The sequence below is a fragment of the Streptomyces sp. CNQ329 genome (assembly GCF_000482585.1).
The window spans coordinates 199,885-257,555 of sequence record NZ_KI519460.1 but is presented as its reverse complement, the minus strand read 5'-3'; the positions used below and the strand labels follow the sequence as shown (position 1 = coordinate 257,555).

46 protein-coding genes and 2 pseudogenes (1 of these 48 running past the window's edge) are annotated in these 57,671 nt (G+C 74.3%); 9 read left to right on the top strand and 39 right to left on the bottom strand.

The window, feature by feature from the left end; translation table 11 throughout:
- Positions 1-36: 36 nt before the first annotated feature.
- The 4 genes from I003_RS0130640 to I003_RS0130625 all read right to left on the bottom strand — a co-directional run bounded on the left by I003_RS0130640 (position 37) and on the right by I003_RS0130625 (position 4,383).
- On the bottom strand, positions 37-1,998 hold the full coding sequence (locus I003_RS0130640; protein ID WP_027774908.1) for an anthranilate synthase family protein: 1,962 nt from the start codon (positions 1,996-1,998) through the stop codon (positions 37-39).
- Entirely contained in the window at positions 1,995-2,618 is a 624-nt protein-coding gene (locus I003_RS0130635; RefSeq protein WP_027774907.1) for an isochorismatase family protein, read from the bottom strand. The genes I003_RS0130640 and I003_RS0130635 overlap by 4 nt, the downstream gene beginning before the upstream one ends.
- A gap of 80 nt (positions 2,619-2,698) precedes the next feature.
- Positions 2,699-3,868, bottom strand: coding sequence for a 3-deoxy-7-phosphoheptulonate synthase (locus I003_RS0130630; RefSeq protein ID WP_199784373.1), 1,170 nt, complete (start codon positions 3,866-3,868; stop codon positions 2,699-2,701).
- 53 nt (positions 3,869-3,921) lie between these two features.
- Positions 3,922-4,383 carry a PhzA/PhzB family protein gene (locus tag I003_RS0130625; RefSeq protein ID WP_027774905.1) on the bottom strand — a complete coding sequence of 154 codons (462 nt, stop codon included), beginning with the start codon at positions 4,381-4,383 and terminating at the stop codon, positions 3,922-3,924.
- Between the two features lie 742 nt (positions 4,384-5,125).
- Here I003_RS0130625 and I003_RS0130620 point away from each other — a divergent pair.
- Positions 5,126-6,022 carry an alpha-lytic protease prodomain-containing protein gene (locus tag I003_RS0130620; protein ID WP_027774904.1) on the top strand — a complete coding sequence of 299 codons (897 nt, stop codon included), beginning with the start codon at positions 5,126-5,128 and terminating at the stop codon, positions 6,020-6,022.
- Positions 6,023-6,475: 453 nt separating this feature from the next.
- Here the strand turns inward: I003_RS0130620 and I003_RS0130615 are convergent, their stop codons facing one another.
- From I003_RS0130615 to I003_RS0130570, 10 genes are all read right to left on the bottom strand, one after another.
- A complete protein-coding gene (locus I003_RS0130615; RefSeq protein ID WP_486584481.1) occupies positions 6,476-7,291 on the bottom strand; it encodes an SAM-dependent methyltransferase in 816 nt (271 codons plus the stop codon).
- 29 nt (positions 7,292-7,320) lie between these two features.
- A complete protein-coding gene (locus tag I003_RS0130610; RefSeq protein WP_486584480.1) occupies positions 7,321-8,502 on the bottom strand; it encodes a hypothetical protein in 1,182 nt (393 codons plus the stop codon).
- A gap of 201 nt (positions 8,503-8,703) precedes the next feature.
- Entirely contained in the window at positions 8,704-9,153 is a 450-nt protein-coding gene (locus I003_RS0130605; protein ID WP_027774901.1) for a hypothetical protein, read from the bottom strand.
- A gap of 95 nt (positions 9,154-9,248) precedes the next feature.
- Complete coding sequence (locus I003_RS0130600; protein WP_027774900.1) at positions 9,249-11,972, bottom strand: fumarate reductase/succinate dehydrogenase flavoprotein subunit; 2,724 nt, start codon at positions 11,970-11,972, stop codon at positions 9,249-9,251.
- The gene (locus tag I003_RS0130595) at positions 11,969-12,847 is read right to left on the bottom strand and encodes an ABC transporter ATP-binding protein (RefSeq protein ID WP_027774899.1); all 879 of its coding nucleotides are present in this window, start codon (positions 12,845-12,847) and stop codon (positions 11,969-11,971) included. Before I003_RS0130595 ends, I003_RS0130600 begins: the two co-directional genes overlap by 4 nt.
- Positions 12,844-13,656 (bottom strand): ABC transporter permease, encoded by an 813-nt coding sequence (locus tag I003_RS0130590; protein WP_027774898.1) that lies wholly within the window; start codon positions 13,654-13,656, stop codon positions 12,844-12,846. Before I003_RS0130590 ends, I003_RS0130595 begins: the two co-directional genes overlap by 4 nt.
- Positions 13,653-15,032 (bottom strand): ABC transporter substrate-binding protein, encoded by a 1,380-nt coding sequence (locus I003_RS0130585; protein WP_027774897.1) that lies wholly within the window; start codon positions 15,030-15,032, stop codon positions 13,653-13,655. The genes I003_RS0130590 and I003_RS0130585 overlap by 4 nt, the downstream gene beginning before the upstream one ends.
- 11 nt (positions 15,033-15,043) lie before the next feature.
- A complete protein-coding gene (locus tag I003_RS0130580) occupies positions 15,044-15,271 on the bottom strand; it encodes a 4Fe-4S dicluster domain-containing protein (RefSeq protein WP_018837164.1) in 228 nt (75 codons plus the stop codon).
- Positions 15,272-15,458: 187 nt separating this feature from the next.
- Positions 15,459-16,274 carry a GntR family transcriptional regulator gene (locus tag I003_RS0130575; protein WP_027774896.1) on the bottom strand — a complete coding sequence of 272 codons (816 nt, stop codon included), beginning with the start codon at positions 16,272-16,274 and terminating at the stop codon, positions 15,459-15,461.
- A gap of 130 nt (positions 16,275-16,404) precedes the next feature.
- Positions 16,405-17,082: a lytic polysaccharide monooxygenase gene (locus I003_RS0130570; protein WP_027774895.1), complete on the bottom strand. Its 678-nt coding sequence runs from the start codon at positions 17,080-17,082 to the stop codon at positions 16,405-16,407.
- A 165-nt stretch (positions 17,083-17,247) separates the two neighbouring features.
- Here I003_RS0130570 and I003_RS0130565 point away from each other — a divergent pair, with 165 nt between their 5' ends.
- Positions 17,248-17,826: a dihydrofolate reductase family protein gene (locus I003_RS0130565; protein ID WP_027774894.1), complete on the top strand. Its 579-nt coding sequence runs from the start codon at positions 17,248-17,250 to the stop codon at positions 17,824-17,826.
- Between the two features lie 26 nt (positions 17,827-17,852).
- Here I003_RS0130565 and I003_RS0130560 read toward each other — a convergent pair whose 3' ends face one another.
- Both I003_RS0130560 and I003_RS0130555 read right to left on the bottom strand, forming a co-directional pair.
- Positions 17,853-19,388 (bottom strand): MFS transporter, encoded by a 1,536-nt coding sequence (locus tag I003_RS0130560; RefSeq protein WP_027774893.1) that lies wholly within the window; start codon positions 19,386-19,388, stop codon positions 17,853-17,855.
- Positions 19,389-19,478: 90 nt separating this feature from the next.
- A complete protein-coding gene (locus I003_RS0130555) occupies positions 19,479-20,513 on the bottom strand; it encodes a Ppx/GppA family phosphatase (RefSeq protein ID WP_486584479.1) in 1,035 nt (344 codons plus the stop codon).
- A gap of 257 nt (positions 20,514-20,770) precedes the next feature.
- Here I003_RS0130555 and I003_RS0130550 point away from each other — a divergent pair, with 257 nt between their 5' ends.
- The gene (locus I003_RS0130550; RefSeq protein WP_027774891.1) at positions 20,771-21,598 is read left to right on the top strand and encodes an LLM class F420-dependent oxidoreductase; all 828 of its coding nucleotides are present in this window, start codon (positions 20,771-20,773) and stop codon (positions 21,596-21,598) included.
- Here I003_RS0130550 and I003_RS0130545 read toward each other — a convergent pair.
- The 3 genes from I003_RS0130545 to I003_RS0130535 all read right to left on the bottom strand — a co-directional run bounded on the left by I003_RS0130545 (position 21,588) and on the right by I003_RS0130535 (position 25,259).
- Positions 21,588-22,781: an FUSC family protein gene (locus I003_RS0130545; protein ID WP_486584478.1), complete on the bottom strand. Its 1,194-nt coding sequence runs from the start codon at positions 22,779-22,781 to the stop codon at positions 21,588-21,590. The genes I003_RS0130550 and I003_RS0130545 overlap by 11 nt on opposite strands.
- A 187-nt stretch (positions 22,782-22,968) precedes the next feature.
- Positions 22,969-24,249: a glucuronyl esterase domain-containing protein gene (locus I003_RS0130540; RefSeq protein ID WP_027774889.1), complete on the bottom strand. Its 1,281-nt coding sequence runs from the start codon at positions 24,247-24,249 to the stop codon at positions 22,969-22,971.
- Between the two features lie 113 nt (positions 24,250-24,362).
- Positions 24,363-25,259 (bottom strand): hypothetical protein, encoded by an 897-nt coding sequence (locus tag I003_RS0130535; RefSeq protein ID WP_027774888.1) that lies wholly within the window; start codon positions 25,257-25,259, stop codon positions 24,363-24,365.
- 211 nt (positions 25,260-25,470) lie between these two features.
- Here I003_RS0130535 and I003_RS0130530 point away from each other — a divergent pair, with 211 nt between their 5' ends.
- Positions 25,471-26,010 (top strand): tellurite resistance TerB family protein, encoded by a 540-nt coding sequence (locus tag I003_RS0130530; protein ID WP_486584496.1) that lies wholly within the window; start codon positions 25,471-25,473, stop codon positions 26,008-26,010.
- Positions 26,011-26,101: 91 nt separating this feature from the next.
- On the opposite strand, the gene I003_RS0130525 is transcribed toward I003_RS0130530, so the two are convergent.
- The 6 genes from I003_RS0130525 to I003_RS0130500 all read right to left on the bottom strand — a co-directional run bounded on the left by I003_RS0130525 (position 26,102) and on the right by I003_RS0130500 (position 31,687).
- Complete coding sequence (locus I003_RS0130525; RefSeq protein ID WP_027774886.1) at positions 26,102-27,532, bottom strand: dihydrolipoyl dehydrogenase family protein; 1,431 nt, start codon at positions 27,530-27,532, stop codon at positions 26,102-26,104.
- A gap of 89 nt (positions 27,533-27,621) precedes the next feature.
- Positions 27,622-28,533, bottom strand: coding sequence for a Scr1 family TA system antitoxin-like transcriptional regulator (locus tag I003_RS0130520; RefSeq protein WP_027774885.1), 912 nt, complete (start codon positions 28,531-28,533; stop codon positions 27,622-27,624).
- Positions 28,534-28,631: 98 nt separating this feature from the next.
- Positions 28,632-29,204 (bottom strand): SDR family NAD(P)-dependent oxidoreductase, encoded by a 573-nt coding sequence (locus I003_RS34070; protein WP_486584477.1) that lies wholly within the window; start codon positions 29,202-29,204, stop codon positions 28,632-28,634.
- A 94-nt stretch (positions 29,205-29,298) separates the two neighbouring features.
- A complete protein-coding gene (locus tag I003_RS0130510) occupies positions 29,299-29,985 on the bottom strand; it encodes a DUF899 family protein (protein WP_027774884.1) in 687 nt (228 codons plus the stop codon).
- Between the two features lie 63 nt (positions 29,986-30,048).
- Entirely contained in the window at positions 30,049-30,816 is a 768-nt protein-coding gene (locus tag I003_RS34065; RefSeq protein WP_486584476.1) for a class I SAM-dependent methyltransferase, read from the bottom strand.
- 13 nt (positions 30,817-30,829) lie between these two features.
- A complete protein-coding gene (locus tag I003_RS0130500) occupies positions 30,830-31,687 on the bottom strand; it encodes an MmyB family transcriptional regulator (protein WP_027774883.1) in 858 nt (285 codons plus the stop codon).
- A gap of 114 nt (positions 31,688-31,801) precedes the next feature.
- Here I003_RS0130500 and I003_RS34060 point away from each other — a divergent pair, with 114 nt between their 5' ends.
- Positions 31,802-33,349, top strand: coding sequence for an MFS transporter (locus I003_RS34060; RefSeq protein ID WP_199784372.1), 1,548 nt, complete (start codon positions 31,802-31,804; stop codon positions 33,347-33,349).
- On the opposite strand, the gene I003_RS0130490 is transcribed toward I003_RS34060, so the two are convergent.
- Positions 33,267-34,178 carry an NmrA family NAD(P)-binding protein gene (locus I003_RS0130490; RefSeq protein WP_027774882.1) on the bottom strand — a complete coding sequence of 304 codons (912 nt, stop codon included), beginning with the start codon at positions 34,176-34,178 and terminating at the stop codon, positions 33,267-33,269. The genes I003_RS34060 and I003_RS0130490 overlap by 83 nt on opposite strands.
- Positions 34,179-34,340: 162 nt before the next feature.
- Between I003_RS0130490 and bla the strand changes: the two genes are divergently transcribed.
- Positions 34,341-35,282 (top strand): class A beta-lactamase, encoded by a 942-nt coding sequence (bla, locus tag I003_RS0130485; RefSeq protein ID WP_027774881.1) that lies wholly within the window; start codon positions 34,341-34,343, stop codon positions 35,280-35,282.
- On the opposite strand, the gene I003_RS35885 is transcribed toward bla, so the two are convergent.
- Positions 35,220-35,672, bottom strand: coding sequence for an FAD-dependent oxidoreductase (locus I003_RS35885; RefSeq protein WP_106966366.1), 453 nt, complete (start codon positions 35,670-35,672; stop codon positions 35,220-35,222). The two genes, bla and I003_RS35885, sit on opposite strands and share 63 nt — an antisense overlap.
- A gap of 32 nt (positions 35,673-35,704) precedes the next feature.
- The gene (locus I003_RS0130480; protein WP_027774880.1) at positions 35,705-35,905 is read right to left on the bottom strand and encodes a DUF5132 domain-containing protein; all 201 of its coding nucleotides are present in this window, start codon (positions 35,903-35,905) and stop codon (positions 35,705-35,707) included.
- Positions 35,906-36,143: 238 nt separating this feature from the next.
- Between I003_RS0130480 and I003_RS36320 the strand changes: the two genes are divergently transcribed.
- Positions 36,144-36,329 (top strand): hypothetical protein, encoded by a 186-nt coding sequence (locus tag I003_RS36320; protein ID WP_158689059.1) that lies wholly within the window; start codon positions 36,144-36,146, stop codon positions 36,327-36,329.
- A 7-nt stretch (positions 36,330-36,336) separates the two neighbouring features.
- Here I003_RS36320 and I003_RS0130475 read toward each other — a convergent pair whose 3' ends face one another.
- The 8 genes and pseudogenes from I003_RS0130475 to I003_RS36310 all read right to left on the bottom strand — a co-directional run bounded on the left by I003_RS0130475 (position 36,337) and on the right by I003_RS36310 (position 54,252).
- Complete coding sequence (locus tag I003_RS0130475; protein WP_027774879.1) at positions 36,337-37,782, bottom strand: acyl-CoA dehydrogenase family protein; 1,446 nt, start codon at positions 37,780-37,782, stop codon at positions 36,337-36,339.
- Positions 37,779-38,003 carry an MbtH family protein gene (locus tag I003_RS0130470; protein ID WP_027774878.1) on the bottom strand — a complete coding sequence of 75 codons (225 nt, stop codon included), beginning with the start codon at positions 38,001-38,003 and terminating at the stop codon, positions 37,779-37,781. The genes I003_RS0130475 and I003_RS0130470 overlap by 4 nt, the downstream gene beginning before the upstream one ends.
- Positions 38,004-38,100: 97 nt before the next feature.
- Positions 38,101-40,611, bottom strand: a complete 2,511-nt coding sequence (locus tag I003_RS0130465) for an ABC transporter ATP-binding protein (RefSeq protein WP_027774877.1) — start codon at positions 40,609-40,611, stop codon at positions 38,101-38,103.
- 8 nt (positions 40,612-40,619) lie between these two features.
- Positions 40,620-48,365 carry a non-ribosomal peptide synthetase gene (locus I003_RS34055; protein ID WP_486584475.1) on the bottom strand — a complete coding sequence of 2,582 codons (7,746 nt, stop codon included), beginning with the start codon at positions 48,363-48,365 and terminating at the stop codon, positions 40,620-40,622.
- Between the two features lie 366 nt (positions 48,366-48,731).
- Positions 48,732-49,948 (bottom strand): annotated as a pseudogene (locus I003_RS34050) (DUF2201 family putative metallopeptidase); the annotation flags it as partial.
- Between the two features lie 65 nt (positions 49,949-50,013).
- On the bottom strand, positions 50,014-51,906 hold the full coding sequence (locus tag I003_RS34400) for a serine/threonine-protein kinase (RefSeq protein ID WP_051368667.1): 1,893 nt from the start codon (positions 51,904-51,906) through the stop codon (positions 50,014-50,016).
- Entirely contained in the window at positions 51,903-53,789 is a 1,887-nt protein-coding gene (locus I003_RS37225) for a serine/threonine-protein kinase (protein WP_051368665.1), read from the bottom strand. The genes I003_RS34400 and I003_RS37225 overlap by 4 nt, the downstream gene beginning before the upstream one ends.
- Before the next feature lie 232 nt (positions 53,790-54,021).
- Positions 54,022-54,252, bottom strand: coding sequence for a hypothetical protein (locus tag I003_RS36310; RefSeq protein WP_027774876.1), 231 nt, complete (start codon positions 54,250-54,252; stop codon positions 54,022-54,024).
- A 207-nt stretch (positions 54,253-54,459) separates the two neighbouring features.
- On the opposite strand from I003_RS36310, the gene I003_RS0130435 reads away from it, so the two are divergent.
- A complete protein-coding gene (locus I003_RS0130435; protein ID WP_027774875.1) occupies positions 54,460-54,921 on the top strand; it encodes a hypothetical protein in 462 nt (153 codons plus the stop codon).
- The gene (locus I003_RS0130430) at positions 54,909-55,475 is read left to right on the top strand and encodes a hypothetical protein (RefSeq protein ID WP_027774874.1); all 567 of its coding nucleotides are present in this window, start codon (positions 54,909-54,911) and stop codon (positions 55,473-55,475) included. The genes I003_RS0130435 and I003_RS0130430 overlap by 13 nt, the downstream gene beginning before the upstream one ends.
- An 84-nt stretch (positions 55,476-55,559) precedes the next feature.
- Here I003_RS0130430 and I003_RS34390 read toward each other — a convergent pair.
- The 3 genes and pseudogenes from I003_RS34390 to I003_RS0130415 all read right to left on the bottom strand — a co-directional run.
- Positions 55,560-56,672: pseudogene (locus I003_RS34390) on the bottom strand (sigma factor); the annotation flags it as partial.
- Between the two features lie 46 nt (positions 56,673-56,718).
- A complete protein-coding gene (locus tag I003_RS0130420) occupies positions 56,719-57,042 on the bottom strand; it encodes a YciI family protein (RefSeq protein ID WP_027774873.1) in 324 nt (107 codons plus the stop codon).
- Between the two features lie 89 nt (positions 57,043-57,131).
- A protein-coding gene (locus I003_RS0130415; RefSeq protein ID WP_027774872.1) for a dihydrofolate reductase family protein crosses the window boundary here: on the bottom strand, positions 57,132-57,671 show its 3' portion. The gene runs 93 nt beyond the window's last position; 540 of the gene's 633 nt are visible here — the last part of the coding sequence; the start codon falls outside the window, past its right edge; the stop codon is at positions 57,132-57,134.

The window sequence follows — 57,671 nt, the reverse complement described above, 5'->3', positions numbered from 1 at the left end:
CTCATTCCGGGGATCGTGTGGTGGGCGTACGGGCTCTCATCTGCCGGTCACGCCGAGGAGCGCGTCGCCGATGAGGCGGGGGCCGTCGACGGTGAGGACGGACTCGGCATGGAACTGGAAGGACGCGAAGCGGGGGCCGCGCATCGCGTCGACCTGGCCGGTGGCCGCGTCGCGGCTGACGCGGATGCGGCCGACGCCGGGTACGTCGAGGTCGTCGGCGGGGCTGACGGCGGCGAACGTGTTGTAGTAGCCGACGTGTTCTCTGCGGCCGAAGAGGTCGATGGCGCGCTGGACCCCCTGGTTGGGCCGGCCGCGGCGGACGAGCGCAAGGCCGAGGCGGAGGCTGAGCACCTGGTGGCTGAGGCAGACGGCCAGGAACGGCATGCGGCGGCGCAGCAGTCCGGCGACGGCGGTGTCCAGCGCGGCGATCTTCGGGTCGGCGGCGGCGCGGGGGTCGCCGGGACCGGGGCCCATGACGACGAGGTCGAAGCCCTCGGCGTCGTAGGGCTCGTCGAAGCGGCGCACTTCCGCGGTGGGGCCGAGGGCTTCGAGTTGCTGGACCATCATGGCGGTGAAAGTGTCCTCGGCGTCGACGACGAGGATCTTCAGGCCCTCCAGCGCGGGAACGGCCCGCGGGCGGGCGCCCGTGGCGGCGAGCCAGAAGTCCGCGATGCCGGTGTTGCGGCCGCGTAGCGCGTCCCGGATGGCGGGGTGGCCGGCGAAGCCGGGGGCGGCCGGCGCGGCGGGGTCCATGGGCGGCACCGCCGCCGGGCCGGCGGTGCCGTCCGCGCCCAGCGCGTCGAGCAGTGCGGCGGCCTTCGCCCGGGTCTCCGCCGACTCGCCCTCCGGGGACGAGTGGCGTACGAGGGTGGCGCCGACGGAGAGCGAGAGCCGCCCGTCGTCGGCGATGTCGGCGGTGCGGATGAGGATGGCCGAGTCCAGGGTGCGGCTGCCGGTGGGTTCGTCGCTGACGAGGGCGGCGACGCCGCTGTAGTAGCCGCGGCCGTGCGGCTCGTGGCGGGCGATGACGCGGGCGGCGCTCTCCACGGGGCTTCCGGTGACGGTCGGCGCGAACAGCGTTTCGCGCAGCACGTCGCGTACGTCGCGGGCGGTGTGGCCCTCGATGAAGTACTCGGTGTGGGCGAGCCGCGCCATCTCCTTCAGCGCCGGGCCGGTGACCCTGCCACCGGCGGGACAGATGCGGGACATCATCTTCAGTTCCTCGTCGAGCACCATGTACAGCTCGTCGGTCTCCTTGCGATCGCGCAGGAAGGCCGTGAGGCCGTCGAGGGTGGGGCCGCCGGCGGGGTAGCGGTAGGTGCCGCTGATGGGGTTCATCACGGCGCGGCCCTCGTATACGGAGATGTGCCGTTCGGGAGTGGCGCCGACGAAGGTGCGGCCGTCGGCGTGGATGGCGAACGTCCAGTAGGCGCTGGGCTCCAGGGCGATCAGGCGCCGGAAGACGGTCAGCGCGGCGCGTGCGGGATCGCCGCCGACATCGGCGAGCAGGGTGCGTTTGATGACGAAGTTCGCACCTTCGCCGGTGCCGATCTCGCCGGTCACGACGCGCCGTACGACATCGGCGTACTCCTCGTCTGAGAGGTCGAAGCGGTGGCCGGTGAGCGCGGCGGGCGTGTCGGGGAGCCGGGTGAGGGTGTCGGCGAGGGGGACGGCGGCCTGTTCCGTGACGTTCAACGCGATGAGCGGCGCGCCGTCGTCGGGGGCGGCGAAGCCGCGTTCCGTGAGCTGCCGGTAGGGCACGACGAGGAGCGTGCGGTGCGCGGTCGCCGCGGGCGGGGCGGCGCAGGCGGGCAGGGGGAGGCCGGCGAGGGTGCCGGGGTGGGAGACGTCGCCGAGGAGTACGTCGACGGTGCCGGGCGTGCCGCTTTCGGGGCGGTGCAGGAGGGCGTACGCGGGCGGGGGCCCGGTCAGCAGCCGGTCGAGCAGCGCGGTGCCGATGCCGGCGGGGTCCGGGTGGGGGCCGGGTGCGGTGTTCATGCGAAGATCTCCGCGCTCGGGACGACCATGCCGCACCGCCCGGCGACGTAGTCGAGGGTCATGCGGTGCTGCTCCGCGGTGAAGTCGGCGACGGCGTCGGCCGCGAGGAACACCTGGATGTCGTGGGTGAAGGCGTCGATGGCGGTGGCGAGAACGCCGACGTGGGCGTAGACGCCGCACAGCACGAGCTGGTCACGGCCCTCGGCGCGCAGCCTGTCCAGCAGCCCGGATCTGAAGAAGGCGCTGTAGCGCCACTTGGTCAGCAGCCAGTCGCCCTCGGCCGGGGCGAGCTCGGGGACGACTTCGCGGTCCTCCGCGGCGGTGCGCATGCCGGGCCCCCAGAAGTCGACGAGCAGGCCGCGTTCCTCGGGCGTCATGCCGCCCGGCTGCGCCGAGTAGGCCACGGGTACGCCGAGTTCGGCGGCGCGTTTGCGGAGCAGCGCCGCGTTGTGGACGAGCTGGGAACGTACCGTCTCGGGCACGGGGCGCAGGAAGAAGCGCTGCATGTCGTGCACGACGAGCACGGCGCGGGCGGGGTCCGGGGTCCACGCCGCCAGGTTGGCCGGCAGGGTCTCTGCCGTCGGCAGCTCGTACGGTTCGATGGCGGGTATGCCGACCACGGTGGTGCTCCTTTCAGGGTGCGGTGAGGTGCGCGGGCCGGTGGCCGGACCGGGTCGCGCCGCGGGGGCCCGGATCCCCGTCAGCGGGCTCGGGCCCACGCGGCGACGAGCCGGTGGGCCTGGCCGGGGTTGAGCCGGGGGTCGCAGAAGGTCGTGCGCCGGCCGGCGGTGCCGACGGCGGCCATGTCCGCGGCGCACTCGGTGACCTGGTCCGGGGTGGTTTCCAGGTGGAGTCCGCCGTTCGTGCCGCCGGTGGCGCCGAGGACGTCGCAGAAGCCGCGTATCTCGGCGAGCATGGTGCCCATGAGACGGGTCTTCTGCCCGTCGGGTCCGGTGATGGTGTTGCCGTGCATGGGGTCGCAGATCCACACCGCGGGGTGTCCCGCGGTCCGCACGGCCCGGACGAGGGCGGGCAGCCGGCTGGTGACGAAGCCGGCGCCCATACGGGCGATGAACACCAGGCGGCCCGGGCTGCGTGCCGGGTCGAGGCGGGCGGCGAGTTCGGTGATGTCTCCGGCGGTGGTGCCGGAGCCGATCTTGCACGCCACGGGGTTGGCGACGCCGGCCAGGAGGTCGGCGTGGGCCCCGTCGGGCCGGCGGGTCCGCTCGCCGATCCACGGCAGGTGCGCGGTGGCGAGGTAGCGCCCGCCGGTGGCGGTGCGCCGCAGCATCGGTCTTTCGTAGTCGAGGAGCAGGGCCTCGTGGCTGATCCAGACCCGTTCGGCGTCGGGACGGCCGGCGTTGACGGTGTCGAGTACCCGCACGACGTCCTGGGCGGCGCGGAAGCAGGTGAGGATGCGCGCCGGATCGGGACGACGGGCCCGCGCGTCGGGCTCGGGGGCGTTGACCATGTGCCCGCGGTAGACGGGCAGGGTGGTGTCGCCGATCTGCTCGACGGGCTTGGACCGCGGTTTGGCGAACTGCCCGGCGATCCGGCCGATGCGCAGGGCGGGGCGGCCGGCGATCTCGGCCGCGGTGGCGGCGAGCGCGTCGAGGAGCGCGCTCTTGCGCCGCACGTGGTACGGAGTGGATTCCGCCGGGTCTTCGGCGCAGTCGCCCGCCTGAATGAGGTGGGCGCGTCCCGCGGCGACGTCGGCGAGGGCGTGCCGCAGCCGCGCCGCGTCGTCGTCGGTGACGAGCGGCGGCGCGGCGCCGAGGGCCTCGCGAACCCGCCGCACCTGGGCGGCGTCCTCCCACACGGGTTGCTGAAGCGCGGGTCGTGCGTATAAGTCCTGCACTGAGCTGGGCACGTTGTCCCCCTGCGGGGTGCGTGACGAGGTTCGCGGACGGTGGGCGGCAGCGGTCAGGTCGGGATGCCTTCGCGGCGCACCGAGGGCACCTCGATGCCCAGCGCGCGGAACTGCTGGCACGGATTCATGAACTCACGCTGCTGCTTGATCTTGCCGTCCTCGAAGAGGAAGGAGTGCAGGAAGTGGTTGCGGTAGTGGCCGGGTTCGTAGCCGGGAAAGAGGATCTTTCCTTCTCCGTCGCACTCCACCCAGAAGCGGTTGGGGTCCTGGGTGTCGAAAATCTCGATGTTGATCCAGGCCCAGTCGGGGAAACACTGCAGCGACCAGACGGCGTGCTTGCCGAGGGCATCGCGGCCGTTGATCACGATGGGCTCGCCGGTTTCGGTGGTCCACAGGCCTCCGGTGCCGTCCTCGGTGAAGAGCAGGTGCCGCTCCAGCCGGTCCTTGCCGCGGCAGTGCATGTACTTGTCGACGATGGCGCGGTTGTGGTCACGTACCTCTTTGTCGCTCGGCATGAGTGGTCTCGCTTCCCTTTACTCGGGTGGCGGGTGGGAGGTCGGGGACCGTACGGACGGCATCGTCCTGAATACGGTCAACAGCCGCCGGGGACCCGGGCATCGAAGACGCTTTCGATTCCAGCCGGTTCCACGGAGTCGTAGTCGGTGAATTGAAAGTTTCTCGCGCGGCTCGGCGGATCCGGACGGAATTCCGGGCCCGCCTCGACGCGCCACGGGCAAACAGTGCACCGGCCGCGCACTCGGGATGCGGAAGTGCCACACCGAGATGCAGCCACGGTGGAAGGTGCAGATCCGAACTTGCTCCAGCACCATATCCGTCCGCGGGGTCCGCTCAACATGACGCAGGGGCCTGGCGCGGACGCCTGGCAAGGTATTGCCATTCTGTTTCCGGCCGTCTGTGCGCTACATCGGGGCGGTGTTGCGGCGAGAATGTGCACCCCCGTGAAGTGCAGGCCGAAAACCGCCGTCCCGGTCGACCGCCGGACGGCATCCGGGGTGTTTCGACGCGCGCGGCGGCGGGCGTCGCGCGCCGGAGCGACGGGAGCGTACGGGTGGGGCGCGGGCCCGCCGGCGGGGCGCACGGGGTGGACCTCGGCGGGGGGCGGTCTTGCGCTTCGCCGCCGGGTGCCCAAGACTCCCCTACGACGTGTCAGGGGCACGGCAAAAGCCGGGCCGCTGACGGTGTCTCACGGGCTCGTCACCTCGAGTCCCGGGTTCCCCCAAACCGGAGGAGACATCTGTGAAGATCTCTCGCACCACCCCCACCGAGGCTTCCCGCGGCAGACTGCGGTTCATCACCGCGACCGCCGGCCTCGCCGCCGTGGCAGCGCTCGCGCTGCCCGCGGGTGCGAACGCACAGGAAGCCTCACCCTCGTTCAGCGCGGCAGAACTCCGGGCCGTCGACCAGGCGGTCGGTGAAGCGGACGTCGCGGGCACCGCCTGGTACGTCGACCGGGCCAGCGACACCGTCGTGGTCACCGTCGACAGCACCGTCTCGAAGGCCGAGGTGGCCAAGATCACCGAGGCGGCCGGCGAGCACGCCGGAGCCGTCGACATCAACCGCACCGAAGGCAAGTTCACCAAGTACATCGCCGGCGGCGAAGCCATCACCACCGGCGGCGCCCGCTGCTCGCTCGGCTTCAACGTCCAGAGCAGCGACGGCACCAAGTACGCCCTGACCGCCGGTCACTGCACCAACATCGGCAGCTCGTGGTCGATCGGCACCAGGGCCGGCACCAGCTTCCCGACGAACGACTACGGCATCATCCGGCACTCCAACCCCGCAGCCGCGGACGGCCGGGTGTACCTGTACAACGGCAGCTACCAGGACATCACCAACGCCGCCAACCCCTCGGTCGGCCAGTCCGTCCGGCGCAGCGGCAGCACCACCGGTGTGTACGGCGGGTCCGTCACGGGCCTGAACGCCACCGTCAACTACGGCGGCGGTGACATCGTGTACGGCATGATCCAGACGAACGTCTGCGCCGAGCCCGGCGACAGCGGCGGCCCGCTCTTCGCCGGCAGCACGGCCCTCGGCCTGACCTCCGGCGGCAGCGGCAACTGCTCCTCCGGTGGCACGACGTTCTACCAGCCGGTCGTGGAGGCCCTGAACGCCTACGGCGTCAGCGTCTTCTAGACCCGCACAGCACACGCGACACAGCACGTCGCCCCGCCCGGCCACCCGCCGGGCGGGGCTCACGCGTTCCCCGACACGCCCCTGCGGCCGGCCCGGAGCCGGTGGAGGACGCGGGCCCGGGCCCCACGCCGCGGTTGGCCCCCCACCCGCTCCCCGGCGCCCTGCGCGGCGACGTGCGGCGACCCGCGGAGGGCGCAGGCGGGCACGCCGGAGCTTCCGTTCGGTGACGCGGTCCGTCTTCTGCCGGTCCGGGCGGGAGCGGACCGGGTCGATGACCCGGCAGACGGCGGCTCCGGGCCGCGGTGGGGGGGAGGATCCCCTCGGAGGGCTCCGGGCGTCGATTTCCGGACGGCGCAATTCCGGCGGTGGCGGCGGAGCGGGCGCATGGAACGGCCGCCGCCGGAGAGTCCCGGCGACGGCCGTGGGGATCCGTGCCGTGCGGCACGGATCGCCTCACGTCTTGCGCAGGACCGCCCCGTAGGCGTCGCACGCCTGCCGCACCTCACCCGCGGGACGCCACCGGCTGACCGGGACCAGGCCCGGCTCGACCGGCGTCCAGCCGTCGAGGATCCGCTCCAGGTCCGCCCGCCCCCGGTCGACCAGCGGGTCGCTGGACCGGCGGAACATCGCGATGACGTCCGGCACCCGGGGGTCGATCTCGGACGAGATGTGGTTGACCGCCAGATAGCTGCCCGGCACCACCGCCTCGTGGATCCGGGCCACGAGGGCGGCCGGGTCCTCCTCGTCGGTGATGAAGTGCAGGATCCCCGAGAGCAGGACGGCCACGGGCATGGTGAAGTCCAGGGTGGACCTGACGACTTCGTGGAACAGGATGGTGTCGGGGTCGCGCAGGTCGCCTTCGAGGGCCACGGTGTACTCGCCGTCGGCCTGCAGCGCCGCCATGTGCGCGACGGCGACGGGGTTCTTGTCGACGTACACGACCCGGGTGTCGGGGGCGATGCGGTGGGCGACCTCGTGGACGTTGTCGTAGATGTCCGTCGGCATGCCGCCGCCGATGTCGAGGATCTGCCGGACGCCGGCCTCACCGACCCAGTACTCGACGGTGCGGTCGACGAAAAGGCGCTGCTCCCGCGTGAGGACCTTGAGGTCGGGCATGATCTGCTCGGCCTCCTCCAGCAGGTCGCGGTCGGCGTGAACGTTGTCACGGCCGCCCAGCACGTAGTCCCAGAAACGCGAGGGATGGGGCTTGCGCGCGTCCGGCAGCGGCATTCTCCCCTCGCGTCCGGCAGGGCCCTCGTCCACCGTCATGTCTGCCTCCGTACCCGCGGCCATCGGCCTCACTCGCCCCCGAGCGTGATCGAGGTGTCGATGAACTCGTTGGTGATCAGATCCTCGGGCGTCAGCCCGTCCTTGATCGGCTTCTTCTGCGATGCGAAGACCGGTCCGGCGATGTCGATCAGTTCCTGCACCTTCCCGGTGTCGAACTCGCCCACCGGCTTGCCGGGCTCGGCGACGAGGTCGAGCGCCTGCATCTGCTCGACCGAGTACCTGCCCACGCCCTGGGAGAACGGCTGGTCGGCCTTGAAGGCGTCGCGCAGCTCGATGACCTTGTCGATCACCGGGTCCGGGTTCTCCATCAGGTCGACCGCGCCCTGCTGGATGACGGGCACCAGCTTCTTCAGGCACGGCGCCAGCTCGGCCTTGTCCGCCGGGCGGATCACCGGCGAGGGGCCGGGGTTCGGGTAGTACTCGTAGGCGAGCTGCGATTCGACGGGCTTGCCCCAGTCGGGCAGCTCCTCCTCGTAGATGTACGGATCCTCGGTGGCGTACCCGGAGGTCGCGATGTCGCCGCCGGCGGCGACGAAACGCGCCGGCGAGCCGTCGCCGGAGCTGTCGACCTGGTCTTTCTTCAGGATCCCCTTGCTGGTCAGGTAGTCCATATAGGGGGTCGGGACGTAGACGACGGTCGTGTCCGTTTTGCCGATGTCCTCGATCGTCTTGACGTCCGGGTGCTTCTCCGGGTCCCACATGATGACCTGCGGGTTCTTCGCCAGCAGCGACATCACCGCGAGGGTGGGCTGCTTGTCGGAGTTCTGGATCGCCTCGTCGAAGCCCTGGGGGATGCCGAGGTGGATGCCGTCGTCCGTGTACATCTGGCTGGACGTCGGGTTGAAGCCGATCGCCGGCCCGCCCGAGCGCAGTTCCAGCTTCACGCCGGTGTCCTTGCCGCCGGACGCGACGAGCGGGGCGGTGACCGTCTTGGCGTTGGCGTCGACGTCCATGTCGTCGCCGAGGAGCTGGTACATGGCGCCGGCGGAGGTGATGTCCGGCCACCACGCCGTCTGGACCACGAGGGTCTCCGGGCACTCCTTGCTCAGGTCCGTGGCCCCGCCGGCCCCGGCGGCCGGCGACGCGCTGCTCTTGCCGTCATCGCCGCCGTCGTCGTCGCCGTCGCCGCAGGCGGCCAGCACGGACAGCATTGCTACGGCGGCGGCGAGGGGGACCGCCTTTCTACGCACGTGGTGCAGAGACATATGAGATCCAGTGACGATCGGGCGGCCGGGGGCCGGTCGGGCTGACGGGGGTGCCGGACTGACTGATGCCTGATCATAGACATGCCTTCCGCGCGTACGTTCGGCACGTTCCCGGTCGAGTTCCTTTTGCAACATGGGCGTTGACCGCCGGAACGCCACGTTCCGTACGCGGGCGGCCGGAGCCGGTCAGCCCAGCCAGCCCCCTATCCCGTCCCACGCCATTTCCAGCTCACGGTCGGGTCCGCGGCCCAGCTCGGCCCGTACCTCGTCGTGTGCCTCGCGCATCTTCCGGATGCCGCCCATCTCGTGCAGTTCTGCGCCGATCTCCCGGGTGCGCCTGTCCCTTCCGGAGCGGGAGAGGAAGCCACGCCCGCGGCCGATCCCGCACAACTCCTCCACCAGCACCCGGGTCCGGTACTCGGGGTCGGCCTCCCGGCGGCGCTGCTCCCAGGGCGGGGTGTCGGCCTCCCTGCCCCGGGGGTGTCCCGGCTCCATGCGGCGCCGGACGGACGGGGGGAGCGACCGTTTCCACGCCTCCTCCGTCCGGCGGTCCCGCCGGTCGAGGGCGAAGGCAGCCAGGTTCAGCGCGGCGATGATCCCCCCGATGACGGTCACGACGATCAGCCACGTCGGCATGCCGCCCCCTCCCCTCCGCTCCCGCCCGGCCGGGGCGCTCCCGTGCGTGCTCCTACCCCGGGGGCCGACGACCCTACCGGCACGGGCGCGCGGCGTCAGCCGGGGGGCAGAGCGCGGTGGGCGTAGGCGCGGACGTCGGGGTCCGGGTCGGCGGCGACGGTGGCGAGCGCGGTGGGGACCGAGGCGTCGGTCGCCCGGTGCTCCAGCAGGGCGAGGACGGCAGCCCGGCGGACATCGGCGTGCGGGTCGGCCAGCGCGCGGGTCAGGGCCGGTACGGCCACCGCGGAGGCGGCGGCGCCGAGGGCGGTCGCGGCGCCCTTGCGGACCTCCCACGCCGCGTCGCCGAGCGCGGACGCGGCGGCCTCGGCGTACGGCGGCGGGCAGTCCGCGGCGGCCAGCGCCGTCAGCGCCCCGGCCCGTACCAGCACATCGTCGTCGCGCAGCAGCGGCGCGAGAGCCGCCGCGCCGGCCACGGTGCCCAGCGCGTGCGCGGCGGCGACCCGGACCTCGCGCGCCGGGTCCGCGGCGGCGCGGGCCAGCGCCCCGGCGGCCCCGGCGGTGGCCAGGGCGCGCACCGCCTGGAGCCGCACGGCCGGCTCGGGGTCGGCCAGCGCGGGCGCGAACTCCGCCTCTCCGCCGAGCCCCAGCGCGCGCAGCACCTCCAGCGCCGCGGCCCGCGCCCCGGCGTCGGGGAGCCCGAGCGCCGGCAGCAGCGCGGCGCGCACGGCCTCGTCCGCGGGCAGCACCTCCACCAGCTCGCGCAGGGCCGCGGCGGCCTCTGCCCGTACGCCCGGGTCGTCGTCGGCGAGCGCCGCGGCGAGGGCGGGGCCCGCGCCGGGCGGCGCGGCCTCGGTGAGTACGCCGACGGCGGCGCGGCGGACCGCGGCGTCCGGGTCGGCGAGGTAGGGCCGCAGCTCGTCGAGCGCGAACTGCTCCTCGGCGAGCGCCAGGACGCCGAGGATGCGCGGACTTCCCGTGGACGCGCCGGCCGCGTCGGGCTCCCGGCGCGTCGCCGGCACGGGCACCGGTGCGTCCCCGCCGCCCGCCCGCGCGACGGTCTCGCCGCGCACCTCGCCGAGGTGCCGCTCGGGGCCGCCGCGCGGCTCGTACCCGGCCACCGGCACCAGGTACGGCTCCACCGGGCGGGCGGTGAACTCCATCGCGCCGGAGGGCGACTTGCGCAGGTCCAGGTGGTGCAGCCAGCGCTCGTCGTCGCGCTCGGGGTGGTCGGTGCGCTCGTGGTACAGGCCCCAGCGGGACTCCGTGCGGGCCAGCGAGGCGCGCGCGGCCATCTCGGCGCAGTCGCGGATGAACGTGACCTCGGCGCACCGCATCAGCTCGTGCGGTGTCCGCGCGCCCATCGCGGCGATCTCCGCACGCATCCGCTCGAAGCTCTCCAGCGCCAGCGACAGCCGCGCGGCGCTCTTGGGCGGCGCGACGTAGTCGTTGACGAAGCGCCGCAGCTTGTACTCCACCTGCTGCTGCGGCGGACCGCCGGCGTTGCGCAGCGGCCGGTAGACCAGTTCGTGCGCTTCCGCGACCTGGTCGGCGGGCAGTTCGCCGGTGTACGCCCCGGCACCGGCGGCGTCCGCGCCGGCGAGGTCGCCGAAGACGAAGGCACCGATCATGTAGTTGTGCGGGACGCAGGCCAGGTCGCCGGCGGCGTAGAGACCGGGGACGGTGGTCCGGGCGTGGGCGTCGACGCGTACGCCGGAGGCCGAGTGCCCGCCGCACAGCCCGATCTCGGAGATGTGCATCTCCACGTCGTGGGTGCGGTAGTCGTGGCCGCGGCCGGCGTGGAACGTGCCGCGGGTGGGCCGTTCCGTGGTGTGCAGGATCGACTCCAGTGCGCTCACCGTCTCCTCGGGCAGATGGCTGACCTTCAGGTACACCGGCCCGCGGGCCGAGGCGACCTCGGCGGCGAACTCGGCCATCATCTGGCCCGACCAGTAGTCGGAGTCGACGAACCGCTCGCCGAGCCGGTTGACCTGGTAGCCGCCGAAGGGGTTGGCCACGTAGGCGCAGGCGGGGCCGTTGTAGTCCTTGATGAGCGGGTTGATCTGGAAGCACTCGATGCCGGTGAGCGCGGCGCCCGCGTGGTACGCCATGGCGTGGCCGTCGCCGGCGTTGGTGGGGTTCTCGTACGTGCCGTAGAGGTACCCGCTGGCGGGCAGCCCGAGCCGGCCGGCCGCGCCGGTGGCGAGGATCACCGCGCCGGCGCGGACGACGGTGAACCGGCCGGTGCGGGTGTCGAACCCGGCCGCGCCCACCGCCCGGCCCCCGGAGGTGAGCACGCGGACGGGCATCACCCGGTTCTCGATGCGGATCCGCTCGCGCATCTCGCGCCGTCGCAGCCGCCGGTAGAGGACCTTCTTGACGTCCTTGCCCTCGGGCATGGGCAGCACGTACGACCCGGAGCGGTGCACCTGGCGAACCGCGTAGCGGCCCTGCTCGTCCTTCTCGAACTTCACGCCGTACGACTCCAGCCGGCGGACCATGTCGTAGCCGCGGGTGGCGGTCTGGCGGACGGCCGCCTGGTCCACGACGCCGTCGTTGGCGCGGGTGATCTCGGCGACGTAGTCGTCGGGTTCGGTGCGGCCGGGGATGACGGCGTTGTTGACGCCGTCCATGCCCATGGCGAGCGCGCCGGAGTGGCGCACGTGGGCCTTCTCCAGCAGCAGCACGTCGGCGCCGCGTTCCGCGGCGGTGAGTGCGGCCATGGTGCCGGCGGTGCCGCCGCCGACGACGAGGACGCCGCAGGTGAGTTCGTCGGCGTCGCGAAGGTCGGGGACGGCGGGGGCGGGGGCGGGGGCGGTCACGGTGTCTCCAGGTCGCCGGCCGGCGCCGGCACGACGGGATCGGGGGTCGCGGGGTCGCGGGAGCCGCCGGAGTCGAGGGGATCGGCGGCGAGGAGGCGACGGCGCAGGGCGACGGTCGCCGGGTCCTCGCGGGCGGCGCGCTCGCGAGGCCGGGGCACGTCGTGCACGGCGAGCCCGCCGGGCCCGCCGAGCCGCGCCACCCGGTCGCCCAGGAACAGGGCCTCGTCCACGTCGTGGGTGACGAAGACGACGGTGGCCCCGGTGCTGCCCAGCACCTCGACGAGCAGGTTCTGCATGCCCGCCCGGGTCTGCGCGTCGAGCGCACCGAACGGCTCGTCCATCAGCACCGCCCGTGGCCGTCCCGCCAGCGCCCGGGCGAGTTGCGCGCGCTGGCGCTGGCCTCCGGAGACCCGGTGCGGCAGGGATCCGCCCCGGTCACCGAGGCCCACCCGCTCCAGCCACAGCCGGGCGGCGGCCTGCCGCGCGGCGCGCGGCTCCTTCCGTACGGCCAGGGGCAGTTCGACGTTGCGGCGCAGGGTGCGCCAGGGCAGCAGGGCGTCGTCCTGGAAGACCAGGGCCCGGTCCGCGCCCGGCCGGGTGACCGGCCGGGCGTCCTGCAGCACCTCGCCGGCCAGCGGCGGCAGCAGGCCGGCGAGCGTACGCAGGAGCGTGGACTTGCCGCAGCCGGACGGGCCGACGACGGCGAGGAGTTCGCCGGGCGCGGCGGCGAGCGTCACATCGTGCAGCGCCGGTGCGCCGGGCCGGCCGAGGGTGGCGCCGCGCACCTCCAGCCGTACGCCCGCGGCGGGCTGCGCCCTCGCATCCGTGCCGCCCGCGTGTACGGGCGCGGCGGTGTCCTGCACGGTCTCGCTCACGCCCGTACCCCCTTGGTCGCGTGGCCGCGGTCGTCGTGTTCGGTACGCGGCAGCCAGCCGGTCAGCCGGCGGCCCAGCACCTCGACCGCCGCCGAGGTGGCCCAGCCGAGCACCCCGATGGTGATCATTCCGACGAGCACGCCGGGGTAGTCGAGGAGCGTGTAGTCCTGCCAGGTCCGGTAGCCGACGCCGTACTCGCCGGAGATCATCTCGGCGGCGATGACGCAGATCCACGCCACCCCGATGCCGACGGAGAGGCCGCCGAAGACTCCCGGCAGCGCCCCCGGCAGCACCACGGACCACAGCACCCGCCACCGGCTGCCGCCCATCGTCAGCACGGCCTCCTCCCACACGGGGGCCAGCGCCCGCACGGCGTGCCGGGTGGCGACGGTGACGGGAAAGAACGCGGCGGCGAAGGTGATGGCGACGATGCCCTGCTCGTTGGTGGGGAAGAGCAGGATGGCGACCGGTACCAGCGCGATCGCCGGGATGGGCCGGATCACCTCCAGCACCGGGCGGATCACGTCGGACGCCACCCGGGAGCGGGCGAGCGCCACGCCGACCGCGACGCCGAGGACCGCGGCGAGCGCGAAGCCGGTGAGGATCCGGGTCAGGCTGTCGGCGAGGTCCTGCCAGTAGTCGCCGCCTGCGAGCCGGTCGCGGAAGCGGCCGGCGACGTCGAGGACGGTGGGGAACTGCGCGAAGCGCAGCCACAGGTTGACGTCGAGCGCGGTGAGCAACTGCCACAGGCCGAGGGCGGCGGCGAGCGAGGAGGTCCGCAGCAGCCGGGAGGCCCAGATCCGCCTCATCGCCCCGCCTCCCCGGCCTGCTTGCGCGCGGTGGCCGACGCGGCCCGGTAGTCGACGACCTCGGCGCCCGCGTGGTCCGCCGCCCAGTCGCGGGCGGACTCGGCGGCGACGAAGGGGTGCAGGTCCGTACCGTCGCGCACCCATGCGGCGCGGTCGGCGAACCAGCGGGTGCCGGTCGAGGCGTCCGGCACGAACACCGCCCGCACCCCGCCCTCGTGCTCCGCCGCGAACGCCAGCGCCTTCGCGGGGCCGGGGAAGGAGTGGGTGCGCTCCTCGCCGTCGAGCCACACCTCGCTGGTGCGCACCACCCCGGCGGCCTTGGCCAGTTGCCGGTCGTAGCCGCCGCCGTACGCCTTGCGGATATGGGTGTCGTCGACGAAGTCGTCCACGTCGACCTCGCCGATCAGCTCCGCGTCCTGCATCAGCTTCACATCGTCGCGGAACGCCTCGATCAGCGCCGGCTTGAGGGTGGGGTCGAAGGTGGCGGTGCCGTGGGGGCCGTTGTAGAGGTGCACGACCTCGGGCGGCAGCCCGGTGGCGTCGGCGACCTTCAGGGAGGCGTCGAGCGGCTTGTCGTCCAGATAGCGCCCGGCGTCGGTCTGCGCCCTGAGGAAGGCACGCAGCACGGCGGGCCGGTCGTCGGCGAACGAGGCGCGCACCACCACGCCGTGGAAGGTCGGCAGGTCCAGCCGGCCGCCGTCGTAGAGCGCCCGCGCCCGGTCCTGGAAGGCGAGCAGTCCGGGCCAGGCGACGAACTGCGACAGCGCGTCGACGCTGCCGCCTTCGAGTGCGGAGGCGCCTACGGCGGGCTGCTGGTTGAGCTTGCTGATGTCCTCGGCGGGGTCGAGCCCCTCGCGTTCCAGGGCGCGTACGAGGGTCCCGTCGGCGGCCGAGCCCTCGCTGGTGGAGACCTTCCTGCCCTTCAGGTCGGCGAGGGAGCCGAGGCCGGAACGGGGCGCTACGACGACGGTGTTGAGACCGCCGCGCATGTTGTAGCCGGTGACGGAGACGAGTTCGGTGGGGGCGTCGAGCTGGGCGCCGCGGTAGGCGTTGATGAGCAGCGGGAAGTCGCCCATGGAGCCGATGTCGACCTTGCCCGCGGTCATCTGGGCGGTGATGGGCGCGCCGGTGGCGTAGTCCTGCCACTTCACCTCGTACGTGCGCCCGTCACGCTTGCCGAGGGCCTTCAGTTCGCGCTCGAAGTAGCCGAGGGAGCGCAGCAGGGTGCCCGCGGTGACGGTGTTGATGGTCTTGGACTGGTAGCCGACGGTGACGGTGACGTGGTCGCCGTCGCTCGCGGAGCTGCTGCCGCAGCCGGCGAGGGCGAGCGGGAGCAGCAGGGCGGCGGCGAGGGGCAGGGGTGTGCGTGGTGGCATGAGGGGCCTCTTCAGCGCAGGAGGTAGGGCATGTTGACCGTGACCGCGCCGGTGGGACAGCGCGCGGCGCACGGGCCGCAGTACCAGCACTCGTCGACGTGCATGTACGCCTTGCTGCTGTCGGGGTCGATGGCGAGCGAGTCCAGCGGGCACATGTCGACGCACAGGGTGCAGCCGTCGATGCACTTGGACTCGTCGATGGTCACGGGCACGTCGGCCCGCTGGGGCACCAGCGCCATGCCGGGCTCCTTCGCGTGTGGGCGTGGGTTCGGGAGGTACGGGAGGTACGGGAGGTACGGGAGGTACGGGAGGTACGGGATGAACAGGAGGTACGGAAAGCACAGAACGTATGAGATGTATGCGATGTACAGGGCATACAGGCTGTACGGATGCAGGGGTACGGCGCGACAGGGCGGAGGCGGGTGGTCAGCGACAGCGGTGCAGCAGCCCGCGCATGGTGATCCGGTCACCGCGGAAGCGGACGAACTCCAGGTCCACCGGGCGGCCGTCGGACAGATGGGTGAGCCGCTCCAGCATCAGCAGCGCGGCGCCGCGCGGCGCCTGGAGCACGGCGGCGGAGTGCGCGTCGGCGGTGACGGCCTCCAGAGTGATCTCCGCGGTGCCCAGCGGCTGCCCGGTCAGCTCCTCCAGCAGCCGGAAGATGTCGGTGTTCTCCAGGTCGGCGCCGAGGAGCCGGACGCCGATGTCCATGGGCAGGTACGTCAGGTCCAGGGAGAGCGGCAGCCCGCCGAGGCGGCGCAACCGCTCCACGTACAGCACCTCGCCGCCCTCTGGCTCGCCGAGGCGCTCGGCGACGCAGGCGGGGGCGGCGACGGGCCCCGCGGTGCGGATCTCGTTGGTGACGCGGCCGTGCTCGTGCAGCGTCTCGGCCAGGCCCTGCAGCCGGTCGAGCCCGTGCGCGTACTTCTCCGCGACGACCACCGTGCCCAGCCCCGGCACGCGTTCCACCAGCCGTTCGGAGCGCAGCAGGTCCAGGGCCTGGCGCACGGTGTTGCGGGTGGCGTCGTAGTCGGCGCCGAGCGTCGACTCGTGCGGCAGCACGCCGTCGGGGTACGCGCCGCCGAGAACCTGCCCGCGCAGCAGGTCGGCCAACTGCCTCGCGCGGTCCGCGCGCAGCCGGCGGCGCCGCGCGGCGGCCGTGCCGTGACCGCCCGCACCGCCGCCGGCCGGGCTCGGCCGGCCGGCGGCGGGCTGCTCTCTCAGGCGTTGCGCGGAAGGCATGACGGCACCATAGGCGCGCGCCGCGCGGAAGTGTGTTGCGGCAGTGTTGCGCCATCCCGAAGGGCCCACGGTACGGGCCTGAACTGGGACGACGCGGGGCCGGGCCGGACTTCCGCCAGCCTGGCCCGCGCTAGAACGTCACATCGCTGCAGAAGAAGTAGATCTGGTCCGCGTGCGACGCCTTCCAGATGGTGTAGACGATGTGGTGACCGCTGCGGCCCGGCGCGCTGGCGTTCGCGGTGTAGTGGTTGGCGGGCCCGTACGGGCCGGCGGTGGCCACGCGCTCCAGGTCTCCCCAGTCCAGCGCGTCGTTCTGCGCGTCGTAGCCCTGCCGGGTCACGTAGACGTAGAGGTAGTCGGCGCCGTGGTACGCCTGGTCGAGGACGTCGACGGTGAAGTCCGTGCCGATGGCGGAGGTCTTCCACGCGCCGGGGGTGTCCATGGAGTCGTAGCGGCCGTCCTGGGTGTGGCCGGCGCTGCAGAGCTGGTTGTCGGGGATGTGGGCCTCGAAGTCGCCGCCGGTGCCCTCGCGGTAGAGGCCGTTCCAGTTCCACATGCCGTTGGTGTCGTGCTGCCACGCCTGCCAGCACATCGGGTCCTGCTGCTGCATGTCAGGGTTCTGGAAGTCGTCTCCCCAGCGCTGCCAGCAGCCGTAGTTGCGGGAGACGGGGTCGGCCGCGGAGCCGTGGGCCTGCGCGGTACCGCCGGTCCAGGGCGTCATCAGGAGCGCGGCGGCGGCCAGGACGGCCAGGAGGGCGCGGACGGGCAGACTCCGCGCGTCGGTGCGATCGTTCGGTAGCGATGACACTGCGGCTCCTCCTCCGGTAGAGGTGAAGATTGGGAGCGCTCCCAATCTTCGGGCCTCTCCCCCGGCGGCGTCCGTGCGAAACCTGAACGCGCGCGGCGATGAGTTCCGGTGCCCCGCCCCGTCCCTCTCCACGTACCCGAGCAACGGCCTTCCGAGGAGCGCATCATGACCGCCACGTACACCTTCGACGTCTTCAGCAGCCTCGACGGCTTCGGCGCCGCCGGGGGCGACTGGACCGGCTACTGGGGCAAGCAGGGCCCCGAGCTGCTGGACCACCGCCTCGGCCTGTACAGCCAGGAGCAGCGGATGGTCTTCGGCGCCACGACCCACCGGATGTTCTCCCGGATGATCGCCGAGAGCAGCGAGGGCGACGACGTACGCGACCCGTGGGTCACCCGGATGACCCAACTGCCGGCGACCGTGGTGTCGACCACCCTGACGGAGCCGCTCGACTGGCCGGACGCCACCGTCGCGCACGGCGACGCCCTCGACGTCGTCGCCCGGCTGAAGGAGGAGTCCGACGTGCCGCTGCGCTCGCACGGCAGCCTGGCGATGAACCGGGCGCTGATGGCCGCCGGCCTGGTCGACCGCGTGCAGGTCACCCTCTTTCCGGTGATCACCGGACGGTCCGGGCTCGCCCCGGTCTTCGGGGGCGCGGCCGACTTCGACCTCGACCTGATCGAGACCCGGACCCTCGACGGCCGCATCCAGGAACTCGTCTACCGGCCCGCCCTGCACGGCTGAGCCGGGCCCGCCCGCCCCGGCGCCGGTCAGGAGAAGTTCCGGCGCTGGGTGCGTACCACCTCCTCGGCCTCCGCCGCCGTCGCCACCGCGGGCGGGGAGCCCCACAGCGGCAGGCCGGCGGTCTCCTTCAGCAGCGATACGGAGACGATGCCGACGACGGCGAAGGCCATCGTGTAGTACGCCGCCGCCATCTGGGTGTCCAGGACGTGCACCAGCCCTTCGATGACCGCGGGGGTGGTGCCGCCGAAGACCGCGACGGAGATGTTGTAGCCGATGGCGAGGGAGCCGTAGCGCACCTCCGTGGGGAAGAGCGCCGGCAGCGTCGCCGACATGGTGCCCTGGAGACAGATGAGGCTGCCCCCGAGCAGCAGCATCCCGCCGAAGACGGCGAGGACGGAGCCCTGCCGGAGCAGGGCGTAGGCCGGCGCGGTCACCACGAGGAAGCCGACCATGCCGGCCATCAGCAGGGGCTTGCGGCCGTGGCGGTCGTTGAGCCTGCCGATGAACGTGACGACGGCGATCATCGCCACCATGGTGGCGATGACGACGGCGAGCTGTCCGGTGCGCGGCCAGTCCAGGGCCTCCGTGAGATACGTCGGCATGTAGGTGAGAAGCATGTAGTTGGCCACGTTGTACGCGGCCACCAGCGCGATGCACAGCATCAGCATCCTGCGCTGCCCCGCCATGATCTGCCGCAGCTCCCCCGGCCCCTGCTTCCGCTCGGTCCGCGCCTCCGGGCTGAGCGTCTCCGCCCCGCCCGTCACCTCCGCGACCGTGGCCCGGCCCGCCTCGGACTTGACGAAGGCGGGCGTCTCCTCCAGCTTCAGCCGCAGGTAGAGCCCGATCGCTCCCAGCGGTCCGCCGATGAGGAACGGCACGCGCCAGCCCCAGGAGCCCATCGCGCCCTCGCCGATGCCGGCGGTGAGCACCAGGACGAGCCCGGAGGCGCCGATGTAGCCGGCGAGGGTGCCCATCTCCAGGAAGCTGCCGTAGTAGCCGCGCCGCTTGTCGGGGGCGTATTCGGCGATGAAGGTGGCCGCGCCGCCGTACTCGCCGCCGGTGGAGAAGCCCTGCGTCAGCCGGGCGACGATGAGCAGCAGGGGCGCCCACATGCCGATGGTCTCGTAGCTGGGGATGAGGCCGATGGAGAAGGTGGCCGAGGCCATCAGGATCATCGTCAGCGCCAGCACCTGCTTGCGGCCGACGCGGTCGCCGAGCGGGCCGAAGAACGCGCCGCCCAGGGGGCGCACGGCGAAGGAGATCGCGAAGGTCGCCAGCGACAGCATCGTGCGGGTGCCCTCGCTGGCGCCGGAGTAGAAGACCTCGCCGAGGGTGACGGCGAGGTAGGCGTAGATGCCGTAGTCGAACCACTCCATGGCATTGCCGAGCGCGGCGGCGCGCACGGCGCGCTTGATCTCGGGTTCCTCGGTGACGGTGATCTCGCTCAGCCGCCACCTGGGCCGGAGCCTGGCCTGCGCCGCACGGAAGAGCACGGGGTGGCGTTTACGGGCCGCGGGATCCCGGGCCGTGCTGCCGTCGTTGTCCTGGGCCTCTGCGTCCATGAGATCCGGGGTACCACGCCGCCCGCCCGCATCGTGGTCAACGCGCCGCCGCTGACGCCCCTTCGGCCGCGGACGGGCGGCGTTTCGGGCTCAGTTCGACAGGTTGATCTGCGTCCGGATCTGGTCGAACCCGGGGCCCGGGTGGGGCCTGCGGGGTCCCGGCACGCGCGGTTCGTCACCGCCCGGGGCCGTCCACCAGCTCACGCTGCCCTCCTCGATGGTGCGCAGCAGGATGCCTTCGCGGATCGCCCAGGGGCAGACCGTGACCACCTCGATGCTCATCAGCTTCATCGCGGTGTGCGCGACCACCGCGCCGGCCAGCGACTGCCGGGCGCGGGCCGGCGAGATGCCGGGCAGCCGGGCGCGTTCGGCCGCGGGCAGCCCCCGCAACCGCTTGACCGCACCGCGCAGGTCCTCCTGCGCCATCGTGCGCGGGACGAACGGACCGTGCCGGCCGGGTGCGGCACCGCAGAGCCGGGCGAGCTGCTGCATGGTGCGGGAGGTGACGACGGTCGTACGGGGCGCCTCCCAGCGGATGCGCGCGGCGACGTCGCGCAGGCGGTGCCGCACATGGCGGCGCACGGCCTTGACGGCGGCGGGCGGCGGCGGGTCGTGCTTGCCGAAGAACTCGCGGGTCAGACGGGCGGCGCCCAGCGGCACCGCGATGGCGAAGTCGGGCAGCCTGCTGCGGCCGCAGGCCACCTCGAACGAGCCGCCGCCGATGTCGAGGACGGCCATCGGCCCGGCCCGCCAGCCCATCCACCGGCGGGCCGCCAGGAACGTCAGCTCCGCCTCCTTCTCCCCGGGCAGCAGTTGCAGGGCCACGTCGGTGCGCTCACGGACGGCGCGGCAGATGTCGCGCACGTTGGGGGCGTCGCGGACGACCGCGGTGGCGAAGGCGAAAGGCTCCGCCACCCCCCAGCGCCGGGCCTCCTCCCGGGCGGCGCCGACGGCCGCGGCCAGCTCCGCGACCGCACGCTCGCCGAGCCGTCCGTCGGGCTCGGCGAGCTCCGCCAGGCGCAGTTGCCGCTTGGCGGTGTGCACGGGCAGCGGCACCCTGCCGTCCGCGTCCGCGACCACCAGGCGCACCGTGTGGGATCCCGCATCGATCACGCCGACTCTCATTCAGCCTCGCGTACCCCCATCGGCGGCTTTTCAGACATCCCTCCTCTTCCGACCCGGGTGTCCCGGACTTCGCCGTTCGCGCCCGGTGCGGGTCGGTTCGCATCAGGTCCCGCGGGCCCGGCCGGCACCGAGGCCGTACCGGCGGCGTGGGTGAAGGCGGCCCTTGATCCTTGCGGGCGTGCCCGGGGTGTGCGACCGTGCGTGGCGCGTGACCGGGGCGGTACGCGACGTGTGCATCCGAGGAGAGGTGGCCGCAGGTGAAGTTCGGGGTGTCGACGTTCCTGACCGACGAGGGCATCGCACCGGCGGTGCTCGGGCGGGCGCTGGAGGAGCGCGGCTTCGACGCGCTGTTCGTCGCCGAGCACACCCACATCCCGGTCGCCCGGGTCTCGCCCCTGCCGGCCGGCGGCGAGCTGCCCCGGAAGTACTACCGCACGCTCGATCCGTTCGTCGCCCTCTCGGCGGTCGCGTCGGCGACGCGGAACCTGCTCCTCGGCACCGGAGTCACGCTGCTCGTGGAGCGGGACCCGATCGTCACCGCGAAGGAGGTCGCCACGCTCGACCTGCTTTCGGGCGGCCGGGTGGCCTTCGGCATCGGAGCCGGGTGGAACCGCGAGGAGATGCGCAACCACGGCACGGATCCGCGCACCCGCGGGCGGCTGCTGGACGAGCGGGTGCGCGCGATGATCGAGCTGTGGACGCGGGACGAGGCGGAGTTCCACGGCGAGTTCGTCGACTTCGACCCGGTCTTCTGCTGGCCGAAGCCGGTGCAGCGCCCCCATCCGCCCGTCTACGTGGGCGGGGGCGGCGAGCCGGCCTTCGCACGGGTGGCGGCGTACGGCGCGGCGTGGCTGCCGAGCCGGGTGCCGGCCGGGGAACTGGGCGCGCGGATGCGGCGGCTGCGGGAGGTGGCGGGCGACGCGCCGGTGGTGCCGTACTCCGCGTCGCACGAGCCGGACGCCCTGGAGACGTACGCCGGGCTGGGGCTGGAGCGGGTGCTGCTGGACCTGCCGACGCTGCCGGAGGCGGAGTCGCTGCGGGCGCTGGACGAGCTGGCGGCGGCGGCCGAGCGGTTCAGCGGGTGATCCAGGCGCTGAGGCGTGCAAGCCGGGGCAAGCGCTCGCGGTAGTCGCGGCTGCTGCGGTCCAGACCTTCCAGGAGGCGGGCGGAGCGGTTCTCGGTGTCCAGTTCGTCGATGAGCCGGTTGACGTCGGCGAGCAGCCCGCCGTACAGGAACCAGTTCCTCTCGTCGGTCCCCACGGTGTCCAGGAGCAGGGCCTCCACCCGGTCGCGTACGGTACGGGCCGCCGAGAGGTCCGCGTCCAGCCGGCCGGCCGCGGTCTCGGCGTTCGCCGAGACCTCGGTCGAGACCAGTTGCGCGAAGCTCACCAGCGCGTCGCCGAGATAGCCGAACAGATCCTGCAGCGCCACCCCCGCCTCGCGGGGGAACAAGGGCTCCCCCGGCCGCCGCGCCTCCGCCAGGTCCGTGAGGCCACGGGTGAGGACGCGCAGCACCACCGCGCAGACCTCCAGCGTGTCCAGTCCGGTGCGCAGCACCACGCGGTGCATGAGGCCCTCGCTCACCCGGGGGTTGAGGCGCAGGCTGTCCTCCGCGCGGCGCAGCGAGGTGTCGACCTCGCCGACGAAGTCGTCCAGGTCGCGCGCCGTCTGCAGCCGGTCGGCGGCGACGGCGGGAGAGGTGACCTCGGTGAGCTGCTCCGCGCTGCGCGACATCAGGCGGCGCATGCGCCGGGCCAGGTCCTCGATGGCGTCGCCGGCGCTCTCCACCCATACCGGGGGCGCCAGCAACAGGTTGAACGTCAGGCCGACCACGGCGCCGGTGATCGTCTCCAGGATCCGGGTGAACGCCGTGTCCTCCACATGGCTGACGCCGAGCACGAGCATCGCGCTGATCGCGACCTCGGGCACGAACTCGCTCACCCGCACGATGCGGCCCGCGATCAGCGAGCTGAGCATGATCAGCCCGAGGCTCCACCAGCTCAGGCCCACCAGCGCGCTGAACCCGCTGGCGATGAGCACCCCGACCACCACGGCGGTGACACGGCGGATGCCGGTGGTGAGGGTGGCGTAGAAGGTCACCTGGACGACGAGCAGCGCGGTCAGCGGTGCCGTCAGCGGTTTGGGGCCGTTGCTGAGCTGGAGGGCGACGACGTACGCGATCGTGGCGGCCATGGTGGCGCGCAGCGTCTGCGCCACGGCGGGCGCGCGGAGCCGCTCGACGGCGCCGGCCAGAAGCGGGCGCCGCACGATGGCGTCGGATGCGTGGAGCTTCAGCGCTCCTCCCGGTGACGTCGCGCGCTCGGAGCGCCGCGGCGGTCCGCCGCGGCGCCGGTGATCAAGCACAAGGTCTCACAGAGAGCGCCACAGCTCACCGCAGGGAGCCACCCCCTCGGGCACGCGTACGCCGAGGGGGTGGTGTGGGGGACCGGCGGGGTCAGCCGCCGTCGGTGAGGACCGGGGTCTGCCAGGTGCGCCACTCGGCGAGGTTGCCGGGCTTCTGCGGCGAGATCCGGAACACACCGGGCGCGGTGCCCGTACCGTTCAGGAACGTCGCGATGCTCTGCTGCAGCGGGCCGCGCCACTCGGACCGGGAGGCGCAGTGGGTGCCGTCCTGCACATCGGACCAGTAACTGATGTTCTGGCCCGCGCCGAGCGCCTTGTAGACCTCGGCCCCGCCGAGCGCCGCGACGCTGCCGGACCGGGCGCCGAGCCAGTCGATGTGCGGATTCTCCATGAGGAACAGCCCGCGAGGCGCGATCATGCCGACCATCTCGTGGGTGTCCACCGGCAGTTGCGCCGGGTCGCCGGTGTACGAGCCGAAGGCGTCGCCCAGCCACGGCTGTTCCGAGTACCCGCTGCTCAGCGGCTGCGCGCCGCTCTCCCGGGCGATGCTGCGGAGGGCGGGTGCGCCCGCGGTACCCGACTCGACGGGCATCGTCAGCGCGATGCGCTGGTCGAACGCGCCGGCCACGAACGCACCCTTGCCGAACCGGGAGCAACCGGTGACGCCGGTCGCGTCCGCCCGCAGCACGCTGCCGTCCGACTGCTCGATGACGTCGATGATCCGGCTGACGCCCCAGGCCCAGGCCATGAGCAGCCCGGTGCTGCTGGAGGAGCCGTAGACGCTGTAGAAGGCGCCCTGCTTGTTGTTGCGCGGGGTGCCCTCCCGGCCCACGGCGTACGGGTCGAAGTTGACGACGGCGGCGCCCGCGGCCTTGATGGCGGCGGTGTCCGCCCCGAACCCGCCGTAGACGACGACCGCGGGGAACGGGCCGGTGCCGGAGGGCAGGTCGACGCTTGCCGAGAAGTTCGCGCTGCGGCCCTGGTCCGAGACGTTCACGGTGATCCCGGTCCGCGAGACGCTGCCGGTGACGACTGCGGGCTTGGCCGGCTTCTGGCCGTAGACGGTGCGCTCGGCCAGCTCCCTGATCTCCGCCCGGCGGCAGCGCCAGTCGGACGTGCTGGTGACGCGGGTGCCGTCCAGCTTGGTGAAAGGATCGGGCAGCAGCGGATCCGAGGGCGTGGGCGGGCTGGGGACGGGGCAGTCGGCGCCGTCGTCCTCGACCCCGGGAGCCGCCTGCGCGACGGTCCCGGGGCGGTCGGCGGCGGCCCCCGGCCGGGCGTCGAGGATGGCGGCGAGCATCGCCGCGACGGCGACGACGGCGACGACCGTCCAGGGGAGCGGTCGGAGCCGGCGGAGCGGGTGGAAGTGCATGGGGGGTCCTCCTCGTATGGGAGCGCTCCCATACGGTAGGAAGGCGCCCTTCGTGCGACAACGGTGATTTCCAGCCAGTTTCGCAACGATGATCGAAACTTTCGGAGGACTTCTCAGCCGCCGATCACCGCGCCCGACGGCACCCGGTCGGCCGGCACCGAGAACACCGCGACGTAGGGCTGCGGGTCCCGGCACCCCCCGGCCGGCACCGGCCGCAGCCGCCGCGACGTGATCTCCAGCAGCAGGTCGTCGCCGCAGCCGCGGCCCTCGAAGGCGAAACGCCGCGCCGGACCGGGAAGCTCCGCGTCGTACACGCCCCCGAGCCTGCCCTCCAGCACGGCGACCGCCGACGCCGGCAGCGGCCGTGCGAAGGCGTCGAACTGGTCCGGCTGGCTGACCTCGGCCGCCCGCCGCTCACGCCCCGCCACGGCACCGTCCAGCGGCGCGTACGCCAGGAGTTCGGCCGGCCCCGGCGGTCCCGGATCGGTGCCTCCGATGGCCGGATGCGCACCGACGTCCTTCTCCGGGACGGCGAAGACCGCGAGCACGTCCCACGGGCTGTCGCACGTCTCGTACGTGGTCGTTCCGGTCAGCCGCGCCGAGTAGCCGGTGCCCTCGGCGTGCGTCAGCACCGCGCCCTCCGCGCTCGTGCACCCGCTGCTCCAGCTCAACGCGACCAGCGCCTCGGTCTCCAGGTCACGCTGGTGCAGCTTCTCCCGCAGTCCGGCGCCGAGGCCCCCCTGCGGATACCAGCCGGCGAACGCCGTCACGTCCGCCGGCGTCCGCAGCAGCGTGCTGACCGGCGCGAGCCCGTGCCCCTGCTCGAAGTGCACGGCCTCGGCCCCGGGCACGGCCGTGCCCCCGGTGCCGCCCGGCCCGGACTCCGCCGGCCCGTCCGAGCCCTCCACCGCCCACCACACTCCACCCGCGAGCAGCGCGCCCACCACGATCGCCGCCGTGATCAGCCACGTACTGCCGTGCAGACGCGCGTCGGCCCTGTCCCCCGTCATGCCGTCCCCTCGTTTCCCCCGCACGCCTCTCCGACGGCGCCGCGCCCCCCGCGGTTCCCCCGTTCCCCCGTTCCCCCGGACGGGTGGATGCGGAACCCCGGCGTCCTGCGGGGGCGTTGAGAGACTGACCGCGGCAAGCGGTCTTCGGTACCAGGACCGGAACCGACGAGTCGGGCGGCACGCCCGCAACCCGAGGTGGCATTCAGTGTCGATGTTTGATCGGATCAAGGACCAGGCCAAGGGCCTTCAGCAATCCCGGGGCGGAGCGCGGTCCGGGAGCGGCGGCGGCTCGACGGGCTCGGGCGGCGGCACCAGGGCGCAGCTCGTGAGCATGTTCAAGTCCCAGCTCAGCTCGATGAAGACGGAGCTGAAGAGCGGCGCGTACCGGGACGCCACCATGGCCGTCTGCGCGCTCGTGGCGGCGGCGGACGGGCACGTGCACCCCGCCGAGCGGGAGCGCATGGAGGCGATGATCGTGAGCAACGACGTGCTGCAGAACTTTTCGCCGGAGCAGTTGCGGCAGCGGTTCACCAAGCACCTGGACCGGCTCACCGTCAACTTCCAGCAGGGCAGGACGGAGGCGCTGCAGGAGATCGCCAAGGCCAAGAAGAAGCCGGCGGAGGCGCGGGCGGTGATCCAGACCGGGTTCGTCATCGCGGGCGCCGACGGCCACGTCGACCCGGCCGAGCAGCAGGTGATCCGCGAGGCGTGCACGGCGCTCGGGCTGTCGCCCTCGGAGTTCGGCATCTGACCCGGGACGGACTCCGGGTCCGCGTGCCTCGTCACACCCCGCAGGGAGTACGAGGCACGCGGTGCGCCCGGACCCGGGGCGGAGGGCGCGGTCAGCCGCGGTACGTCTCCAGCAGCCGCAGCCACACCTCGCTGACCGTCGGGTACGACGGGACCGCGTGCCACAGCCGGCTCACCGGCACCTCGCCCGCGACCGCGATGGTCGCCGAGTGGATCATCTCCCCCACCCCCGGTCCGACGAACGTGACGCCGCGCAGGATCTCCTCGTCCACGTCGACGACCATGCGCGCGCGCCCGCGGTAGCCGTCCGCGTACAGGCCCGCGCCCGCGACCGAGCCCATGTCGACGTCGACCGCGCGCACCCGGTGGCCGGCCTGTTCCGCTTCCGCCAGCGTCAGCCCGACGGCCGCGGCCTCGGGGTCGGTGAAGACGACCTGCGGGACGGCGCCGTGGTCGGCGGTCGCGGCGTGCGCGCCCCACGGGTCCGACTCCAGCAGGGGCACGCCCTGTGCGCGGGCGGCGATGGCGTTCCCGGCGATGCGGGCCTGGTACTTGCCCTGGTGGGTCAGGAGCGCGCGGTGGTTGACGTCCCCGACCGCGTACAGCCACTGGCTGCCCTCGACGCGCAGACTGTCGTCCACGGCCAGCCAGGAGCCGGGCTCCAAGTCCACGGTCTCCAGTCCGATGTCGTCGGTGCGGGGCGCGCGGCCGGTGGCGAAGAGGATCTCGTCGGCCTCGACGGTGTCACCGGCGTCGGTGGTCGCGCGGACGATGCCGTTCTCGCGGACCACGGAGGTGACGGAGGTTCCGGTACGGACCTGGGCACCGGCCTCCCTGAGCTCCTCGGCGACCAGCTCCCCCGCGAAGGGCTCCATGCGTCCCAGCAGACCGCCGCCGCGGACGAGGACGGTGACCCGGGAGCCGAGCGCATGCCAGGCGGTGGCCATCTCGGCGGCGACCACGCCGCCGCCGACGACGATGAGCCGGCCGGGGACGGCCGCGGAGCTGGTGGCGTCCCGGCTGGTCCACGGCCGGACGTCGGCGAGGCCCGGCAGGTTCGGCAGCACGGCGCGGCTGCCGGTGCAGACGGCGACGGCGTGCCCGGCGGTCAGCGTGCGCACCGCCCCGTCGGCATCGGTCACGGTCACGGTGCGCGGGCCGGCGAGGCGGCCCTTGCCGCGGTAGAGGTCGGCCCCGATGCCCTCCAGCCAGGCGACCTGGCCGCTGTCCTGCCAGTGGGAGGTGTAGGCGTCCCGGTGGGCGAGAACCGCGGGCGCGTCGAGGTCGCCGGCCACCAGGGCGCTCAGCCCGGGCACCCGGCGGGCGTCGGCGCGCGCGAGCACCGGCCGCAGCAGGGCCTTGCTGGGCATGCAGGCCCAGTACGAGCACTCGCCCCCGACGAGTTCGCTCTCGACGACCGCGGTGGACAGGCCGGCGGCGCGGGTGCGGTCGGCGACGTTCTCACCCACCGGACCGGCGCCGAGGACCACCACGTCGTACGCGAAAGATTCCGTTTCCGTCATGGGGTCAGTGTGGCCGGTGGGCGCGCGGGGACGGTACAGCGGCCCGCGGGGTGTGTCGCCGGGCCGGGCGTGCGCCGGGGCGCGCGCCGTCAGTCGCCGTGCAGCAGGCGGGTCAGGAACTCGGCGGCGTCGGTGCCGGCGCTCGTGGCCGCGGCGAGGTTGTCCAGGGCCAGGCGGTAGCGGTCGACCTCGCTCGGCTTGTCGATGCGCACGATGCCGGAGAGCTGATCCAGGCAGACCACGTCCGGCAGTTCGGGCTCGGCGAACCGCAGCATGGTCAGCGACTGCGCCACCGCCGCCGTGCCGCCGGTCGCCAGCGGCACCACGTCCAGGGTGACCGTGGGGTGTTCGAGGTGCAGCCGGAGCAGGTGCCGCAACTGGTCCTCCATCACCCCCGGGCCGCCGACCGAGCGGCGGAGCGCCGCCTCGTCGAGCAGCACCCACCAGCGCGGCGGGTCGGGGCGGGTGAGGGCCTGCTGGCGCCGTTCGAGCAGGTCCAGGCGGCGCTCCACCGTCTGCACCGGGTCCAGCGGGAAGCCGAGCTGGGTGATGGCACGGGCGTACGCGGCCGTCTGCAGCAGGTCCGGGATGCGCTGGGCCTGGTAGCTGCGGATGACGGTGGCTGCCTCCTCCAGGCCGAGGTGGGTCTCCGCCTGACTGGGTATCAGGTCGCTGTACTCCTGCCACCAGCTCGGCGCGTTGGCACCGCGGGTCAGCGCCGCGTACTCGTCGAGCTCGGCCTCGTCGACGATGCCGTAGAGGTCGAGCAGCGCCGAGACGTCGTGGTCCTTGCAGCCGCCCTGGCCCAGCTCCAGCCGGCACAGCTTGGCGACCGAGGCGCCGATCCCCTGGGCGGCCTCCTGCAACTGGATGCCGCGGTCCTGGCGCAGCCGGCGCAGCCGGGAGCCGAGAACGGACCGGCAGACCGGCCGGCCGCCGCGCTCCTGCCCGCCGGCGAACGGGGCCCCCGGGTTGTGCACTGCCGCCATCGGCACCGTCATCGGTCCTCCGCAGGCGACGATCCGTCGCCACCAAGACTCACGCTACCCGGCGTAGGGTAGCCCCCGCGGGGGGACAAAAGCCCGTCTTGGCCCGATCTTTACGGGCGGCGACCGGTGCCGGGGGTCACGCGCCCTCGCCCGCCATGCCGCGGGACATCGCGAGATGGCTCGCCAGCAGCCCGCCGTCCACCGGCAGGCTGACGCCGGTGATCCACGCCGCGGCGTTCGGCGTTGACCGAGCCGATGTTGACGATCGCCGCCCGGCCCGGTGCGCCGGCGAGCAGCGGCAGCGCCGCGCGGGCGCACCGCGCCGCACCGTGCAGGGTGACCTCGAAGTCCTCGTACCAGTCGGGCTCCCGCCAGTCCTCGAAGCGCGGCGGGTCGCGGTGTACGGCGTAGGCGTTGTTGACCAGCACGTGCAGGCCGCCGAAGGCGTCCGCCGCGTGGGCGACGGCGGCCCGGACCGCCTCGGCGTCCGTCACGTCGCAGGCCAGCGCGCGGGCGGTGGCACCGGCGGCACGTATCGCCGTCGCGGCCCGCTCGGCGCGCCCGCCGTCCCGGCCGGTGACCAGCACGCCCGCACCCTCCGCGGCGAACCGGCGCGCCACCGCCTCGCCGATGCCCTGCCCGGCGCCCGTGACGAGCACCCCGTATCCCTCGAATCGCGTCATCGGACCAGGTGAGAAGCCCGGTCCGGCACGGCAACGCCCCGCGTCGCGACGAGAGCGCCGGACGCCCCCGCCGCCGCGCGGTCTCCGGGGGGCGTTACCCGTCCTCGCCGTAGAGGCGGGCGACGTCCTTGGAGTCGAGCCAGCCGCTGTACGTGGGCGACTTCGGCCAGCCCTCCGGCGAGTCCTGCCACTCCTCCTGCCGCCCGTACGGCAGCACGTCGACGAGCGCGAAGGTATGGCTGAGCTGCTCGGTGCCGCGTCCGTTGGAGTGCCAGGTGCGGTAGACGGTGTCGCCGTCGCGCAGGAAGACGTTGAGCGCGAACCCGCCGCCGGGCGGGGCGTCGACGTCGGAGCCGAACGGGCTGTTGGCGGTGGAGTACCAGGTCATCTTGTTGCCGACACGCTTCTTGTAGGCCAGTGCTTCGTCGATCGGGCCCTGCGTGACGATGACGAAACGGGCGTCGTAGGGGTCGAGGAAGCCGAACCGGGTGAACTGCGCGGTGTAGCTCGTGCAGCCCCCGCACTGCCATTCCTTGCCCTCGAACCACATGTGGTTGTAAACGATGAGCTGCGACTTGCCCGCGAAGACGTCGACCAGCCGGACCGGTCCTTCCTCACCCTCCAGGGTGTAGTCGGGCATCTCGACCATCGGCAGCCGGCGCCGCTGCGCGGCGATGGCGTCCAGCTCCCGGGTCGCCGCCTTCTCCCGGACGCGCAGTGCGTCCAGTTCGCGGCGCCAGGTGCCGGCGTCGACGACGGGCGGTAGTGCTTTGGCGGTCATGGTGGTCCTCCGGCGTTCAGGAAGTGCGTTTCCGGAGAGGTAGACCACCGGGACCGGCGGAACTCATCGGCCGGCGCGATGGCACTCGGTCACGTACGGCATCTCACCCGGTCGCTCCACGGCGAGCAGCGCGCGTACCCGGTCCAGCAACCGTGCGCGTACGGCGGGCGCCAGGGTGATCACGTAGCTGCGGGAGGCGACCATGTCGACGATCGCGGCGTCCGTCATCGGATGGCGCCAGCGGAACTCCCGCCGCTCGACGGGGCCGAACGGGGCGCCGATACGGTCCGTCTGGCGGTCCTCCGCGGGGGCCGCCGCATACTCCCGCAGGATCCGGCCCAGCTCCGCCACCCAGGGCACCGACTCGTCGCGGCTGTTCCACACCAGCGCGAGCCGCCCGCCGGGGCGCAGCACCCGGGCGGCCTCCGGGACGGCGCGGCCGGGATCGACCCAGTGCCACGCCTGGACGCAGACGACGGCGTCGGCGGCGGCGCCAGGCAGGGGGATGTCCTCGGCGGTGCCCGCGAGGACCCGGATGCCGGGGAGCACGCGGGCGAACCCCGCGCGCATGCCGTCGGAGGGCTCGACGGCGATGAGTTCCCGGCCGGGGGCGCGCAGGGCGCGGGTGAGCTTGCCGGTGCCGGCGCCCAGATCGACCACGGTGCGGGCGTCCCCGGGCACGAGCCAGGCGCACGCCTCGCGCGGGTAGGGCGGGCGGCCGCGCTCGTAGGCGTCGGCGGCGGCGCCGAAGGAGCCGGCCTGCCGGCGCCTCTCGCCCTGCGGCAGGGGTTCCCGCTCGTCGTGCTCACCGGGTCCGTTCGGGGAGGCCATACCCGGCATCGTGTCAGATGCCCGCCCGGTGCGGCCGGGCTGCCAGCAGCCTGAGGGCGTCCGCCGAGGCGGGGTCGTCGGGGGTGTAGACCTCCAGCCGGTGGCCGGGGCTGTCGGGCTGGAGCCAGACCTGATAGCCGACGTCGAGCGCGCCGGCGGTCGGGTGGCGCAGCCGCATCGTGCCCACGGTGCAGTCGGCGACGTCGCCCGCGGCCCACAGCTCCGCGAACTCCGCACTGCCCATCGCGAGTTCGCCGATCAGCTCGGCGAGGCGGGCGTCGGTGGGGTAGCGGCCGGCCGTCAGCCGCAGGTAGGCGACGTGGATCCGGGCCAGCTCCGCCCAGTTGGCGTGCTGGTTCCGTACCAGCGGGTCGAGGAAGAACATCCGGGGCACGGACGGCCGGCGGCCGGGATCGGCGGGCGCGTCGAAGTCGACGTGCTCGGCGACGAGCGCGTGGCCGGTGCGGTTCCAGGCCAGCACGTCACCGCGGCGGCCCAGCACGACGGCCGGGGTCGTCTCGGCCAGCGACGTCAGCAGCGCAAGCACCCGCGGGTGCGGCTCCTCGGGCTCCGGCCGGGTCAGCCGCGGCACGGCGGGGCGGCGCGCGAGATTGTGCAGGTGGGCCGTCTCGGCCGGATCCAGCCGCAGCACGCGGGCCAGCGCGCCGAGCACCTGACGGGAGGCGGTGCCGGCCTGCCCCTGCTCCAGCCGCGTGTAGTAGCCGGCGCTCACCCCGGCGAGCTGCGCCAGCTCCTCGCGGCGCAGGCCCGGCACGCGGCGGGTGGCGCCGTAGGTGCCGAGTCCGGCGTCGGCGGGCGTGACCCGGCCGCGGCGGGACTTCAGGTACGCGCCGAGGCTCTCCGTTTCCATGCTCCCGAGGCTACGTCTCGGGGGGCGCGGGCACGGGCGCCACGGGTACCCCTGCCAGGTGTACCCACGGCGCGGGGATGGCCCGCGGGCGGGCGGCGAAGCACCGTCGTGTTCATGGACGTACGGCGTACTTCTCCCCCTCCCGCCCCCGGACCGCGGGCATGGCTCGGACTGCTCGTGGTGCTCGGCCCGGTGCTGCTGGTCGCGATGGACGGCTCGGTGCTGTTCCTGGCGATGCCCCGGATCTCCGCGGAGCTGTCCCCCTCCGCGGACCAGGCGCTGTGGATCCTCGACGGCTACGGGTTCGCGGTCGGATCGCTGCTCGTCGCGTTCGGCGCCATCGGCGACCGCTACGGCCGGCTCCGGCTGCTGATGGCCGGTGCGGCGGCGTTCGGCGCGGCCTCCGCGGGCGCGGCGTTCGCGCCGTCGGCGGAGCTGCTGATCGCGTCCCGCGTGCTGATGGGAGTGGCCGACGCCACGCTGCTGCCGTCGGCGCTCGCGGTGCTGAGCGAGCTGTTCACCGACGCGCGGCGGCGCGCACAGGCCATCGGGATCTTCGCGGCGGCCTTCGCCGCCGGTTTCGCGATCGGCCCTGTCGTCGGCGGCCAGTTGCTGGCGCACTTCTGGTGGGGCTCGGTGTTCCTGATCAACCTTCCGGTGGTCGCGCTGTTCCTGCTCCTGGCGCCGCGGCTGCTGCGCGAGGTACGCGCCGGCGGGCCGGGCCGTGTGGACGCCCTCAGTGTCGTGCTGTCGGCCGCGGGCATCCTGCTGGCCGTCTACGGGATCAAGCGATCGGCGGCGGACGGGCCGGGCGCCGTCGCGCTCGCCGCGGCCGGCGCGGGCGTCGCTCTGGTGTGGTGGTTCGTACGCCGCCAACTGCGGCTCGCGCATCCGCTGATCGACCTCCGGCTCTTCCGTGACCGGCTCTTCGCGATCGCGGCCGTCACCGGGCTGCTGCCGCTGGCGGCCTGGTCGGCGGTGGCCTACCTGGGCGGCGTCTACCTGCAGTCGGTGCGCGGGCTGGACGTCTTCGACGCGGCCCTGGTCACGCTGCCCGGAGCCGTCGTGCTCACCGTCACCTGCGTGGTCACCCCGCTGGCGGTCGCGCGCACCGGCACCCGGCCGGCGCTGCTCACCTGCCATGTCGTCATCGCCGGCGGTCTGCTGCTGCTCCTGCCCACGGGGGTCTCGGGCGGCACGGGGTGGTACATCGCGGGCACCGTCGTCGCCGGGGTCGGCTACGGCATCTCGTTCAGCGTCGTCGCCGACACCGCCGTGGCCGCGGTGCCGCCGGAGCGCGCGGGGTCGGCCGGTGCGATCGCCGAGACGAGCAACGAGATCGGCAACGCCCTCGGCATCGCGCTGCTCGGCTCGCTGGCGGCGCTGGTCTTCCGGCTGCGGGGCCCCGAGCTGGCCGGCACCCTCACCGAGACGCTGCAGGTGCCGGGGGTCACCGCGGCGGCGGCCGGGGAGGCGGAGGCCGCCTTCGTCACCGGGCTGCACGCCGTGGCGCTGGTCGCGGCGCTGCTGCACGCGGCGCTGGGGGTGTTCACGCTGCGGCACCTGCCCCGGGCCGGGGTCAGGCCGCGGCCCCGCCGCCCCGCGCCTCGCGGGTCCTCCCGTCGAGCATCGGCCTCAGGTGGGCGTACGCCCAGGCGGTGAGGGTGGTGGGCGTGGTGGTGAGCACATCGCGCGGCTGCTCGGGGGTCAGGTCGCGGGTGCCGGCCGCCATGCCGGCGATGCCCTCCACGGCGCCGGGCGGCAGCCCCGCGGCGCCCAGCGCGGCGCGCACCTCGTCGTCGCCGACCGCCTCCACCCGCACCGGCCGGCCGAGCGCCTCCGTCAGGATCTTCGCGACCTGCGCGAAGCTCAGGTCCTCGGGCCCGTGCACGCCCTGGACGACGCGCCCCCTCCAGTCGTCGGCGAGCAGCCGCGCGGCGACGACGTCGCCGATGTCCCGCGGGTCGACCCAGGCCATGGGGCGCTCCGGCCGGAACGGCGTGGGGAGCACACCGCGGGCCAGGTCGTCCAGGGACATCAGAAGGTTGCTGAAGAAATAGCCGCAGCGCAGGTGGACGGTGTCGGCGCCGGTGGCGTCGAGACTCTCCTCGATCCGGCCGAGCGCGTCGATGTGCCCGGCGCCGCCGCGCAGTTCCGCGCCGACGCTGCTGAGCAGCACGACGCGCTCGACGTCGCCGGCGCGGGCGGCGTCCACGAGCCCGGCGGCGGTCCGCTCGGAGGCCGCGTTGGGCTCGGGGTCGGTGTGCGGGGTGGGGTCGGCCCAGAAGACGGTCCGGGCGCCGGCCGTCGCCTCCCGGACGAACACCGCGTCCGTCATGTCGCCGGTCCGGACGTCGACGAGGCCCCGGGTCGCCCGGTCGAGGCGCGCGGGGTCGCGGACGAGGACCCGGGGGCGTACGCCGGCCTGGAGCAGGAGGCGGACGGCGCGGGATCCGACCTTGCCGGTGGGGGTGGTGACGACGATGGTCATGGGCGGTGCCTTTCGGTTGCCGGCTCCCCGCCACCGTAGAAGCGAAGGCGGACAGTTCCCGGCCTCCTTCGGCGGGCCGGCGGGGCGCGGGCGAGTGGACGCGTGAGCGCCCGATGGGTGAAGGTGATGCCGGCACTGCTCACCCCCGGAGGTCCCCGGAGCATGCGGCTCACCCGCGTCCGCCGTGTGGCGGCCGGCGCGCTCTGCGCGCTCGTCCTCGTCTTGCTGGCGTCCTGCGGGGACGGCGCCTCCGCACCACGTTCGGCTCCCGCGGCACCGTCGTCGCCGTCCCCGTCTCCGCGGCCGTACGTGCGGCAACTGGCGGAGCTGGAGCGGGAGTACGACGCGCGCCTCGGGGTCTACGCGGTCGACACGGGCTCGGGCCGGGAGGTCGCCCACCACGCGGACGAACGCTTCCCCTACGCGTCCACGTTCAAGGCGCTGGCGGCGGGCGTGGTGCTCCGCACCCGCCCGGCGGCGGAGCTGGACCGGGTGCTCACCTACTCGGCGGACGACCTCATCGCCCACTCCCCCGTGACCGCGGAACACGTCGCCACGGGCATGACGCTGCGCGACCTGTGCGAGGCCGCCGTCCGCTCCAGCGACAACGCCGCCGCGAACCTGATCCTCGCCGAACTCGGCGGTCCGGCGGGCATGGACGCCGAGTTGGAGGCCATCGGCGACGACGTCACCCGCATGGTGCGCAACGAACCGGAACTGAGCCGGTGGACCCCGGGTGATACGCGCGACACGACCACCCCGCGCGCGCTGGCGCGCGGACTGCGCACGTTCGTCCTCGGCGACGCGCTGGACAAGCCGGCGCGCGGCCTGCTCACCACGTGGCTGCGGACCCACACCACCGGCGACACTCTGATCCGCGCCGGGGTGCCGTCGGCCTGGACGGTCGGCGACAAGACCGGCACGGGCAGCACGTACGGCGCACGCAACGACATCGCGGTGCTCTGGCCGCCGGACCGCGCGCCCCTCGTGGTGGCGATCATGTCCCACCGCACGGAACGGGACGCGGAAGCCGACGACGAACTACTGGCGGAAGCCGCGTCCGAGGTGGCCGCGGCCCTGCCGCCGCCCGACGGCTCCTCGTGAGCCGACGCCGGGGTGTCTGCCGGTGCCGCCCGCAGCAGCCCGGTGAGGGTAGGGCGGGCGTTCCACGGGAAGACGCCTTCGCTGCTCGGACCCGCGCCCCCGGGCCCCGCCGTCCACCGCATGGCGCCCCGTGCGCCCCGGACGCGGCCCTTCTACGGGACGGCGGTGCCCCGCGGACGGCAGCGGCGCGGCTCCGGAGGCGGGGCTCCCGTGCCTTGCCCTCGTCACGTACGATCCGGCCCGGTCGAGCAGCGTCACGCGTAGGCCGTGGCGCGTCAGATGGTGGGTGACGGAGGCACCGAAGATCCCGGCGCCGACGACAACGACGCCGTTCCGCAGGAGGGTCGGGCTCACGGGCACCGTGCGATCACCTCGTCGGCAGTGTCGCATCCGGGCCCGGATACCGCCGGGCCGGCGCCGGATCAGTCGGTCGCGCCCGCCTTGCCCGCGCGGGTCTTCTTGACGGCCTGGCGCGGCACGTCCGCGTCGCCGCGGACGTCGGAGGCGAACGCCTCCGCGCTCGCCTCCGCGGCGATGTCACTGATGTCCTCGTTGATCTCGTGCGCGGCCCGTTTCACATCGACCGCGAGTTTCACGGACGTCTTGATGGTGCCGCGGACCACCGGCCTGACAACTTTCTTGAGGAGAGGCGCCGATACCGCCCCGACCAGAAATACAGGAAGCACTGGAATCATCGTCAGCACCCGCCCCTTCACATGTCATTACGCATTGCCGTCTGCCATTTCCGAGCCTAGTGGCCGAAGAGACCTTCCCACCACCTGACCTGCTAATCTTCACTCTTTCGAGTGCCGCGGGATTGAGTCGATATTTCGCTTCCGGGCGTGACCTATCGTTTCCCGTGTGACAGAACGAGAAAACAGTGAAGACGACCTCCTCTATTCCGCGGAACTGCGGCACGCGAACGGCGAGTATTTCCTCACCATCAACGATCACAGGTGCGATAGAACCGAAGTTTTTCCGGTCTCACGCAAAGCTGTGAAGAGAATCCCCTTCTACCTCTCCGCGCTGCGCGGCAAGCTTCCCTGACCTCCCGTCACACCCGCCGCTGCCGCACCACCCGCGCGCCGGCCCGGGGACCTTCGAGCAGCGCGTGCGCGAGCAAGCTGTACAGCACGTCGTTCGGGCCGTCGGCGATACGGAGCCCGCGGATGTCGCGGAGGCGCTTCTCCATCGGGGTGTGGCACGTGTACCCGTCGCTGCCGTGCAGTTGGAGCGAGAGGTCGACCGCACGGTACGAGGCGTCCGTGGCCAGGGCCTTCGCCGCGGCGCAGGCCGCCACGTCGATACCTTCGGCGTCGCGGTCGAGGCCCTCCAGCAGCGAGAAACACCACGCGGTGGCCGCCTGGACCTCCGCCGCCGCGGTACCGAGCCGGGACACCACGGACGGGATGCTCGACAGCGACCTCCTGCCGACGCTGCGCCGGCGGGTACGGACCATCGCCTCGTCAACCGCGGTGCCGGCCGCTCCCAGGCAGACCAGCGCCATCATCAGCCGCCAGCCGGCGAAGTGCGCGTCGAAGATGCGGCGGCCGTCGCCCGGCGCGCCGAGCAGCCGGTCGCGTTCGACCCGGACGCCGTCGAAGTACAGATGACCCAGACTCCAGCCGCGCAGGCCCAGCGGGGCGGCGGTCCGGGTGCGCACGCCCGGCGCGTCCATCGGCAGCCAGAGCGCCGACAGCGGCACCTCCCGCAGCCCCGCCCAGGCCACGTCTTCAGGGCCCACGCCGGCGCACTCCGCCGGCTGCGCGGTCAGGGCCGCGGCCTGATCGGGTGCGACGACCTTGCAGAACACCACGAAGCCGACGGCCTCCTCGACCCGGCTGACCAGCCCTTTGGTGCCCGACAGGACCAGGTGGTCGCCGTGGTCGACCGCCACCGTGCGCAGGCCGCGCAGATCCGAGCCCGAGTGCGGCTCGCTGGAGGCGACGCCGGCCAACTCGCCGCGCTCGACGACCCGGTCGCGTACCGCGTGGGCGACGGCGGGCGGCCCGTAGCGCAGGGCAAGCGCCCCGTGGCCGGAGCTGAAGACCTCCCGCGCGTCGCAGTCGCGCCGGCCGGCCAGGTACATCGCGAGCCCCTGTGCCACCCGCTCCAGGCCGGCGGGGACGGTACCGGCACCGCCCCCGCCGGATTCAGGGGCAACGCCGTCATCCGGTCCCCCGCCGGCACCCGGTGCGGCCACGTCGAAGCCCGTCAGCCCCGCCCGGGCCGCGTGTCCGCGCAGTTCGAGCCAGGGCGGCCGGGTCGCCTCCTCCGTGACGGGCTCGGGCAGGTGCCGGTCGAGGAAGCCGGTGACGCGGGCGGTGAAGTCCGCGAGAGCGGGGTGGCGGGCCAGCACGGCGCGGAGTTCCGCGGGGGCCTCGAACGGGCCGCCGGCGGGCAGGGGTGCGGGCTCGGAACGTCCCGGCGCGGAGCCGTCCGGGGCTGAGCCGGCCGGCGCGAGGCCGGTGGGCGCCGAGGCCGTCGGCGGGGGCGTCACCGGCCACCGTCCGCGGGCTCGGCCAGGCTGCGCGGCCGCATATCGGTCCACGTCCTCTCGACGTACTCCAGGCACGCCTGCCGGGTGGACTCGGGAAGAGCGACGGTCCAGCCCTGCGGTACGCCGGCGAAGTCCGGCCAGAGCGAATGCTCGCCCTCGTCGTTGACGAGCACCAGGAAGCGGGCTTCGTCGTCCTCGAACGGATTGGTCGCGTGCGTCATTCCACGCTCCTGGTTCTCAACGGACGTTCATTGTCTCGGTTCAGCGGCTTTTCTTGGGTCCCTGCGTGTCGGTACCACCCGAAGGAATGACCACCTGCTAGTTGAGCGCCGGCCCACCGGCCTGCAGTTTCCACAGCGAGCTGTAGACGCCGCCGCGCGCGACGAGTTCGTCGTGCGTCCCGCGCTCGGCGACCGCTCCCCCGGAGCCCATGACGTAGATGCGGTCCGCGCTCTGCACGGTGGAGAGCCGGTGGGCGATGACGAGCATGGTGCGGTCGGCACCGAAGACCTGCAGGGCCCGCTGGATGGTCGCCTCGGTCTCGTTGTCCACGGCGGACGTGGCCTCGTCGAGGATGACGACCGGCGGGTCGCGCAGGACGGCACGGGCCAGCGCGATCCGTTGCCGCTGCCCGCCGGAGAGCGCCGCGCCCCGCTCTCCGACCCGGGTGTCGTAGCCGTCGGGGAGGCTGTCGATGAACGTGTCCGCGCCCGCCGTGCGGGCGGCGGCGGCGAGTTGGGCCTCGGTGGCGTGGAAGGTGCCGTAGCGGATGTTCTCCGCGATGGTCGCGTCGAAGAGGAACGGCTCCTGCGTGACGTACCCGATCGCCCGCCGCAGGTCGTGCAGGGCCAGCGTGCGCACGTCGGTGCCGTCGAGCAGCACCTCCCCCCGGCCGGGGTGGCGGAAGCGCATGAGGAGCTTGGCGATCGTGGTCTTGCCCGCGCCGGTGGTGCCGACGAGGGCGGTGGTCCGGCCGGGCGGGATGACCAGCGAGGTGTCGCGCAGGACAGGTGCGCGGCCGGGGTAGGCGAAGGTGACCTTCCGCAGCTCGATCCGCCCCCGCAGGCGGCGCAGCGGCAGCCCCCGGCCCGCGGCTCCCTGGCGGCCGGCCCCCGCCTCCCCTGCCGCCGCGGCCGCGCCGCCCGGCCCGAGCTGCCTCACCGGCCCGTCCGGGCCCGCCGCCTCCGCCGGTCCGACCGGTTCCACGGGCAGGTCGTGCAGCCGCTCGATCCGCTCCAGGGCGGTCAGGGTGCGCTGGTAGTGGTCGGAGGCGCTGCCGACGCGGGACAGCTTCAGCATGGCGATGCCCGGGAGTTCGATCAACGGGCCGAACGCCGCTGTCGCCAGTTCGCCGCGCAGCACGGCGCGCCCGCCCAGCAGCACCGTTGCCACCAGCGCCGAGCCGCCGGCCAGCCGCAGGATCTGCGGCGGCAGCGCGGCGCTGCGCCCGGCGGAGCGGTTGGCCTCGCTGCACCTGTCGTTCAGCTCGCCGATACGGGCGATCTCGTGCGCCTCCGTCGTGGCGGCCTTGATGGTGGTGTGGGCGTGCAGGTTCTCGGTCACGCGGCTGTTGAGCTGTGCCCGGCGCTCGCCGCAGGCGGCGGTGTCGGCGACCGCGCGTTCGTGGAAGCGGAACGACAGCCAGGCCACGAGCGGGACCGGCGCGAACGCGATCCAGGCGAGCTGCGGTGCCAGCAGCAGGAACATCGGTACGAGCAGCGCCAGCCCCGCGCCCATCTGCACCACGTCGTGCATGTTGCTGCCGACGAACGTGCCGAGCTGGCCGATGTCCTCGGAGAGCACGGCGTTGACGCGGCTGACGCGCTCGTTCTCCAGGTCGGCCGGCGCCACGCTCTGGACGTGGGCGTAGGTGCGGGTGCGCCAGTCGTCCTCGACGTCCTGGGCCACCCCGCGCCAGGCGACGCCGGCCGCGTATCCGGAGCCCGCCATGACGACGCAGGCGAGGGCGCCGGCGCCGGCGAGGGTGCCCAGTTGGGCGGAGAGGCCGACGATGCCGTACCGGGCCAGGGTGGCGCTGCCGCCGCGCGCGACCAGCAGCACGATGGAGGGGGTGAGCGCGAACAGCGCCATCTCGGCCAGCGTGGAGAGCCCGGAGAGCGCTGCCGCGATCCCGAACTTGCGCCGGTGCCGCCCGACGATGCGTCTGACGGCGTGCCGCCGGGGCCCCGCCCCGTCCGGCCCTTCGCGCGCCCGGTCGGTTCTGCGCCACGCGCGCCGGACGACAACTGCCGTCGCGACGGCGGCGGCACCGAGGGTGAGCAGAGGGCGTCTGAGGAACCGCAGCAGCAGCGGCCCTCCGGCGACCGCCGCCGCTGCCGCGCAGCCGAGGCCGAGGATCCTGGGCAGCCGGCGCGCGGTGCCTTCGGCGCCGCGCGGTGCGCGGGCGGCCGGCGGGCGCGCGGGCAGCGCGGCGGGCTCTGCGCCCGGGGGCGCGGCGGGCTCCGCGCCCAGGGCGTTCGCCTCGGGCGTGTGCAGAGCCGTGAGCACGCGGTCGACCGCGAGGTGCAGCAGCCGGGCGGCGTCGCGCGGGCCGAGGGTGTGGTCGTGCCGCAGGAGCACCCGGCCGGTGACCGGGTTGACGCGTACGTCCTCGATGCCCGGGGCCTGCCGCAAGGACGCCTCCGCCACCCGGGCGAGGCCGGGTCTGCCGCGGAAGAGGTCCACTTCCCACCGCTGCCGCCCGGGCAGGACCGAGCGCGGCCTCGGTGCGGCGCGGTCGGGGCTCCCGGCCCGCGAACGGATACGGACGCGCGGTGCCGCCACGGCCGCGCCGTCGGCGTACGGGCCGGCGGCAGGGGTCGGGGTCATCGGAGCAGTCACCGGTTCTCTCCCGCGGTGCGCCGCCGCGGCGGCGCGGACGATCGGTCTCGTACGGCGGGCGCGCGCTCGCCGCTCATGAAGGTCCAGTACGCGTCGACGGAGTCCTCGTCGACGTCCGGGATCGCGACCCCGCACCGCCGCAGTCGCGCGACCGTCCTGCCGTTGTCGAACGACGGGGAGGGTCTCGCGCCCGCCGGCCCCGCAAGGGCCTCCAGGTGTTCGCGGTACGGCGCGATCGGCAGCTCCCGGCCGTGGTCCGCCGCGCGCAGGCGCTCCAGCCAGGCGGCGAGCGGCACCGCTTCGGAGCGTGTCCCGTGCAGCCGGTCGTGGCCGGCCATCAGGACGCCGGGCGCGGTGCGGCGCGGGTGGTGCAGATGGTGGACCGCCCCCGGGACGCCGTCGTCCCGCAGCACCAGCGCGACGAGGGCGCGGGCGAGGACGTCGACGGGCAGCAGCGCCTCGTCGAGCGCCGGCTCCACCGGGTGGCAGCCGAGTGCGGCGCAGCTCACCAGGAGGCGGGAGAACATGTCGTCGCGGTTGACCGCGCCCGTCGCGGAGTGCGCCCAGATACGGCCGAGCCGGTGGATGCCGCCGGTCGCGCCGCGCGCGAACGCCTGCTCCACCAGCCGGTCGGCGACCCATTTGCTCGCGGAGTAGCCCCTGCCGTACGGGTGTTGCTCGCCGCCGGTCGGAGAGTCCTCCGTGACGGGCGGCGCGCCCGGCCCGGACGCCCGGAACACCCCGAGGGTCGACAGGTGGTGGAACGCCTTCGGCCGCCCTTCCGCCGCGAGGCCCAGCAGGGTGCGGGTGCCCTCGACGTTGGCCGGCTTGAGCCGGGCGTAGGGCGAGACGTGGTGGACGCGCGCGCCGGCGTGGACGATGGTGTCGATGCCGTCGCGGAGTCCGGCCCAGCCCTCCGGCCCGGTGCCGAGGTCGACGGCGCCGAGGTCGCCCGGCACGGCGGCCGTCCGCGGGTCACCGGCCGCGGCGTCCAGCCCGTACGCGCGCAGCGCCGCGGCCAGCCGCTCGCGTGCTTCGGCGGCGCTGCCCGCCCGGACGAGGCAGTGCACCCGGGCGGTGGTGGAGCGCAGCAACTCATCGAGGAGGAAAGCCCCGACGAAGCCCGTGGCGCCCGTCAGCAGCACCTCGCGCGGCCCGCCCGCCGGCGGCGGGGCCGCGGTGAACCGCAGCGCCGGGCTGAGCTTCGCCTCCGTGTCCGGCACCCGGGAAGGCGCGGCCTCCGGGTCTTCGGCGGCGAGCCGGCGGGCGAGTCCGGCGGGGGTGGGGGCCTCCAGCAGCGCGGCGAGTCCGAAGGGGACGCCGAGCCGCTCGCCGACGCGCCCGGCGAGGCGGGTGGCGAGCAGCGAGTGGCCGCCCAGGTCGAAGAAGTCGTCGTCGACGCCGACCGCGGGCAGCTCCAGGGCTTCGGCGAACAGCTCGCACAGGACCTTCTCCTGCGGGGTGCGCGGGGCGCGGGCGGGGGTGCCCCGGGTGGCGGCGGTCGCGGGGTCCGGGTCGGGCAGGGCGCGGCGGTCGAGCTTGCCGTTGGGGGTCAGCGGCAGCTCGGGCAGTGCCACGATCGCGGCCGGCACGGCGTGGGCGGGCAGCCGCCTGCGGAGGAAGGCACGCAGCTCGGCCGGGTCGGGGTCGCCGGCGGCAGGCACCGCGTAGGCGACGAGCCGGGTCTCGCCGCGCCGGCCGGCGCGAGTGGTCACGGCGGCCTGGGCCACCCCGGGGTGGGCGGCGAGGGCGGCTTCGACCTCGCCCGGCTCGACGCGGTGGCCGCGGACCTGCACCTGGTCGTCGGCGCGGCCGAGGTAGTCGAGCCGGCCGTCGCGGCGCCGGCGGGCGAGGTCGCCGGTGCGGTACATCCGTGCGCCCGGCGGGCCGTAGGGGTCGGCCACGAACCGCCCGGCCGTCTCGCCGGGGCGGCGCAGGTAGCCGCGCGCCAGGCCGGTCCCGGCGACGTACAACTCGCCGGTCACGCCGGGCGGTACCGGCCGCAGCGCGGTGTCCAGCAGGTAGGCACGGACGCCGGGGACGGGCCGGCCGAGTACGGGCGTGGCGGCGTCCTCCAGCCGTGCCTGCACGCAGTCGACGGTGCACTCGGTGGGCCCGTACATGTTGTGGGCGGTCAGCCCGGGGACCGCGCGCAGCTCTCGCCAGAGCCCTTCCGGGAGCGCCTCGCCGCCGAGGACGGCGAGGCCGGGATGCCGGCCGCCGGGCGCGAAGAGTCCGCGTTCGCACAGCACCTGCATGTACGAGGGCGTGACGTCGACGCCGTCGATGCGCCGTTCGGCCAGCCAGGCGACGAAGCGGTCAGCGTCGGTCCAGGTGGCCTCGGACGGGACGTGGAGTTCGTGGCCGGCGGTGAGCGCGGCGAGCTGCCCCCAGGAGGCGTCGAAGGACACCGAGGCGGTCAGCGCGACCCGCAGCGGCCGGCCGCCGGCGCGCCGGGCCGCCGGGCCGAACACCTCTTCCCGGTACCGCTCCGCGACGGCGGCGACGCTCGCGTGCCGTGCGACGACGCCCTTGGGCGCACCGGTCGAGCCGGAGGTGTAGATGACGTACGCCGGGTGGTCGGGCAGCGGTCCCGGTGCGGGTTCGGTGGCGGGCATGCCCGCCAGCTCCGCCGCGGTCTCCGGTGCGTCGAGGAGCAGACGCGGGGTGCCGGCGGCGAGGACGCCGGCGGCCGTGCCCGCCGTGTCGGTGGCGGTGTCGGTGAGCAGCAGGACGGGGCGGGCGTCGGCGGTCATGGCCGCGAGGCGTGCGGCCGGATAGCCGGGGTCGAGCGGGAGGTAGGCGGCGCCGGACTTGAGCACCGCCAGCAGGGCCGCCACGAGGTCGGCGGAGCGGGGCAGGGCGAGTGCCACGACGGCCTCGGGCCCGGCGCCGCGGGCGACGAGCGCGTGCGCGAGCCGGTTGGCGCGGGCATCGAGTTGGGCGTACGTCAGCTCCGTACCCCCCGCGGCGACGGCCGGCGCGCCGGGAGTGGCCCGCACCTGCGCGCGGAACAGCTCGGGCACGGTGCGCGCGGGCGGCGCCGGTGCCGGGGGCTGCTCGGCGCCGCCGTCCGCCAGGAGCCGGCGCTCGGCGTCGGACAGCACGTCGATGCGGCTGAGGGGCAGCGCCGGTTCGGCCGCTGCCGTCCGCAGCAGGCGCACCCAGCGGTCGGCGAGGTCCTGCACCGTGGCGTGGTCGAAGAGGTCGGTGGCGTAGTCGAGGGTGCCGGTCAGGCCGAGGGGTTCGCCCGCGGCGGAGCGTTGTTCGCCGATGCCGATGTCCAGGTCGAATTTGGCCGTCCGGGTGGGCACCCGGATCCGGGAGGCGTGCAGCCCGGGGAGGGTGCACTCCGCGGTCTCGCCGTCATCGACGGACAGCGCGATCTGGAACAGCGGGTGGCGGCCCGGGGAGCGGGGCGGAGCCAGTGCCTCGACGACGCGCTCGAACGGCACGTCCTGGTGGGCGTACGCGGCCAGCGCGGTGTCCCGCACGCGCTCGACCAGCTCCGCGAAGGCGGGGTCGCCCGAGGTGTCGGTGCGCAGCACCAGCGTGTTGACGAAGAAGCCCACCAGGTCGTCCAGCGCCTGGTCGGTGCGGCCGGCGATGACGGTGCCGACGGGCAGGTCCGTACCCGCGCCGAGCTTGGTCAGCAGCGCCGCCAGGCCCGCATGCAGCACCATGAACAGGCTGGCGCCCGAGCGGCTGCCCAACCCGGCGAGCGCCCCGTGCAGTTCGGCGTCGATGTGCAGTGCGACCCGGCCTCCCGCGTACGAGGCGACGGCGGGCCGGGGACGGTCGCGGGGCAGCGCGATCTCGTCGGGCAGGCCGGCGAGTGCCGTCGTCCAGTGGCCGAGCTGACGGTGCAGCAGGCCGTCCGGGTCACCGGGGGCGCCGAGGAGCCGGCGCTGCCAGAGGGTGTAGTCGGTGTAGCGGACCGGCAGCGGCCGCCAGTCCGGTTCCCCGCCGCGCAGGCGGGCGGCGTACGCCGTCGCCAGGTCGCGGGTGAGCGGGGTCAGGGACCATCCGTCGGCGGCGATGTGGTGGATGACGAGGCACAGGACGCAATCGGCGGGGCCGCGCACGAACAGCTCGGCGCGCAGCGGCGGTTCGACGGCCAGGTCGAAGCCGTAGCCCACGGCCTCCCCCAGTCGCCGTCGCAGCTCCGCCTCACCGGCCACCTCGGTGACGGGCAGCGCGGGGCGGGCCGCCGCGGCACCGAGGATCCGCTGCCGCGGCCCGTCTCCGGCCGGGGCCGGGCCGTCGGCCTCGCGGTGCGCCGTGCCGCCCGCGGCGGCCCCGCCCGCGTCGGGGTAGACGGTGCGCAGGCTCTCGTGCCTGGCCACGACGTCGCCCAGCGCGCGCTCCAGCGCGGCCCGGTCGATCTCGCCGGTGAACCGCTGGACCAGGGGGATGTTGTAGGTGGCGGCGAATCCCTCGGCGCGGTGCAGGAACCACAGCCGCTGCTGCGCGTACGACAACGGCACCGCCGCCTCCCGCGGCTGCGCGGTGAGAGCCGGCCGGGCCGGCCCCGCGCCGTCGAGGCGGGCCGCCAGCCGGGCGGCCGTCGGCGCTTCGAACACCGCGCTGAGCGCGAGGTCGGCGCCGAGGGCCGTGCGGATCCTGGCGACCAGGCGGATCGCCAGCAGCGAGTGCCCGCCGGCGGCGAAGAAGTCGGTGTCGGCCCCGATCCGGGGCACGCCGAGGACGTCGGCGAACAGCTCGCACAGCAGCCGCTCGCGCGGCGTGCGCGGCGGCGTGCCCACGGGCTCGCCCGGGTCCTGCCCGGGGGCGGGGAGGGCGTCGCGGTCGATCTTCCCGTTGGCGTTCAGCGGCAGATCGGCGAGCATGACGAACGCCGAGGGCACCATGAAGCCGGGCAGCCTGGCGAGCAGGCGCTCGCGCAGCGCGGGCGCGCGGAGCCCGTCCTCCGCGGCCACGACGTAGGCGACGAGCCGCAGGTCGCCGTCCGGCGGGTCGCGGCGGGCGACGACCGCGCCCCGGGCGACGCCGGGGCAGCCGAGCAGCGCCGCCTCGACCTCCTCCTGCTCGATGCGGAAGCCGCGGATCTTGACCTGGCGGTCCACGCGGCCGACGTAGTCCACCTGCCCGTCGGCGCGCCAGCGCACGATGTCCCCGGTCCGGTACATCCGGGTGCCGGGCGGGCCGTACGGATCGGCGACGAAGCGCTGTGCGGTCAGCCCGGGCCGGCGCAGATAGCCGCGGGCGAGGGACACACCGGCGATGTACAACTCGCCGGCGGCGCCCACCGGCACGGGCTGGAGCGCGCCGTCGAGGACGTACAGACGGGTGCCGGAGTGCGGCCGGCCGATCGGCGGGGCGGTGCCGTCGGGCGTGAGCGGGTCGCTCGTCGTGACCATCGCGGTGGTCTCGGTCGGCCCGTAGACGTTCATCAACCGCCGACCGGGGGCCCACCGGGAGACCAGTCCCGGCGGCATCGGTTCGCCGCCGACGGCGAGGGTCGTCACGCGGCTGTCCCGCTCGGCGACCTCGGCGAGCGCGGAGGGCGGCACGAAGGCGTGGGTGATGCCGAAGGCGGGATCGGTGAGGACGGCCAGCGGGTCGTCCGCGGGGGCGAGTACGAGCGTGGCGCCGGTGAGCAGCGCGACGCACATCTCCCAGGTACTGGCGTCGAAGCTGGGCGAGGCGAGCTGCGGGAAGCGGCTGCCGGGGGCGATGCGCAGCCGCTCGGTGTGGAACGCGACGAGGGACGCGACGCCCGTGTGCGGCACCACGACGCCCTTGGGACGCCCGGTGGAGCCGGAGGTGTAGATCACGTACGCGGGGCGGCGGGGGTCGACGGTGGTGCCCGGGTCGGTGGCGGGCTGCCCGGCGGCCAGTGCGGCGAGGGCGCGCGGGTCGTCCAGGACGAGGGCGGGGCGGGCGTCGGAGAGCATGAACTCCCGCCGCGCGGGCGGGTATCCGGGGTCGACCGGCAGGTAGGCCGCACCGGTCTTCAGCACGGCGAGCTCGGCGACGAGCAGGTCCACCGAGCGCGGCAGGACGAGGGCGACGACGTCCTCCGCCCCGATTCCGCGGGCGGCCAGCGCGTGCGCGAGGCGGTTGGCGCGGGCGTTCAGCTCCGCGTACGACACGGTGATGCCCGCGGATTCCACGGCGGGTGCCCGCGGCGTCCGGCGCACCTGCGCCTCGAAGAGCGCCGTCACCGGCGCGGCGGTCGCGGCGGTGGCGGCGGCGTCACCGAGCGCCAGCAACTGCCGCCGCTCGGCGCCGGGCAGGAGGGCGAGCCGGCCGACGGGGAGGCCGGGGTCGGCGTCCGCGAGCTGCGCCACGACGTCGAGCAGCCGCCGCTGGGTGTCCGCCAGCTCCGCGGTGCCGTACGCACCGGGGGGCGCGTGCAGCCGCATGTGCGGGCCGGAGCCGTCCCGGCGGTCCCACACCATGATCATGAGTTCCGCGGCCAGCGGGAACGACAGGTTGTGCGCGGTGCAGCGGTGGCCGGCGAAGGAGATGTCGTAGTCGAAGCCGATGAGGTTGACCATCGGCGCGTACGCCGTGCCGGGCCCGCGGGAGAGGCCGAGATCGCGGTGCAGGTCCTCGGCGCGGTAGCGCTGGTGCTCCACGGCCTCGCGCATGCGCGCGTCGACCTGGGCGAGCAGGTCGCGCACCGGCGTTCCGGGCCGTACGGTCAGGCGTACCGGGACGCTGTTGGCGAGCATCCCCGGGGTGGCGTGCGCGCCCGGCCCCGTCCGGCCCGTGACGGTCAGGCCGACGACGATGTCGCGGGCGCCGGTGCGGCGGTGCTCATGGAGTGCGACGGCGGCGAACACCAGACGGAAGCGGGAGATCCCGGCGGCCCGGGCCGCGGCGCGCAGCGCCTGCGGGCGCGGCAGCGGCAGCAGCGGGGTGCGCGGCACGGCCGCGGGATCCCGTGACGACGACCCGTCGGAGTCGGGTTCCGCGGGCGCCGGCCGCTGCTTCGGCAGCCGCCCGTCCGCGGCGCGTCTCCCGCTCCCGGCCCCGTCGTCGCTCCCCGTGCCCCGGCCGGCCCGGCCGGCCGCGTCGGCCGCTGTGTCGCGGGTCCAGCCTGCCACCTGCCGTGTCCAGTACGCCCGGTCCGCGGCCCGTTCCGCCGAGTCCTGGTACTCCCGGTCGGCCTCGACGAGCGCCGCCAGCCGGCCGAAGGGCGAGGGACCCGGGGCCCGGCCCCGGACGAGTGCGGTGTACACCTCGGCGACCCGACGGGCCACGAGCGCGTAGCCGAACGCGTCGACGGCCGCGTGGTGGTAGGTGTGGTACCACCAGAACCTCTCCGGACCGAGCTTGAGCAGCGCGAAGCTGAACAGCGGCCCCTCGGCCAGGTCCATCGGCCGGGCCACGTCGGCCTCGGCCCACGCCCGCCCGGCCGCCTCCGGGTCGGGTGCGCCGCTCACGTCCACGAAGGCGAGCGTCCACGGCGGCCGTGGCTCCAGCACCTGTACGGGCCCGTCCGCTCCCGGCACCAGCCGTACGCGCAACGCGTCGGCCTCACCGACGACATGGCGCAGGGCCGCCTCGAACGGGCCGGGTTCCACCGGCCCGTGGATCTCCAGGTACTCGCCGAGCCGCAAGGCGGAACGGTGCCCCGGGGAGTGCTGCTCGGCGAGCCACACCTCCCGCTGCCCGGCGGTCACCGGCAAGATCTCCGGCGCGTCCTCCGGCCGGTGGCGAAGCGGCGCGGATGCGCCGGCCTGCTCGTGCGAGACCTGGCTACGGGGCAACTGTGTACCTCCTGCTGGTACCGGCAATCGATGCTGGAGAACAGTGGCTTGGGGCACTCCGCCACGGAGAGGAAGATGTGGATCATCGTGCCAGCGGGTGAGGGACGATCCGGCATCTGGAGGCACATAGCACTCGAAGGAATGATCTGCAGTCTGATAGTCAGATAACAGGTGATCGCAGCACACCGGGCCGCCGGTCCTGCCGGGTCCGAACCGGTGTGTCAGCAGGCGCTGTTAGCCTCCGGCAATGACCTTGGGGGCCCTGGAAGAAAGACTGCGGGACCGCCCGGCCTCGCTGCGGAAGCAGGAGGACACCGCCAGGGCCTTCGCGCCGAGCGTGCCGATGCGGAGGTACGACAACTGCGCAGTGCGGGCGCCGCCCGCCACCCGCTCCCCGGGGACGAACGGCATCACGACGCCGTCGAAGGAGAGCCAGTGGCTCTCCACCCCGTCGGTCTGCCCGGCCAGGGTGGTCAGCCACTCGACGACGGCGTCGGGCATCGACCCCGAGGTGTCGAACGCGACGAGCACCACCTTCGTACGCTCCGGACCGCGGCGCGTGAGCATGGGTTAATGGCCGAGCGCGAGGACGATCGCGCCGTGCTTCTTCGGGTAGACCAGCCGTTCGCTCTCGGTCAGCCTGGAGGCCAGGACATCGGTCAGCCACCGCTGCCACCGGCCGACCCGGCGGGTACGGGGCGTGGTCCCGCGCAGCTTGTCCAGCCCCAGGAGCCCCCACAGCCGGCTGAACCGTTCACCGCCGTCCGCGGTGCGGTCGGCGAGGCCGAGCAGTTCCTCGGGTGCCGCCCGGCCGCCGCGCAGCGCGGACTGCATCACCTCGCGCAGACGTCGTCGCCGACCTGCGCGACGGTCTCGGGGTCCAGGGGGACGTCGCCCTCCTGTGCGTCTTCGGCGAGGTGAACGCAGAAGGCGGAGCGGGGCGTCTCCCGGGACCTCATGCGGCGCAGTTCGCCGTAGACCGTCAGATCGGTGCGGACGAAGTCGTCGTACGGCAGCGGCGCCAGCCCTTGCCTCCGCAGGTCCTCGCGGTAGCTGCCGTCCACCGCGTCCGGGTCGACGCCCACCGGTTCGGGCTCCCCGCCGCCGGCGGGCACCGCCTCGGGTAAGGCGGAGCGGCCCAGCCTGCGCAGGGCGACGTGGTTGATCGCCACCTCGGCGGCGAGGGTGAACACCGGGTCGGAGCGCAGCTCCTCGTCCACGTAGAGGTGCCGGCGCATCAGGTGCCGGGCCTCGTGGAACAGCACGAACTTGACGCCGTCGAAGTCCAGCGAGGCGAAGAAGTACGGGTTGTAGAGCAGCGCGCAGCGGCCGTCGCCGGTGGCCGTGACCGCGGCGGTCGGGAGCGCGGTGGTGGCGAGGTGGCGGTGGCACTTCGCGTACAGCCAGGAGGCCACGACGCTGTGGCCGACCCCGAAGTCCAGCAGCGCGGCCTCCTTGCGGCGCCGCGCCTCCGCCACGACCTCCGGGTCGGCCTGCTCCCCGGCCGCCTCCCGGGCCGGCGCCACGGCGGCAGGGCGAAGCAGGTCGGGTGCCCCGTGCGTGCTCCTCCGGTCCCCCTGCACCCGTGATCTCCCCTCGCCGCTTGCGGGCACGCTCCATGCCGCGGCCGGGACGGTGTGACGCGGGTTCAGAGCATGCTCACGCAGAGCGCGAAGCCGCGTTCCGTGAAGGGCCAGTAGAGGTCCGAGCCCGGCGGGCACGTCTGCGGTTCGGCCAGCGGCTCCGTGCCGGTGATCCGGAACATGCGGTTGTCGATCTCGGGGATCTCGGTCTTGCTGCAGCGCGTCACGGACAGGAAGCTCGCGTCGCTGTCCGACATCCTGTCGGCGGCGAAGAGGCCGGGGAAGCACTGCCCGACCCGGTACTGCCGCTCGACGCAGACCGCGACGGCGGTGTCGCTGAAACTGCCGTCCCCGGGGTCGTAGTCGACCACGAACTCGTCTCTGCCCTCGCCACGGGGGCAGACCGGATCGGCGAGCGTCTCGGTCCAGCGCAGCCCGGTCACCTTCACGTACGCCTTGTCGCCCGCGCAGTTCACCGGCTCCGGGTCCTCCACGCCGTACCACGGGTCGAACATGGCCACGTTGCGGTGAGGTGGATGGCGGATGCTGAGGCAGTCCCCCTTGCGCACCCCGGCGATCTCGGTCCGGGGCGGGGTGGCGGCGGGGGTCGGGGTGGGAGACACCACCGGGTCCTGAGCGGCGGGCGTGCCGGTGGCCGGGGCGGCCGGCGGGGCGGACCCGCGGGCCTCGGGGGCGTCGTCCGGGAGCCGGACGAGGAGGAGTGCGGCGAGGACGCCGAGGCAGAGCAGGACCGTGAACGCGGCGATCCGGGCCGGCCGGCGGGAGGCCGGCAGCGGTGCGGCTGCGGCCTGTTCGCCGGGGGTACGGGCCCGGGCCCTGGGGACGGCGTCGGCGGCGCCGGACCGCAGGGGGAGCGTCCCGGTGCCCGTCGCGGCGCCGGCGGGATCGGCGCCGGGCGCGCCGGGCCCGGCGTCCTCGGCCCCGTCGTCCTCAGGGCCGTCGTCCCCGGAGCGCCCGCCCGGTTCGTCCGGGGCGATGGGCCCTGCGCCGGCGGCGGGCGGGCGGGCGTCCGCAAGCGCCGGGGCCGTCTCCGCCTCGGCCGCCGCGGCGGCGCCCGTACGCTCGTACGCGGCGATCCGCTCCCGCCACTCCCCCGGTAGCAGCCCGGCGCCGCCGGCCGCGCCGGGATGGTCGGCGACGCGGGCGGTCAGGTCCCGCAGCAGCGCGGCCACCGTGGGCCGGTCGGCCGGCGCCGGACGGAGGCAGGGGCGTATCACGGCGTCCAGCTTCGGGGGCAGCCCGTCGAGTTCGACGCGCGCCTCCGACACCCGGACCAGCAGTTGCAGCGGCTCGCTCTCGGGGTAGGGCGGGTGGCCGGTGGCGAGGTGGAAGAGCGTGGCGCCCAGCGCGTACACGTCGGAGGCCGGCGTGCTGGCCTCGCCGCGCGCCTGCTCCGGCGAGGTGAACGCGATGGTGCCCAGCGTGATCCGGGTCCGGGTGAGGTCGGCCGCGTGCGCGATGCCGAAGTCGACGACCTTCGGGCCGGCCACGGGCAACAGCACGTTCGAGGGCTTGACGTCGCGGTGGACGACGCCCACGGCGTGCAGCGCGAGCAGCGCCTCGGCCACGCCCGCGCCGACCCAGCAGACCGCCTCCGGGGCGTCCAGCAGCCCGCAGTCGCGGACCAGTTCGCCGAGCGAGGGGGCGGCGACGTACTCCGTGGCCATCCACGGCACCGCAGCCTCGGCGTCCGCGTCGATGACCGCGGCGGTGTGGGCGCCGCCGGCCCTGCGGGCGAGCGCGATCTCGCGCGCGAACCGCGCGCGCTCCTCCGCACCCAGCGGCGCCGTCTCCGACAGCAGGGTCTTCACCGCCACCGGCCGCCCCGCCGGCGAACGGGCCAGGAACACCTCGCCCATGCCGCCGCGGCCGAGGACCCGCAGCACCTCGTACGGGCCGAACCGGTCGCCCGGCCCGGCCCCTTCACCCAGGCTCACGCGATCACCTCCGTACAGATGGCCCGGGTGCCGCGCTGCACCTTCCAGGCGTCGGTGCACACGCCGTCGTCCGCGGCCGAGGCCGGGTGCACGGCGATCACGCGGGCCAGTTGCTCGAAGATCCGCGACGGACTACCGCCGGAACAGTCGCTCTTGGACGCGAGGTTGGCGACCCAGCGGCCCGAGGAGGAGACGGCGTAGCCCTTGTCGCGCTTGCCGCCGACGTACTCCCGGACCGGGAAGCAGTCGCCGACCCGGAAGTTGCGGTCGAGGCAGAGCCCGGTGTCGTAGTCGAGCAGCGACCACTCCACGCTGTCCGGACCCGAGGGGCAGTCGTCCGAGGTGCCCCCGGACTTGCCCGTGACGCGGGTGGCGGCGCGCGGCGAGTCACAGGGCACCTTGTCGGGCGCGGCCTTCTCGGGTTCGAAGCCGACGACGGCGTAATGGACCGTCAGGCAGTCGCCTGTGCGTACGGAGTCGATGAGCGTGGCACTCGCGACGTCCTCCTCGGTTTCGAGTCCGGCGTACGGATCCCCGTCGGTGCCGTCTTCACCGTTCCCCCCTTCCCCGCCGTTCGCGACGTCCGGTTCCGCCCCGTCGTCGGGGGCCGGGTCGCGGTCGGCCGCGCCGTCGGCGCCGGCACCGTCGCCGGCGGCCGGCGGGGTCTTCCCGCCGTCGTCGTCGGCCAGGGCGGCGAGCGCGGCGGAAGAAGCGCCGATGGCGGCGACCGCGGCGACGGCGACCAGCCACCTCCTCCACCGGCGCTGGGCGGGCTGCCGGCCCGGTGCCCGCGGGGCGTCGCCGGCCGCCGGCACCGTACGGGCCACGTCTCCGGCGCCCCGGGCCGGGTCCGTGCCGGCGGCTTCGAGGCCCCCGGATTCCGTGGCCTGAGGCCCCGTACCGCCCGCCGCCGCACCACCGGTCTCCGTGCCGACCGGCTCCGTACCGCCCTGCTCCGTACCGCCCTGCTCCGTGCCCATGGCCTGACCGGCGGCCGCCTCCCGTTCCCGGATCGCCGTGAGCCAGGCCGGCGGCAGCCAGTCCCCGCCGCCCGCGGCGCCCGGCCGCGCCGCGAGCCGGGAGCCGAACTCCGCGACGACCGCCGCCGCGTCCGGCCGCTCGGCGGGCTCCGCCCGCAGGCACGGCAGCACCGCGTCGGCCAGTCCGGGCGGGAGCCCGCTCAGGTCCTGCTCGGCCCGGGCCACGCGGGGCAGCAGCCGGAAGAAGTCGGCGGTGTCGGCGTACGGCGGCCGACCGGTGACGAGGTAGAACAGCGTGGCGCCCAGCGCGTAGAGGTCGGCGGCCGGTGTGCTGGGCTCGCCGCGCGCCTGCTCCGGGGCGCTGAAGGCGACGCTGCCCAGGCTGACCGTGGTACGCGTGAGGTCGGCGGGGCGTGAGATGCCGAAGTCGATGAGGCGCGGTCCCGCCACGGGCAGCAGCACGTTCGACGGCTTCAGGTCGCGGTGCACGATCCCCTCGGCGTGCAGCGCCGCCAGCGCCTCCGCCGTGCCGGCCGCGACCCACAGCGCCGCGTCCGCGGGCAGCGGGCCGCGGGTACGCACCAGCTCGGCCAGCGACGGGGCGGCGACGTACTCCGTGGCCATCCACGGCACCGCCGCCTCCGGGTCCGCGTCGAGAACCGCCGCCGTGTACGCCCCGCTCACCCGGCGCGCCAGCGCGACCTCGCGGGCGAACCGCCGCCGCACGTCGCCGGTGACGCGACCGCCGGAGTCCACCGTCTTGACCGCCACCGGGCGGCCGGCGGCGGAGCGCGCCAGATAGACCTGCCCCATGCCGCCGGCGCCGAGCCGTCCGACGATCCGGTACGGCCCTATCGCGGCCGGCTCGCCCGCCGCGCCCCCGGCTGCCGACTCCCCCGTCATCCCCGGCACTCCCCCCAAGGCCCCCGTACCCGCCGCCTGTTCGGCACGCTCCGGGAGCAGATTACCTGCGTGGACGCGCAAGGCGCCCGGCCCGTACCCCTCTCGGACGCCACCGCGGCGACCGGCGGTTGCGCGCCGCCCCGTCCGTAGACGACGGCCGTCACACAGGCCCCACGGGCACCGGAGCACGCCACCCGCCCCACCGAAGGGTCACCCCGGACTGGCATACCCCTCAGGGGTGATATGCGTGGCTGTCGGCGGCCGAGCCCACCGGGTCGTTCGCGGTCGACGTCCTGCCCGCCTCGCTGGTGGCGGCGGCGGGTGCGCTGCTCACCGCGCTGTTCATGGCCGCCGCGGCGGCCGACCGGCGGCCGGCGCCGCCGGTGCCCGGGCGCACGCGGACGCCGAGGTGGTACGCCGCTGACGACCGGCCGCCGCGCCGCACCACCGGGGTACGGGTCACGGGCCCGCCGCACGGCGGGCCCGTGACCCGTACCCCGCACCCGCGTTCGGGAGGGGTACCGGGACCGGCGCAGTACAACTGAAGGCAGAGGCGGTGACCGGGCGGACACGGACCGTACCGGCCGGTTCTCCTTCGCCGCCGCGCAACCGAGGACGTCTGATACCGCCCGGCCCGGCAGCGGGCCGTGCACCGACCGGAGGAGGACCCGTGCCCACCGACTCACGCGTGTTCGCCGAAGGCAGCCGCGCCCTGCGCTACACACTCGCCGGGATCGTCGCGCTCGCCCTCGTCTACGTCGCCGGCGTCCTGGCCTGGGGCGGCGCGGCCTGGTCCACGGCACCGTTCCGCGGCGCGGCCGAGGAACGCGAGCGCACCGTGGGCTCGGGCGCGTTCCGCGTCTCCACGTACGAGGAGTTCTTCGACCTGTGCGCGGCCGTGGAGACGAAGGAGGACGAGATCGGGGCGCTCCAGGACGAGCTGGACACCAAGCCGTCCGAGTACCGCACCGAGCAGATCACCACCTCCCTCACCGCGCTGCGCGCCGCACGGTCGGAGCTGGTCAACGACTACAACGCCAAGTCGCGGCAGGAGCACCGAAAGGCGTTCAAGGACGCCGGCCTGCCCGCCGCACTGAGCACCGACGCGAAGGAGACCTCGTGCGCCGCCTGACCCGTGCCCTCACCGCCCTCGCCGCGACCGCCGTCCTCGCCTTCACCGCCGCGGCCTGCACGGACGACTCCTCCCAGGCCCAGGAGTCGCGGACCAAGCAGTCCGGCTACGACAGGCTCGTCAAGCGCCAGCCGGCGAACGCGATGACGTACTCCCCGACCCGGGAGACCATCAACAAGTGGGTCGACAACTGGGAGAAGCCCGGGAAGCTGTCGTACGTCTACCTGCAGAACGCCAACGGCGAGTACGGCTACTTCGTGCTCGAGGGACTGCCGGTCTCGTACTGCGCCATGCTGACCCCGCCGGAGGACGTCGACTCCTCCAACAGCGGCATGGTGACGAAGACCGCGCCGGGCATGGACGGCGTCTACTACTCCGGCGGCCAGTGCAGCGCCTACTACGGCTTCGACGCCACCACCGGCGCCTACATGGAGTTCACCATCGGCAGCAACCAGAGCTTCTTCCTCTATGACAAGCCGATGTCGCTGCCGGAGTTCCGCGACGCGACGCCGCTGGGCGCGACGCGCATCGAGGACGGCGAGATCACCCGGTAGGCCCGGCCGGATCCCCGGCGCGGCCGGGCCCGCGGGGCACCGGGGGCGGCGGACCCGGGACGGGCACCGCCCCCGCCGGTGCTACCCCAGCGCGTCGCGGCGGCGCGTCAGATAGGCGGTCTCGGCGGTGTTGCCGGCCAGCTCGACGGCCCTGTCGTACGCCTCGCGCGCGGCACCGGCCCGGTCCAGCCGGCGCAGCAGGTCCGCACGGACGGCGTGGAAGGCGTGGTAGCCGGCGAGACGGTCCGCGAGCCGGTCCACGTCCGCAAGCGCGACCTGCGGGCCATCGGTCTCGGCGACGGCGACGGCCCGGTTGAGTGCGACGATGGGCGAGGCGTCGAGGCGTACGAGCTGGTCGTACAGGGCGACGACCTGTGACCAGTCGGTGTCGCGTACGTCGCGCGCGGAGGTGTGCACGGCGTTGATGGCGGCGAGGATCTGGTAGCGCCCCGGGGCCTGTCCCGTGGCCAGCCGCTCGCGCACCAGCCGGTGGCCCTCGGCGACCAGCGCCGCGTCCCAGGACCCGCGGTCCTGCTCGCCGAGCGGCACGAGTTCCCCGCTCGCCGAGACCCGCGCCGGCCGGCGGGCCTCGGTGAGAAGCATCAGCGCCAGCAGTCCGGCGATCTCGCCGTCCGCGGGCAGCAGGGCGCGGACGAGGCGCGTCAGGCGGATCGCCTCGGCCCCTACCGGGTGCCGGCCGCGGAGGATCTGCCGGCCCGGGTCTCCGGCGTGCTCGCCGTGCTCTTCCTCGTCTTCAACGAGGGCTATCTGCCGACCGGTTCCGGTGGCGGCCCGGTGCGTGGCGACCTGACGAGGAAGGCGCGGGCGATCTCGGGCACGGTCAGCCCGCCGACCAGGCGCAGGGTCAGCGCCACCCGGCTTTCCGGCGCGAGCGCCGGGTGGCAGCAGGTGAAGATCAGCCGGAGCCGGTCGTCGTCGATGGCGCCGAGGTGTGCGGGCGGGGTGTCGTCGTGGAGCATCCGCGCCTCCCGCTGCTTGTCGTCGCGTTTGCTCTCGCGCCGGATCCGGTCGATCGCCCTGCGGCTGGCGGTGGTGGCGAGCCAGCCGCCGGGAGCGGGCGGTACGCCGTCGGCCGGCCAGCGCTCGACGGCCGCGGCGAACGCCTCGGCCGCCGCCTCCTCGGCGATGTCGAGATCGCCGAAGCGCCGGGTCAGCGCGGCGACGATACGGGCCCACTCGGCGCGGTGCGCACGGGCGACCGCCTCACGTGCCCCCGCGTCGCTCACAGGAACGGCCGTACCTCGACCCGGCGGTTGCAGTGCTTGGACCCCTCGGCGGCGAGCGAGAGCGCGACGTCGAGGTCGGGGGCCTCGATGACCCAGAAGCCCGCGAGGAACTCCTTGGACTCCAGGAAGGGCCCGTCGGTGAACAGCGCCTGCTCACCCCGGTGGTCGATGACGGTGGCCGTGTCGGGTGCGGCGAGGCCGCCGGCGAAGACCCAGTTGCCCTCCGCGCGGAGCCGCTCGTTGAAGCTGTGGATGGCGGTCATCTCCTCCTCGGTCGCGGAGGCGGTCCTGTCGTCGATCACGGAGACCAGGTACTGCATCTCGGCTCCTCTCTCTTCTTCGGGCCGCCCCCGGGCCGCCCCCGGGCCGCGTACGGGCCCGGGGGGCCGGGGGGACGGCGGTTCCCCGGCTACGAGTCGCGGCCGGGGCCGACATTCTCACCCGCGTACTCGGGGCGCCCGACGGGCCGGTAGACCTGTGCCGTGACACCGCCCGGGAAAGCCCGGTGGTCGGCCAGGTCGAGCGCCGCGTCCGGACCTTCGGCGGGAAAGAGCCGCCCGCCCCGGCCGACGATCACCGGGTAGGTCAGCAGGATGATCTCGTCGACCAGGCGGTTGTCGAGCAGGCTGCGCAGCAGCCTGCCGCTGCCGTGCACCTGCAACTCGCCGTCGCCGCCGGCCTTCAGCTTGCGTACGGCGCTCACGGGATCGCCGGACAGGACGCGGGTGCCCGCCCACCGGGGGTCGGTGAGCGTGTTCGACACCACGTACTTGGTCTGCCGGTTCAGGGGCCCGCCGATGGGGTTGTCCTCCGGGTCGGGCAGCACGCCCCAGGAGCCGGCGAAGATCTCGTAGGTCACGCGTCCGAAGAGGAAGGCATCGGCCCGCTGGTACACCTGACCGAGATAGGTCTCGGCCTCCGGGCCGAACAGCGGCAGCGCCCAGCCGCC

What these genes read in the sequence shown, in the direction of transcription:
- I003_RS0130640 (WP_027774908.1), bottom strand. Translation starts at nt 1,998, where the DNA reads ATGAACACCGCACCCGGCCCCCACCCGGACCCCGCCGGCATCGGCACC.
- I003_RS0130565 (WP_027774894.1), top strand. Translation starts at nt 17,248, where the DNA reads ATGACCGCCACGTACACCTTCGACGTCTTCAGCAGCCTCGACGGCTTC.
- I003_RS0130585 (WP_027774897.1), bottom strand. Translation starts at nt 15,032, where the DNA reads ATGCCACCACGCACACCCCTGCCCCTCGCCGCCGCCCTGCTGCTCCCG.
- I003_RS0130605 (WP_027774901.1), bottom strand. Translation starts at nt 9,153, where the DNA reads ATGCCGACGTGGCTGATCGTCGTGACCGTCATCGGGGGGATCATCGCC.
- I003_RS0130590 (WP_027774898.1), bottom strand. Translation starts at nt 13,656, where the DNA reads ATGAGGCGGATCTGGGCCTCCCGGCTGCTGCGGACCTCCTCGCTCGCC.
- I003_RS0130560 (WP_027774893.1), bottom strand. Translation starts at nt 19,388, where the DNA reads ATGGACGCAGAGGCCCAGGACAACGACGGCAGCACGGCCCGGGATCCC.
- I003_RS0130520 (WP_027774885.1), bottom strand. Translation starts at nt 28,533, where the DNA reads ATGACGGTGCCGATGGCGGCAGTGCACAACCCGGGGGCCCCGTTCGCC.
- I003_RS0130465 (WP_027774877.1), bottom strand. Translation starts at nt 40,611, where the DNA reads ATGACCCCGACCCCTGCCGCCGGCCCGTACGCCGACGGCGCGGCCGTG.
- I003_RS0130510 (WP_027774884.1), bottom strand. Translation starts at nt 29,985, where the DNA reads ATGACCGCCAAAGCACTACCGCCCGTCGTCGACGCCGGCACCTGGCGC.
- I003_RS35885 (WP_106966366.1), bottom strand. Translation starts at nt 35,672, where the DNA reads ATGCGACACTGCCGACGAGGTGATCGCACGGTGCCCGTGAGCCCGACC.
- I003_RS0130615 (WP_486584481.1), bottom strand. Translation starts at nt 7,291, where the DNA reads ATGACGGTGGACGAGGGCCCTGCCGGACGCGAGGGGAGAATGCCGCTG.
- I003_RS0130555 (WP_486584479.1), bottom strand. Translation starts at nt 20,513, where the DNA reads ATGAGAGTCGGCGTGATCGATGCGGGATCCCACACGGTGCGCCTGGTG.
- I003_RS0130540 (WP_027774889.1), bottom strand. Translation starts at nt 24,249, where the DNA reads ATGCACTTCCACCCGCTCCGCCGGCTCCGACCGCTCCCCTGGACGGTC.
- I003_RS0130580 (WP_018837164.1), bottom strand. Translation starts at nt 15,271, where the DNA reads ATGGCGCTGGTGCCCCAGCGGGCCGACGTGCCCGTGACCATCGACGAG.
- I003_RS34060 (WP_199784372.1), top strand. Translation starts at nt 31,802, where the DNA reads ATGGACGTACGGCGTACTTCTCCCCCTCCCGCCCCCGGACCGCGGGCA.
- I003_RS0130625 (WP_027774905.1), bottom strand. Translation starts at nt 4,383, where the DNA reads ATGCCGAGCGACAAAGAGGTACGTGACCACAACCGCGCCATCGTCGAC.
- I003_RS0130420 (WP_027774873.1), bottom strand. Translation starts at nt 57,042, where the DNA reads ATGCAGTACCTGGTCTCCGTGATCGACGACAGGACCGCCTCCGCGACC.
- I003_RS37225 (WP_051368665.1), bottom strand. Translation starts at nt 53,789, where the DNA reads ATGACGGGGGAGTCGGCAGCCGGGGGCGCGGCGGGCGAGCCGGCCGCG.
- I003_RS0130535 (WP_027774888.1), bottom strand. Translation starts at nt 25,259, where the DNA reads ATGACGGGGGACAGGGCCGACGCGCGTCTGCACGGCAGTACGTGGCTG.
- I003_RS0130470 (WP_027774878.1), bottom strand. Translation starts at nt 38,003, where the DNA reads ATGACGCACGCGACCAATCCGTTCGAGGACGACGAAGCCCGCTTCCTG.
- bla (WP_027774881.1), top strand. Translation starts at nt 34,341, where the DNA reads ATGCGGCTCACCCGCGTCCGCCGTGTGGCGGCCGGCGCGCTCTGCGCG.
- I003_RS0130530 (WP_486584496.1), top strand. Translation starts at nt 25,471, where the DNA reads ATGTTTGATCGGATCAAGGACCAGGCCAAGGGCCTTCAGCAATCCCGG.
- I003_RS0130575 (WP_027774896.1), bottom strand. Translation starts at nt 16,274, where the DNA reads ATGCCTTCCGCGCAACGCCTGAGAGAGCAGCCCGCCGCCGGCCGGCCG.
- I003_RS0130500 (WP_027774883.1), bottom strand. Translation starts at nt 31,687, where the DNA reads ATGGAAACGGAGAGCCTCGGCGCGTACCTGAAGTCCCGCCGCGGCCGG.
- I003_RS34065 (WP_486584476.1), bottom strand. Translation starts at nt 30,816, where the DNA reads ATGGCCTCCCCGAACGGACCCGGTGAGCACGACGAGCGGGAACCCCTG.
- I003_RS0130490 (WP_027774882.1), bottom strand. Translation starts at nt 34,178, where the DNA reads ATGACCATCGTCGTCACCACCCCCACCGGCAAGGTCGGATCCCGCGCC.
- I003_RS34070 (WP_486584477.1), bottom strand. Translation starts at nt 29,204, where the DNA reads ATGACGCGATTCGAGGGATACGGGGTGCTCGTCACGGGCGCCGGGCAG.
- I003_RS0130525 (WP_027774886.1), bottom strand. Translation starts at nt 27,532, where the DNA reads ATGACGGAAACGGAATCTTTCGCGTACGACGTGGTGGTCCTCGGCGCC.